This is a genomic window from Aeromonas sp. s7(2024) (genome assembly GCF_040907825.1).
In the GTDB taxonomy this organism is placed as follows: Bacteria; Pseudomonadota; Gammaproteobacteria; order Enterobacterales; family Aeromonadaceae; genus Aeromonas; species Aeromonas veronii.
Window position 1 is genome coordinate 169,561 of the sequence record NZ_JBFOCM010000035.1, and the last position, 57,671, is coordinate 227,231.

The window sequence follows — 57,671 nt, forward strand, 5'->3', positions numbered from 1 at the left end:
TCCGGCAAGCCGAAAGAGATCGCCGAGAAGATGGTTGAAGGCCGCATGAAGAAGTTCACCGGTGAGGTTTCCCTGACTGGTCAACCGTTCGTGAAAGATCCTTCCATGACCGTTGCCGAGCTGCTGAAGAAAGAAGGCGCTGACGTTGTTTCCTTCACCCGTTTCGAAGTGGGCGAAGGCATCGAGAAGCAAGAGACCGATTTCGCTGCTGAAGTTGCAGCCCAAATCGCGGCCGCTCAAAAGGCCTAATCGAACCGGTTTTTCCGTTTCCCCAGACCGCGACTTATGTCGCGGTCTTTATATGACCAGGAATCAGTGACATGAGTACCAATCCCAAACCTGCATACAGACGTGTTCTTCTGAAGTTGAGTGGTGAAGCCCTGCAAGGATCCGAGGGTTTCGGCATTGATCCGGCGGTGCTGGAGCGGATGGCCCAAGAGATCAAAGAACTGGTTGAGTTGGGTGTTCAGGTCGGTCTGGTCATCGGTGGCGGCAACCTGTTCCGTGGTGCCGGTCTTGCCAAAGCGGGCATGAACCGCGTGGTGGGCGACCACATGGGTATGCTGGCAACCGTGATGAACGGTCTGGCCATGCGTGATGCCCTGCATCGTGCTTATGTGAATGCCCGTCTGATGTCTGCCATCTCCCTGCAAGGCGTCTGCGACTCCTACAGCTGGGCCGAGGCAATCAGCCAGCTGCGTGCTGGCAAAGTCGTTATCTTCTCTGCCGGTACCGGCAACCCCTTCTTCACTACCGATTCTGCGGCTTGCCTGCGCGGGATCGAGATCGAAGCTGACGTGGTGCTCAAAGCCACCAAGGTTGATGGTGTATACAACGAAGATCCGGTCAAGAATCCGGATGCCGTGCTGTATCATGAACTGAGTTATGATGAAGTTCTTGAAAAAGAGCTCAAGGTGATGGATCTTGCTGCCTTTACCCTGGCACGTGACCATGATCTGCCGATCCGCGTGTTCAACATGAACAAACCGGGTGCCCTGCGCCGGGTTGTCATGGGTGAACCGGAAGGCACTCTGATCCACCACGTTGGTAAATAAGATAAAAGTGAGCCACCTGGCGCTCTTATCCTATCCATCACGTCAGTAAATAAGATAGACACGGGCCGTGTAGCGGCTCGTTCGCCAAAAGGAAAACCACTGTGATCAACGAGATTAAAAACGACGCCAAGGACCGTATGGGCAAGAGCGTAGAAGCGCTCAAGACTCAAATGTCCAAGATCCGTACCGGCCGCGCTCATCCGAGCCTGCTCGACGGCATCCAGGTTGAGTATTACGGTGCTGCCACTCCGCTGAAACAGTTGGCCAACGTCGTGGCAGAAGATGCTCGCACCCTCTCCATCTCCATTTTTGACCGCTCCATGATCCAGGCGGTAGAGAAGGCGATCCTGACCTCCGATCTGGGCCTGAACCCGTCCAGCAATGGCCAGACCCTGCGTGTGCCGCTGCCGCCGCTGACCGAAGAGCGCCGTCGCGACCTGACCAAGATCGTCCGTGCCGAAGCGGAAAACGCCCGTGTTGCCGTGCGCAACATCCGTCGTGATGCCAACGCTGATCTGAAAGCGCTGCTGAAGGACAAAGAGATCTCCGAAGACGATGACCGTCGCGCCCAGGAAGAGATCCAGAAACTGACCGACTCCTACATCAAGCTGGTCGATGAGGCCCTTGCCGTAAAGGAGAAGGAGCTAATGGAAATCTAACCGTCTGAAAGGTATATTACGAGCGCCGTGTAGTGCCCCTGCACGGCGCTTTTGTCTTTGTGGGAGAATTACATGTCGCTTTTGGCTGCGTTGGGTGATTGTGCCAACTCGTCTTTACCCCGTCACGTCGCCATCATCATGGATGGTAACGGTCGCTGGGCCCAGAACCGAGGCAAAATGCGGGTTTATGGCCACAAGGCGGGCGTCAAGTCAGTGCGCGAGGCCGTTACCTTTGCTGCGCGTGCCAAGATCGAGGCATTGACCCTGTTTGCATTCTCCAGCGAGAACTGGCGCCGCCCGGAAGGGGAGGTCAGTGCCTTGATGGAACTGTTCATCACAGTGCTGGGTCGTGAGGTGCAGAAACTGCACAACAACGGGATCCGGCTCAAGGTGATTGGCGATACAGCTCGCTTTAGTGAGCGGTTGCAGGCCAAAATCGCCAAGGCGGAGGCCTTGACCGCCAATAACAAAGGGTTGACCCTGAACATTGCGGCCAACTATGGCGGCCAGTGGGATATCGCCCAGGCGACCCGCAAGCTGGCTAAAGCAGTGGCGGCCGGTGAACTGGCCGCTGACGACATTGATGAATCCATGTTGACCCGTGAGGTTTGCATGGCCGATCTGCCACCCGTGGACCTGTTGATCCGCACAGGTGGCGATCATCGCATCAGCAACTTTGTGTTATGGCAGCTCGCCTATGCCGAGCTCTATTTTACCCCGGTATTGTGGCCCGATTTCAACGAGGCCGAGTTCAGTGAGGCGGTCGCCTCTTTCGTTGCCCGCGAGCGTCGCTTCGGTTGCACGGGTGAACAGATACGGGAATTGAACGCCGAGCAGCAGACCGGCTAAACCCCGCTCCCAAGAGAGAGGTTTCTTTTGCTAAAACAACGAATTATTACTGCTTTGATGTTGATCCCCCTGGTGTTGGGGGCCCTCTTCTTTCTGCCATTGAAATTTTTTGCCCTGTTGGCTGCGCTGGTGTTTTTGTTGGCCAGTCGCGAATGGAGCGGGTTTGTCTCTGCTGCTCCGCAGCAATGGTTACCCATCGTATTTTGTCTGTTGCTCGGTGCCAGCCTCTTTTGGCTGCCGGTGGAGCAACTCTGGACGCCCCACCTGCACCCCCTCGTGATGGGCGTGCTCTGGACCGCGGTAAGCTGGTGGTTGCTGGGTCTGCTGCTGGTGCTGCGTTATCCCCAAAGCGCCAAGCTGTGGAAAGAGTCTATCTGGCTCAAGTCGCTGTTTGGTCTGGTGACCCTGGTTCCTTTCTTCTGGTCGCTGGTCGCTATCCGTGGTTACAACTTTTACCATGACCCCATGATGGGGGCCTGGATCCTGTTGTTCGTGATGGGACTGGTCTGGGCGGCAGATTCTGGCGCGTATTTTTTCGGCAAGGCGTTCGGTAAGCGCAAGCTTGCCCCCGCCGTCAGTCCGGGCAAAACCATTGAAGGAATGTGTGGCGGCCTCTTTACCGCCAGCCTGTTGGCCATCGGCGTTACCTGGTCGATGGGATTTGTTCCTGCCAAGATGATCACCGTGCTGTTTTGCTCTCTGCTGGCGGTGCTGGCCTCCGTACTCGGCGATCTGACCGAAAGCATGTTCAAGCGCGAAGCGGGCATCAAGGACTCCGGCACCCTGCTGCCGGGTCATGGCGGCATTCTCGACCGGATTGACAGCCTGACCGCCGCCCTGCCGGTGTTTCTGCTCAGTTATCTGCTACTCAGTCAGGAGTTTTGATGCACAAGTCATTGGTTATTCTGGGGGCCTCCGGCTCCATCGGTCAGAGTACCTTGAAAGTGCTGCGCCATAACCCGGGCAGTTGGCAAGTGTTGGCGTTGACCGCCGCCCGCAACGTGGATGCCATGTTGCGGGACTGCCTCGAATTCTCCCCCCGTTTTGCCGTGATGGTCGATGAGGAGGCCGCCCGTGAACTGGCTGCCCGTCTGAAAGCGCACGGCAGTGCGACCCAGGTCATGTCTGGTGCAGCAGCCCTTTGCGAGGTTGCCGCTCACCCCGACGCCCATAGCGTGATGGCCGCTATTGTGGGGGCGGCCGGACTGGCCCCGACCATGGCCGCGGTACGTGCCGGCAAGCGTATTTTGCTGGCCAACAAGGAGGCGCTGGTGATGTCCGGTGCTTTCTTCATGGAGGCCGTGCGTGAGCATGGTGCCGAGCTGCTGCCCATCGACAGCGAACACAACGCCATCTTCCAGTGTCTGCCGACTGCCGTGCAGCGCCAGCCCGGTTTTTGCGATCTGGCGGCGGCGGGGATCAGCAAGATTTTGCTGACCGGCTCCGGCGGCCCGTTCCGTTACACCGAGATAAGCGAACTGGCCAAGGTGACGCCAGCGCAGGCCATCGCTCATCCCAACTGGTCGATGGGGGCAAAGATTTCGGTCGACTCTGCCACCATGATCAACAAGGGGCTGGAGTACATCGAGGCGCGCTGGTTGTTCAATGCGGCGCCCGAGCAGATCCAGGTGGTGATCCACCCGCAGTCGGTGATCCACTCCATGGTGCAGTACAAGGATGGCTCCGTGCTGGCTCAGCTGGGCAATCCGGATATGTGTACCCCCATCGCCCATGCGCTGGCTTATCCCAATCGCATCCCCTCCAGTGTGGAACCTTTGGATTTCTTCAGTGTCGGAGAGTTCAGCTTTATCCGGCCTGATTATGATCGCTATCCCTGTCTGGCGCTGGCCATCAATGCCTGCCAGAAGGGACAAGCGGCGACCACTGCGCTCAATGCCGCCAACGAAGAGGCGGTTGCCGCCTTCCTGGCCGAACGAATTGGCTTTATGGATATTGCCCGGATCAACGAGTCTGTGATGCTGGCGCTGGAGAGCAGCGCTGTGAGTTCACTCGATGATCTGTTTGCCCTGGACGGTGCGGCCAGATCCCGTGCTCACTACCTGATTGAGGAGCTTGGTTGATGGGCGGTGTATTGTGGAACATCGGTGCTTTTGTTGTTGCCCTCGGCCTGCTGGTCGCGGTGCACGAGTTCGGCCACTTCTGGGTTGCCCGCCGTTGTGGCGTGCGCGTTGAGCGCTTCTCCATCGGTTTTGGCAAGGCGATCTGGCGCCGGATGGGTAAGGATGGCACCGAATATGTGCTGGCGCTGATCCCGCTCGGCGGTTACGTCAAGATGCTCGATGGCCGGGTCGATGAACTCAAGCCCGGTGACGAGCAGTATGCCTTCAACCACAAGAGTGTCTGGGCGCGGATGGCGATTGTCGCCGCAGGTCCCATGGCCAACTTCGTCTTTGCCCTGTTTGCCCTCTGGCTGATGTTTATCATCGGGGTGCCGAGCGTCAAGCCGGTGATTGGTGAGGTGCGTCCGGCATCCATCGTGGCTGAGGCGGGTGTGCTGCCAGGGATGGAGATTGTCGGGGTTGGCGATGAGCAGACCGGTGACTGGGAGAGCGTCACCTACGCTCTTATCAGTCATCTGGGTGATGATGCAGTGACTCTCAAGGTGCAGGCACCCAATACCAGCTATGCCACCGATAAAACCTTGTTGCTGACCGGCTGGACCTTCGATCCGGATAAAGAGTCGCCCATCGGTAGTCTGGGGATCGTCCCCTTGAGTGGCAAAGTGCTGCCAGTCGTGGCTGTCGTGGTGGCCAAGAGTGCCAGTGAAAAGGCGGGGCTGCAGGTCGGTGACCGTATCAAACAGGTCGGCGATCAGCCCATTACCGCGTGGGCCCAGTTTGTCGAGCTGGTGCAGCAGGCACCGGGCGAACCCCTGCAAGTGGTGGTTGAGCGCAACAACAGTGATCTCAACGTGACCCTGACCCCGGATAGCCGCAAGGTGCAGGGCAAGCTGGTAGGATTCGTCGGTCTCTCGCCGCAACTGGTTCCATTACCGGATGAATATCGAATTCTGTTACAGTATGGGCCTTTGCAGGCGCTGTGGCATGGCGCGGACAAGACTTGGAGCCTGATCACGCTCACCTTTGACATGATTGGCAAGTTGATCGGTGGCATCGTGTCGCTGGACAACCTGAGCGGCCCCATCTCCATTGCCAAGGGCGCCGGCAGCAGTGCCGACTATGGTCTGGTCTATTTCTTGAGTTTTCTGGCGCTGATCAGCGTCAACCTGGGGATTATCAATCTGTTCCCCCTGCCGGTGCTCGATGGTGGCCATCTGGTCTATTTCCTGATCGAAGCGGTCACCGGCAAGCCGGTATCAGAGAAAATACAGGAAGTGGGTTTCAGGATCGGCGCCGCCATTCTGATGTTATTGATGGGCATTGCGCTGTTTAACGATTTCGCTCGCCTCTGAGGCCAGAGCATCAACAAGGACACATAAGAACAAAATGGCTGTTAAAAAAGCATTGGTGTTGAGTTGCCTGCTGGGTGCCAGTTTCCTGGCCCAGGCGGCCCCTGCCTCTTTTGTGGTGCAAGATATCCAGGTCGAAGGTCTGCAACGGGTGACCCTGGGTGCCGCACTGTTGAACCTGCCGATCCGGGTTGGTGATACCGTCGACTCCGTGGCTCTGGCCAGCGCCATCAAGAAGCTCTATGCCTCGGGTAACTTCGAGGATGTGAAGGTTTACCGTGACGGCCAGGTGCTGCAGGTGATGGTCAAGGAGCGTCCGACCATCTCCAGCATCGAGTTTGCCGGCAACAAGGATATCAAAGAGGAGCAACTGACCCAGAGTCTGGAGTCCTCCGGTATCCGTGTGGGTGATCCGCTGGATCGCACCGTACTCACCTCCCTCGAGAAGGGACTGGAAGATTTCTACTATGGCGTGGGTAAATACTCAGCCAAGGTCAAGGCCATCGTCACCCCGTTGCCGCGCAACCGGGTCGACCTCAAGTTCACCTTCGTGGAAGGGGAAGCGGCCAAGATCCAGCAGATCAACATTGTCGGCAACAGCGTCTTCCCTGAAGAGAAGCTGATTGCCCAGCTCTCCCTGCGCGACGAAGTGCCCTGGTGGAACTTTACCGCCGACCAGCGCTATCAGAAGCAGAAACTGGCCGGTGATATCGAGACCCTGCGCTCCTACTACATGGACCGCGGCTATATCCGCTTCCAGCAGGAGTCTACCCAGGTCTCCATGACCCCCGACAAGAAGGGCGTCTACGTCACCCTCAACATCAAGGAAGGGGAGCAGTACAAGGTCTCCGGTGTCCAGCTCAAGGGTGACCTGATCGATCGCGGTGGCGAGATGAAGGGATTGATCCCGATCGCTGCCGGCAGCACCTACTCCGCCAGTCAGGTGACTCATACCGAAGAGGTGCTATCCAAGTTCCTCGGCCGTTACGGCTACGCCTATCCGAAAGTGGTCACCTTCCCGCAGGTCAATGACAAGACCAAAGAAGTGGAGCTGATCGTCAACGTTGAGCCTGGCCCCCGTGTCTATGTGCGCAACATCAACTTCAGCGGTAACGCCACCACCGAAGATCAGGTGCTGCGTCGCGAGATGCGCCAGATGGAGGGTACCTGGCTCTCCTCCGACAACATCGAGCAGTCCAAGAGTCGTCTCAACCGTCTTGGCTACTTCGAGAGCGTCGAAGTGGACACCAAGCGGGTGCCGGGCAACGATGACCTGGTTGACCTCGACTTCAAGGTCAAGGAGCAGCCAGCAGGCTCCATCAACGCCGGTATCGGTTACGGTACCGAATCGGGTCTGAGCCTGCAGGCGGGGATCTCCCAGGACAACTTTATGGGTACCGGTAAAAAGGTCTCCATCAACGCCAGCACCAACGACTACTCCAAGAACGTTGACCTGAGCTACAACGACCCCTACTTCACAGTGGATGGTGTCAGCCTGGGTGGTCGGGTCTACTACAACCAGTTCCGCGCCGATGATGCCGATATTGTCGATTACGAGAACGAAACCATCGGTTTCCGTCTCTCCAGCGGCTTCCCGGTCAACGAGTTCAACCGTCTCGACTTCAGCACCGGTATCGAGAGCACCAAGCTGAGTCGCCCGTCATTCAATGCCCAGAACTATCAGGAGTGTCTGAAGGACAATCCGGATACTGATGGCAATACCTACTGCTGGGATCAGTGGAATGATAACCGCCAGTCGGTACAGATGGATCAGTTCTGGAATGCTTACTCACAGGATGGTTCCAACCTCGACTTTGTGACCGTCGATGTCACCGCTGGCTGGACCCGCTCTACCCTGAACAAGGGGATGTTCCCGACTTCTGGCGATCGTCAGCGTATCAACGCCAAGGTGACCGTACCGGGCATGGAGCTGCAGTACTACAAGCTCTCTGCCGAAGATGCCCACTACTTCCCGCTCGATGCGGATCACAGCTGGGTAATGATCGGCAAGGGTCGTGTCTCCTACGGTAACGGCTATGGCGATGACTCCATGCTGCCGTTCTTCGAGAACTACTATGCCGGTGGTTTCGATACGGTACGTGGCTTCAAGAGCAACACCATTGGTCCCAAGGCGATCTACAAGACCTACAACAAGCCGGGTGCTGGCAGTTGCACGGGTTCTCAGCCGTGTGAAACTGGCTACTACGAAGGTTCCGACACCTCGGTGGGTGGTAACGCTCTGGCCGTCGCCTCACTGGAGCTGGTCTTCCCGACCCCGTTCGTCTCCGAGACCTATCGTCCGCAGATCCGTTCAACCGTCTTTATGGACGCAGGTACCGTCTGGAGCACTGATTTTGCCAACGGGGCATATCCTTGCGCCGCCGGTTCTGATTGCAACTATCTGAGCCAGGACTACTCCAACCCGGGCAATATCCGGGTCTCTGCCGGTGTCTCCCTGCAGTGGCTCTCGCCGATGGGCCCGCTGGTGTTTGCCTTGGCCAAGCCGATCAAGAAATATGAAGGGGATCGCACCGAAGTCTTCTCCTTCAACATCGGTCGTACTTTCTAAGCAGAGTTTTGCCCCCACCCATGCGGTGGGGGTCTTCAATGATGGGACGCGCGGTATGCGTGCCTCACCAGGTAACAAGACGGTCCTAACGCCGCTTGCATAATCGGGTAAATCAGGTAGCCCTCGCCATGAGGGAACAAGGAGTAAGTGTGAATAAAGCGTTGAAAGTAGCTGGTTTGAGCTTTGCACTGATGGCTGCCGGCATGGGTTCTGCCTTCGCTGAGACCAAGATCGCCGTGGTGGATATGGGCGAAGTCTTCCAAAAGCTGCCCCAGCGTGAAGCCGTTGCAGCCAAGCTGAAAGGTGAATTCGAGCCGCGCATGCGTGAGCTGCAGAAGTTGGAACAGGAAGGCCAGAAGCTGGTCGAGAAGTTCCGCAAGGATGAAGCCTTCATGAGCGCCGAGCAGAAGAAGCAGAACCAGGAGAAGCTGGCCAAGCTGCAGATGGAGTTCAACCAGAAGCGTCAAGCCTTTGAGCAGGACAACGGTCGCCGTCAGTCCGAAGAGCGCAACAAGATCCTGACCAAGGTGCAGGCTGCCATCGATTCCATCGCCAAGAGCAATGGTTACGATCTGGTGCTGGAGCGCAATGCCGCCCCGTATGCCGCCAGCAAGCTGGACATCTCCGGCCAGGTTATTTCTCAGGTAAGCAAGAGCAACTAATTGATGGCATTCACTCTCGCACAGCTGGCCCAGCAACTGGGGGCCCAGGTCCATGGCGACGGAACCCTGGAAATCCGCAAGGTAGCGACACTGGAAAAGGCCGGGGAGGGGGATATCACCTTCCTGTCCAACAAAAAGTACCGGCACTATCTGGAGCAGAGCAAGGCGACCGCCGTGCTCATTACAGAAGCGGATCTGCCATTTTGTCCCACCAATGCCCTGGTGCTCAAAGACCCCTATGTGGGCTTTGCCCGGGTAGCCCAACTGCTGGACACTACCCCGCAGCCGGCCACGGATATTCATCCGAGCGCCGTTATCGCGGCTGACGTGCAACTGGGCGAGAGAGTGGCCATCGGCGCCAATGCAGTGATCGAATCCGGCGTCGTGCTGGGTGACGATGTACGCATTGGCCCGGGCTGTTTTGTTGGCAAAAATACCCGGCTGGGAGCCCGCTCCCGGCTGTGGGCCAACGTCACCCTCTATCACAATGTGACCATGGGTACCGACTGTCTGGTTCAATCCGGCACAGTGATCGGCGCCGATGGTTTCGGTTATGCCAACGAGCGTGGCGAGTGGATCAAGATCCCCCAGCTCGGAGGTGTGACCATTGGCAACCGGGTCGAGATCGGTGCCTGTACCACCATTGACCGCGGTGCGCTGGAAGATACCCACATCGCTGACAACGTCATCATCGACAACCAGTGCCAGATCGCCCACAACGTGGAGATCGGTTACGGCACCGCCGTGGCGGGTTCCACCGTGATGGCTGGTAGTCTCAAGGTCGGCAAATACTGTATCATTGGCGGCGCTTCCGTCTTTAACGGGCATATGGAGATCTGCGACCAGGCCACCGTTACCGGTATGGCCATGGTGATGCGACCCATTACCGAGCCCGGTGTCTACTCTTCCGGCATCCCTCTGCAAACCAATAAAGAGTGGCGCAAGACCGCCGCCCGGGTGATGCGTATCGAAGAGATGCACAAGCGGTTAAGCAAGCTTGAGAAGAAGCTGGATCAAGAATAATCACGATTGGTATAGGGTACTGTTTTGACTACTGAAAAGAAGAGCCTGGGTATCCAGGAAATCATGGATCTGCTGCCCCACCGTTATCCGTTTCTGATGGTGGATCGTGTAGACGACTACGAGATCAGCGATGAGCGCAAAACCCTGCGTGCCATCAAGAACGTCTCGTTCAACGAGCCGATCTTCCAGGGGCACTTCCCGGCCAAGCCGGTGTTCCCGGGCGTACTGATCCTGGAAGCGATGGCACAGGCCACCGGTATCCTGGCTTTTACCATGGTGGGCAAGCCGTCTCCCAACGAACTCTATTATTTTGCCTCAATCGACAACGCTCGCTTCAAGCGCCCGGTCGGCCCCGGTGACCAACTGGTGCTGGACGTGGAGTTCCTGAAAGAGCGTCGCGGTATTGCCAAGTTCACCGGTGTCGCCACCGTCGACGGTGAAGTGGTCTGTACCGCCGAGCTGATGTGCGCCAAACGCGAGGTTTAACACACGTGATCGACCAGACTGCCATCATTCACGATACTGCCATCGTCCATGAGTCTGCCGTGATCGGTAAAGGGGTTGAAATCGGCCCCTTTTCTGTCATCGGCGCCGAGGTGGAAATCGGTGACAACACCTGGGTAGGTTCCCATGTGGTGATCAAGGGCCCGACCAAGATTGGTCGCGGCAACAAGATCTTCCAGCACACCTCCATCGGTGAGGATTGCCAGGACAAGAAGTACGCCGGTGAGCGCACCTTCCTCGAGATTGGCGACAACAACGTCATTCGCGAGAACTGCACCTTCCACCGTGGCACCATTCAGGATCAATCCCTGACCAAGGTGGGCAGCGGCAACCTGTTCATGGTCAACGTTCACGTTGCCCACGACTGCATCATCGGTGACAACTGCATCTTCGCCAACAACGCGACCCTGGCGGGCCACGTGGTGATCGGTGACTTCGTGATCTTTGGTGGTCTCTCCGCCATTCACCAGTTCGGTCGCGTCGGTTCCCACGCCTTCGTCGGTGGCTGCGCCGCCCTGAACAAGGACGTACCGCCTTACGTGATGGCTGCCGGCAACTACGCCAAGCCGTTCGGGGTCAACTCCGAAGGTCTGCGTCGCCGCGGTTTCAGTGCGGAGGCCATCTCTGCCGTCAAGCGTGCCTACAAAGAGATCTTCCGCTCCGGCAAGACCATCGAAGAGGTGCTGCCGGTGCTGATCGAGATGGCGCAAGCCGAACCGGCCGTCCAGCTCTATGTGGACTTCCTCAAAGATAACGAGCGCGGGATCATCCGTGCCTGATCCGGTTCGTATCGGTATCGTCGCCGGAGAGGTCTCCGGCGACATTCTGGCTGCCGGTCTGGTGCGTGAGCTGCAAGCCAGCTACCCGGATGCGCAGTTTGAAGGGATCGCCGGGCCGCGTATGCAGGCCCTCGGCGTCAAGGCCCTGTTCGAGATGGAAGAGCTCTCCGTCATGGGGATCACCGAGGTGCTGGGCCGTCTGCCGCGCATCCTCAAGGTTCGTCGCGAACTGTTGCGCCATTTTATTGCCAATCCGCCCGATATCTTCATCGGCGTGGATGCACCGGATTTCAATATCGGAGTGGAGCTGAAACTGCGCCGCGCCGGTATCAAGACGGTTCACTATGTCAGCCCCTCGGTATGGGCATGGCGTCAGAACCGCATTCACAAGATCAAGGCCGCTACCGACATGGTGCTCGCCTTCCTGCCATTCGAGAAAGCCTTCTACGACCGCTTCGACGCCCCTTGCCGTTTTGTCGGTCACACCATGGCGGATGATATTCCATTGGTGCCGGATCAGGCTGCCGTGCGTCGCAATCTCGGTATCGATGCCAATCGCCGCTGGCTGGCGGTGCTGCCGGGCAGCCGCACCGCAGAAGTGGGCTTTATGTCCCCCCTGTTTCTCGAAGCGTGCAAACACCTGACGGTGCGCTATCCGGATCTCGGCTTCATCGTGCCGCTGGTCAACCAGAAACGGCGCGAGCAGTTTATGGCCATCAAGGCCGAGGTCGCGCCGGGTCTCGACATGGTGCTGCTGGAAGGGCAGGGCCGCGAGGCGATGATTGCCGCCGACGTGGTGATGCTGGCCTCCGGCACCGCAGCGCTCGAAGCCATGCTGGTGAAAAAGCCGATGGTGGTGGGCTACAAGCTCAAGCCCTTCAGCTACTGGCTGGCCCAGCGACTGGTGAAGACCGAATTTGTCTCTCTGCCCAACCTGCTGGCCGGTCGCATGCTGGTACCGGAACTCATCCAGCACGAGTGCACCCCGGAGAATCTGGTGGAAGAGGTGAGCAAGTACTTCGAGCACGACAACAGTGCGCTGGTCAACACCTTCACCGAGCTGCACCAGCTGATCCGCTGCAATGCCGACTCGCAGGCCGCCGATGCGGTGGCGGATCTGCTCGGCAGATAACGCTATTTCGGACCGTCGATTGCGCCGCGCAGCCCGTTAATCCGTTTTCCGAGCGGTGATGCCGCGCCAGTCGACCCCTGTCAGGCCCCACGGGGCCTGTTTTGATTCAAGGCTACAAGATGATGATCGATATTCCTGACGACAAGCTGGTTGCCGGTGTGGACGAAGTGGGCCGTGGCCCCCTGGTGGGTGACGTGGTCACCGCTTCAGTCATTCTCGATCCCGCCAATCCCATTGTCGGGCTGGCTGACTCCAAGAAGCTCTCCGAGAAGAAGCGCCTCGCCCTGTTTGACGAGATCAAAGAGAAAGCGCTCGCCTGGGCCATCGGTCGCGCCACTCCGGAGGAGATCGACGAGCTCAACATCCTGCATGCCACCATGCTGGCGATGCAGCGCGCCGTGGCGGGGTTGAAGGTCACCCCCGAGCTGGTCTTTATCGATGGCAACCGTTGCCCTGCATTGCCGATGGAAGCGCGTGCCGTGGTCAAGGGCGATAGCCTGGTGGCCGCCATCAGCGCCGCTTCTATCCTCGCCAAGGTGACCCGAGATGCGGAGATGACCGAGCTGGACAGTCGCCATCCCGAGTATGGTTTTGCCCGCCACAAGGGTTACCCTACGCCTGAGCACCTCACCATTCTGGCCGAGCGTGGCCCGTTGCCCGAATATCGCAAGAGCTTCAAACCGGTGCGCCGCGCACTGGGGATCGAGTAGACCATGCCATTTAGTTTGAGCAGCGAGAGGAGATGACGATGGCTGACCCCCGTTTTATCCACCTGCGAGTCCACTCCGACTTCTCAATGGTCGATGGCCTGCAGAAGATCAACCCCATCGTCGGGGCGGCTGCGGCCAACAACATGCCGGCGCTGGCGCTGACCGATCAGATGAACATGTGTGGTCTGGTGCGCTTCTATGGCGCGGCCCACGGCAAGGGGATCAAGCCCATCGTCGGGGCCGACTTCTGGGTGCAGAGCGATGAGCTCGGCGACGAGCAGTTCCGTCTCACCCTGCTAGCCATGGATAACGACGGCTACCAGAACATCACCCTGCTTATTTCTCGCGGTTACCAGCGCGGCCACGTGCAAGGGCGGCCGGTTATCGACAAGGCCTGGCTTGCCGAACACGCCAAGGGGGTGATCGTGCTCTCCGGCGGGCGCGAGGGGGATGTGGGCAAGTTCCTGCTCAAGGGTAACCGGCAGATGACCGAGCAGTGTGTCGCCTTCTATCAGACCCACTTCCCCGATGCCTACTACCTCGAACTGCTGCGTACCGGTCGACCCGACGAAGAGGTCTATTTGCACATGGCGGTGGCTATTGCTACCGAGTTCGAGCTGCCAGTGGTCGCCACCAACGAGGTGGTGTTCCTTAACGCCGATGACTTCGACGCCCACGAGATCCGGGTGGCCATCCACGATGGCTATACCCTGATGGACAAACGCCGCCCCCGTCGCTACAGCCCCCAGCAGTACCTGCGCAGTCAGGAGGAGATGGCCGAGCTGTTTGCCGATATCCCCGAAGCGCTGGAGAACACGGTGGAGATCGCCAAGCGCTGCAATGTGACGGTGCGCCTCGGCGAATATTTCCTGCCCAACTTCCCGACCGGCGACATGACCACCGAAGATTTTCTGGTGGCCAAATCGAAAGAGGGTCTGGAGGAGCGTCTCGAGTTCCTGTTCCCGGATCCGGCGGTGCGGGCCGAGCGTCGTCCCGAGTATGACGAGCGTCTCGACATCGAGCTGAAAGTGATCAACCAGATGGGCTTCCCGGGTTACTTCCTCATCGTGATGGAGTTTATCCAGTGGTCCAAGGACAACGGCATCCCCGTTGGCCCGGGCCGGGGCTCGGGTGCGGGCTCTCTGGTGGCCTACGCCCTCAAGATCACCGACCTCGACCCGCTGGAATTTGACCTGCTGTTCGAACGTTTCCTGAACCCCGAGCGGGTATCCATGCCCGACTTCGACGTCGACTTCTGCATGGACCGACGCGACGAGGTGATCGAGCACGTTTCCGATATGTATGGTCGGGAGGCGGTCTCCCAGATCATCACCTTCGGCAGCATGGCGGCCAAGGCGGTGGTGCGGGATGTGGGCCGGGTGCTGGGTCACGCTTACGGCTTTGTGGATCGTATCTCCAAGCTGATCCCGCCGGATCCGGGCATGACGCTTGCCAAGGCGTTCGAGGCTGAGCCCAAGCTGCCCGAGCTCTACGAGCAGGATGAGGAGGTCAAAGACCTCATCGACATGGCCCGCCGCCTGGAAGGGGTGGTGCGCAACGCCGGTAAACACGCCGGTGGCGTGGTGATCGCGCCCACCAAGATCACCGACTTTGCGCCGCTCTATTGTGATGATGAGGGCCATCACCCGGTCACCCAGTTCGACAAGAACGACGTGGAGTACGCCGGTCTGGTGAAGTTCGACTTCCTGGGTCTGCGCACCCTCACCATCATCGACTGGGCGCTCGGCATGATCAACCCGCGTCTTGCCAAAGAGGGCAAGCCGCCGGTGGATATCGCCGCCATCCCTATCGATGACAAGAAGTCGTTTGACCTGCTGCAGCGCTACGAGACCACCGCGGTATTCCAGCTGGAATCCCGCGGCATGAAGGATCTCATCAAGCGGCTGCGCCCCGACTGCTTCGAAGACATGATCGCACTGGTGGCCCTGTTCCGACCGGGCCCGCTCCAGTCAGGCATGGTGGATAACTTCATCGACCGCAAGCACGGTAATGAAGCGATCTCCTATCCGGACGAGAAGTGGCAGCACGAGAGCCTGAAACCGATTCTGGAACCGACCTACGGCATCATCCTCTATCAGGAGCAGGTGATGCAGATTGCCCAGACCCTGGCGGGTTATACCCTGGGTGGCGCAGACATGCTGCGCCGGGCGATGGGTAAGAAAAAGCCCGAGGAGATGGCCAAGCAGCGAGCCGGTTTCGAGGAGGGCGCCGTCAAAAATGGCGTCGACGGCGAACTGGCGATGAAGATCTTCGATCTGGTGGAGAAGTTTGCGGGCTACGGCTTCAACAAATCCCACTCCGCCGCCTACGCGCTGGTCTCCTACCAGACCCTCTGGCTCAAGACCCACTTCCCGGCCGAGTTTATGGCGGCGGTGATGACCGCCGATATGGACAACACCGACAAGATCGTGACCCTGGTAGATGAGTGCCAGCGGATGGGGCTCACCGTGATCCCGCCGGATGTGAACACCGGCCGCTATCGCTTCTCGGTCAACGAAGATGGCCATATCGTCTACGGGATCGGGGCGGTGAAAGGGGTCGGTGAAGGCCCCATCGATGCGATCTTGAGCGCCCGGGATCAGGACGGCCCGTTCCGCGATCTGTTCGACTTCTGTAACCGGGTCGACATCAAGAAGCTCAACAAGCGGGTGATGGAGAAGCTGATCCTCTCCGGGGCCATGGATCGGCTCGGCCCCCACCGCGCCGCCCTGATGGCGACCCTGGAGGAGGCGATGCGTGCCGCCGAGCAGCACGCCAAGGCGCAGGCTGTGGGGCAGGTCGACATGTTCGGCGTGCTCACCGAAGAGATTGACGACGTCAAGAAGGCGTTTGCCAACGTGCCGCACTGGCCTGACAAGGTATGGCTGGAAGGGGAGCGCGAGACCCTCGGACTCTATCTCACCGGCCACCCCATCAACCAGTACAGCAGCGAATTGCGTCGTTATACCTCGGGTCGCCTGTGCGATCTGCATCCCACCTCCCGGGATACCGTAACCACGGCGGCGGGGCTGGTGATTGCGGCCCGCAGCATGGTGACCAAGCGTGGCAACAAGATGGGGATCTTCACTCTGGACGACCGTTCCGGTCGCCTCGATGTGACCCTGTTCAGTGAAGCGCTGGAAAAATATGAAGAATTGATGCAAAAAGACCGCATTTTGGTGGTTTCTGGACAGGTCAGCTTTGATGACTTCTCCGGTGGCCTTAAAATGTCGGCTCGAGAATTACTGGATATCAACGATGCGAGGGAGCGTTTTGCCAGAGCAATCCGCATCTCCCTCGATGAACAGCGGATTGATGATCGCTTTTTCCCGCGTTTGTGCGAGATTTTGGAGCCCGCCCGTGCCGGAGTCTGTCCGGTTCAGGTAAACTATCGTCGCCCCGGCTCCCGGGTGCGATTGACGCTCGGTACCGAGTGGCGGGTGACGCCCACCGATCAACTGATAGATGACTTGCGAGTCCTGCTTGGACGAGAGCGGGTTGAATTGGTTTTTGATTAGAGGTTCTAAGGCCCTATGAGTCTTTTTCTGGATTTTGAACAGCCGATTGCCGAGTTGCAGGCGCAGATTGATGAACTCAAACATGTGAGTGAAGGCAATCACGCCGTGGATCTGAAAGACGAGATCCGCCGGCTGGAGAAGAAAAACGAAGAGCTGACCAAGAAGATCTTCGGTGATCTGGGTGCCTGGCAGGTATCCCAGATGGCGCGTCATCCCCAGCGCCCCTACACCTTTGACTATATCGAGCATATCTTCACCGATTTCGACGAGTTGGCTGGCGATCGCGCCTATGCCGATGACAAGGCTATCGTCGGCGGCATCGCCCGTCTCGACGGTGAGCCGGTGATGGTGATTGGTCACCAGAAGGGTCGCGAGACCAAAGAGAAGATCAAGCGTAACTTCGGCATGCCGCGTCCGGAAGGATACCGCAAGGCCCTGCGTCTGATGGAGATGGCCGAGCGCTTCAAGATGCCGATCATCACCTTTATCGATACCCCGGGCGCTTACCCCGGCGTCGGTGCCGAAGAGCGTGGCCAGTCCGAAGCGATTGCCCGCAACCTGAAAGTGATGGCCGGTTTGACCGTGCCGGTGGTCTGCACCGTGATTGGTGAGGGTGGCTCCGGTGGTGCGCTGGCAATCGGCGTGGGTGACCGGGTCAACATGCTGCAGTACTCCACCTACTCCGTCATCTCGCCGGAAGGGTGTGCCTCCATCCTGTGGAAGAGCGCTGACAAAGCTTCTGTGGCTGCCGAAGCGATGGGTATCACTGCCCAGCGTCTGAAAGAGCTCAAGCTGATCGACCACGTGATCGACGAGCCCCTCGGCGGTGCCCACCGCGATGTGGAGAAGATGGCCAAAAACCTCAAGGCCCGCATCAAGCAGGATCTGGACGCACTGCGTCCGCTCGATACCGAGCAACTGCTGGAGCAGCGTTACCAGCGTCTGCTGGGCTACGGCTACTGCTAAGCGCAGCCGTCAGCCCCGAGTATTCAGGCCCCCGTCAGCGACGGGGGCTTTTTATTGCTGATGACTTGTCTTGCGGTGATTGCTCCAACACGCCCTGAAACGGCGCCGCTCACTCTTCGCGGGTGAGGGGCAGGGTTGGTATGCCACGCTGTTCGTGAGGGCTGTCATTAGCCTGCAGCATCCTGTGGCATCGCTGGCGGTGGCATGACAAGCCGCTTGATCATCCGATTGCGGCATAAAAAAGCGCCCCGGCTGTGCGGAGCGCTTTTACAGGTGTCTGGCGGTATTACAGTTCAATCTCGTCTGTAAGACCTTCATAGGCGATATCGATGGATTGCAGCTCCTTCTGCAGGCGATGTTTGTCTTTCAACGCCTCGATTTCACGCCATTTACGTTTTTTTCCCGTTGTCCCGCGGCTACGCGAACCGAGTTCAACCACCTCGTCATAATCGAAGTTGAACATTTCCATGGCTCCCTCCTTGGTTTTTATCGTTTTCACCACCCGTATAACATAACGAATCTGAAATTAAAACGTTTTCGTGACGACTCTATGACAGCGCTAAAAAAGCCCATGAAAAAAAACCGGGCCCCTTGGTAGGGGCCCGGTTTTTATCAGAAAAAAGAACAGATTACAGGCGGCTTGCCAGCATGGTTTCCAGCTTGCCCTGGTCGATGGCGAACATGCGGATGCCTTCGCCCAGCTTCTCGTGAGCCATGGCGTCCTGGTTCAGTTCCCAGCGGAATTCGGCTTCGGTCATCGGGGTCGGTTTGGCCTTGCGCTCACCGGTGTAGTCCAGTTTGCGTACCACGGCACCTTCGGTCTTGCTCAGCTCTTCCAGCAGGGCCGGGCCAATGGTCAGGCGGTCGCAACCGGCCAGTTCCAGGATCTCGCCGGTGTTGCGGAAACTGGCGCCCATCACCACGGTCGGGTAGTCGTGCTGCTTGTAGTAGTTGTAGATGGAGGTGACGGAGACCACGCCCGGATCTTCGCTGGCGGTGTAATCACGGCCATTTTTAGCCTTGTACCAGTCGAGGATGCGACCCACGAACGGGGAGATCAGGAAGGCACCGGCTTCGGCACAGGCACGGGCCTGGGCGAAGGAGAACAGCAGGGTCAGGTTGCACTGGATACCCTCTTTCTCCAGTACTTCAGCGGCACGGATCCCTTCCCAGGTGGAGGCCAGCTTGATCAGGATGCGGTCGTTGCTGATACCCGCTTCGTTGTAGAGACGGATCAGCTTGCGGGCCTTGGCGATGCTGGCTTCGGTATCGAAGGAGAGACGGGCATCCACTTCGGTGGAGATGCGGCCCGGAACGATCTTCAGCACTTCCAGACCGATGTTGACGGCCAGCTTGTCGCCCGCGTCGATGATTTGCTGTGCCTTGTCCTGGCTCTGGGCTTTGGCCCACTTGATGGCGTCTTCGATCAGCGGAGCGTACTCGGGGATCTCGGAGGCCTTCAGAACCAGAGAGGGGTTGGTGGTGGCATCGATGGGCTGATAGCGTTTGATGGCTTCGATATCACCGGTGTCGGCAACAACAGTGGTCAGGGCTTTCAGCTGGGTTAATTTATCGGCCATAGCGAATATCATCTCTTAATGAGGGAGTAATCCCTGGGTTGCGGGCTTGAGACGGTGGTTCTGAAATAAAATTACAGGATCTTGGTGCCTCAGGCTCAGAAAAGCGCGATGGGGGCGGCCCATCGTCATTGCCTGCCTAATTAATACTGATGTGCTGCATCCTGCAATAGGGGCGCTTGGTTGTTAAACATTCAGGCTGTTGAGTTATCCCGTTTTATGGCTTGAAACTATATGATTAGTAAGGTTTTTTACATTTCCTCCCGACCTCGCTCCGGTTTGCTTTCAGCTGAACTTTTTTAGCCAATATCCATATTTGTGTCGTCGATCACATAAATTATCTCGCTACGTACTTGAAATTTAATTACAGCGAAAACGTTTGGCGAAATGTCGCCGTTTGAAAGCCATTTCATGCAAGCGTTTGCGTTTTCGGATAGCTCATCAGGGATATATCAAAATGGTTCTCTTATGGGGCTTAATGGTGGCCTGTCTGATTGAATTATTGAGTTTGTTGAAAGTTTGCGATTTAAATGGAGCTTTATGGGCTTTTACCGTTCGTTTTTTGTGTCTCGCGTGACCGGGATCACTATTCCGGGCTCTCCCGCTGTGCTAGATTCCGCCCCTTTAGCGAAACGCTAATTAAACGACAGACAGAAAACGGTCAGCGCAGACTGGCCATGGATGTGAATAACAACGAGAGAATTATGGACACCTTGATTGCGATGCTAAACGACCTGATGTGGGGAGCCGTGCTCATCTACCTGCTCATCGGGGTCGGTATCTTTTTCACCTTCCGCCTGGGTTTTATCCAGATCCGTCACTTTGGCCACATGTTTTCCGTGCTGAAAAACAGCCGTAAATCGGACAACGCGGGCATCTCCTCTTTCCAGGCCCTCTGTACCAGCCTTGCCGCCCGTGTCGGCACCGGCAACTTGGCCGGTGTGGCTGTCGCCATCTATCTGGGTGGCCCCGGCGCCATCTTCTGGATGTGGTTGATCGCTTTTATCGGCATGGCGACTGCCTTCGTCGAAAGCACCCTTGCCCAGCTCTACAAGGTCAAGGATGAGGATGGCAACTACCGTGGTGGCCCGGCCTACTACATGGAGAAAGGCCTTGGCATGCGCTGGATGGGGGTGGTGTTTTCGCTCTGCCTGATCCTGGCATTTGGCCTGGTGTTCAACGCGGTGCAGGCCAACTCCATCAGTTTGGCGATGAAGGTGGCGTTTGGCATTCCTGACTGGGTCAGCGGTCTGGCGCTGGTGGCGCTCTCCGGCCTGATTATCTTCGGTGGCATTCGTGGCATCGCCCGTTTTGCCGAGCTGGTGGTGCCCTTTATGGCACTGGCTTATATCCTGCTGGCGTTGGTGATCGTGGCGATGAACATCACCGAGTTGCCCCATGTCTTCATGCTGATCATCAAGTCCGCCTTCGGGATTGAGCAGGCAGGCTCGGGTGCGCTCGGTTATGCCATCTCCCAGGCGATGATCAACGGTATCAAGCGCGGTCTCTTCTCCAACGAGGCGGGGATGGGCTCTGCGCCCAACGCTGCGGCGACTGCCACTCCCTATCCGCCGCACCCGGCCTCTCAGGGTTATGTGCAGATGCTGGGCGTCTTTATGGACACCATCGTTATCTGCAGCTGTACCGCCGCCATCATCCTGATGTCAGGTCAGTTTGAGCCGGGTTCCGGCGTGACCGGTGTCGAGCTGACCCAGCGGGCGCTCTCTTCCCAGATTGGCAGCGGTGGCAACATCTTTATCGCGGCGGCCATCTTCTTCTTCGCCTTCACCTCTATCGTGGCGAACTACTCCTATGCCGAAACGAATCTGGTGTTCCTCGAGCACAACCACAAGGGCGGCCTGATGCTGTTCCGGGTGTTCGTGCTGGGGATGGTGATGTTCGGCGCCGTGGGTGAGTTGCCGATTGTGTGGGCGATGGCGGATGTCTCCATGGGTCTGATGGCCATCGTCAACCTGGTGGCGATCCTGCTGCTCTCCAGCGTCGCCATCAAGCTGGCCAAGGATTACAACGACCAGCTCCGGCTGGGCAAGGTGCCCACCTTCGATGCCAACAAATACCCCGAGATCCGCTCCCAGCTGGAAGAGGGGATCTGGGACAATCCGACCAAAAAATAACAAGCGGTGAGTCAAACCTCTTGATTAAAACCTGAAGGGGGAGCCGCTGGCTCCCCCTTCTTTTATGGCGCACTCGTTGGCTGTTGATCCCAGCGCTGGGCGAGCTGTCTGACACGCCGTCGCAACTGGCGCCCACAGCGCCCTTGTTGCCGGTCGCTGAGGGGGGCATAACGCCAGAGTCGATAGAGCCACGCACTCTTTAGCAGGGAGTGGGCAAGGTCGGGACGCAGCCGTGCCAGCCGCTCGCACCATGTCCCCATGCTCTCGGCGAGCTCAGGGGGATAGCCGCTGCGTTTACCCCGTTTGAGCAGGGGCTGCCAGATACGCCGCTCTGGCGGCAGGCGGGCGGGCAATAGCAGGGGCAGGCTCACCAGCAGGGCGACCAGCATCAGGCTGGCGAGGATCAACCAGGGTGTGTGCCCCGCCAGTGCAGGCCAGCGCAGGCCGATTTGTTGCCAGAGCTGGTCCGCATCGTAACCAATCACCCAGCGACTCCACTGGTAGTCGATATTGTTGCCCCACCAGCGCAGCTGATTGAGCAGGGCCCAGTTGCGATAACGCTGCAAAGCGAGGGGGTCGGCAGCGGTAAACTCGTCGCTCAGCGCCTCCCTCACGCCGCCTTCAATGCGCTCCGGCGCCACTGCCGCTGTGGGGTCGATTCGCCGCCATGTTCCTCCTTCATCGAGATACTCCACCCAGGCGTGAGCATCGAACTGGTGTACCGCCAGATAGTTGCCTCTGGGATTCCACTCGCCGCCGAGATAACCGGTGACCAGCCGTGCCGGAATACCGGCAGCGCGCAGCACGAAAGCGGTCGCCATGGCGTAGTGGCCGCAAAAGCCCTGCCTGGTATCGAACAGGAACTCATCCACCCCGTCACTGCCAAGCCGTGGCGGGGTCAGAGTGTAGTAATAGGATTGGCTGCGAAACTGCGCGAGCAGGGCGGCGACCAGCTCTGCGCGATCCGGATGGCGTGTGGCCAGCCCTTGGCCGTGAGCTCGCGCTCTCGGGTTGCCTCCGGCTGGCAGTTGCAGGTTGCGCTGGGCGGCTTGGCTATCATCCTCGATCTGTGCTTCGCCGCGGCCAATGCGATAGCGGATCGCCACCTCGCCGCTCCCCTGCCGATAGAGGGTGTCGAGAGGGGTAAGCAGCACCGGGCCCGCCAGCAGACGCGGTTCACTCAGGGCAAAGGCCCAGCGGTGGCGCTGGGGCTCGGCGATCACCTCGTAGCTCCCGGCGGGTAACGGACTATCTGCCAGTTGAGTGTTGGTCTGTGAAGAGGATGCCAGAAGGGTCAGCCCGGTCTGCTCCGGCACTGTCTGCTGCCATGCTTTGACCTCGGCGCTCAGCAACCAACGTTGGCCATCGAAAACTTCTTGGCGCATCACCGGAAAGTAGCGCTCGCGGACAGGGGGCGGGCCATCGGCAAAGGTGACCCGAAACGCCAGTTCGGAGGCGTTGACCAGTTCGCTGATATCGCCGGGGGCCAGCTCTTCCGAGAGCCCCGACAGGGCGCGGCTGGTGGTGGGCATCTGCCAGAGGGGCGGCAGCCTTGGCAGCAGCAGAAACAGGGTGATAAGCAGGGGAAGCGCCAGCAGCAGGGCGCCGCCTGCGCTGCGCCAAGGCCGTTTCTGCTCGGGAGCGATGGCGGCCACCAGCGCGGTCACTGCCAGCCAGAGTGCCACTGCCATCCCGGCTGTCCAGCCGATGCTTTGGCGTTGTACCAGCGCCAGCGCGATGAGGAAGAAGGCGAGCAGCAGCACCAGCTCGATATCCCGCTCGCGCCGTACCTCGATCATCTTGAGGCTATAGCCGAGCCAGAGCAGATTGATCAGGGCGGGCAGGGTGCCCAAGCCACGCCATTGTAGTCCCAGCAACAGCACAGTAGTGATGGCCAGCAGCGCCAACCAGCGGGCAGGCAGGGGCGGCCAGCCGCGCCACAGCATCATGGCCCGGACGCCAAGGGTAGCGGCGCTTACCGCCACCACCCAGAGCTGCAACTGGGGCCAGAGCGCCGCGACCAGCAGCAGCTGTTGCAGGGCGATGAGTGGCAGCAGGCGGCGGTTATCGAGCAGCATCTGACCTGCTCTCCTGTGGCTTGCCATCGAATCGGGCCAGTGCCAGCAGGCAGCGCTGAACAAAGGCGGCACCACTATCGGGCCCCAGCGTCTGGCCTGCCAGTGTCAGGGTGAAGGGAATGCCCCGCTTGCCGTAATCGGCGCACCACCAGGCCAGCACCGCCAGCCGCTGCTCCAGATCCCCACCCGCGACCCGCAGTAAGGTGAGGTGGCTGTCATCCTGCTGTGGTTCATGGAACTGTTTGGTCAGCAAGCCGCGCCCCTGGGCAAGTTGTTTCCAGGCGACCCGGCTCAGTGGTTCACCGGCCTGATGTGTCCGCAGGGTATCAAAGTCACCGAGAGTGGCCGGAGCGGGCTGGCCCTGATAACCCTCGCTTTCGGTCGCATGCTCCCCTCTTAACGCGCCGAATGCTGGTTTGGGGGAGAACCAGCCCTCCAACTGCAAGTCCAGCTGGGACCAGCAGCGAAACAGACCGAGAGGGTAGCGGCTCTCGACCCGCAATCGGCCAAGGGGCAGTGGCCCGCGGCGAGAGCCTGATACTGGCAAGATAACTGAGCTGGGCACAGCGTCGGCCTGTGCCAGCCAGAGGGTGCCTTCGTTGAGGCTAAAGCTGAGTGCCTGCACCGGGCGCGGGCTCTGCACCAAGATACGGATAGGCAGCTGGCTACCCGCTTCCCCGAGCATCAGCGGGCCCCCCAGCAGCTCCAGCCCCAGCAGATTGCGGTGGGTGAGCCACATGGCTGCCATAAACAGGCTGCCGAGGCAGTAGGCCACCAGCAGCACCAGATTGTTCTGGTAATTGGTGCCGAGCAGATAGATGGCGAGCAGCACCAGCAGATAGAGCAGTCCCATGCGGGTGGGGAGGATAAAGAGGCTGCGGGTACCCAGCGTGATCTGGCGGGCCGGGGGAATGCGGCGGTCGAGCCAGCGTCGCTGCCAGCGGGCTCGCCACTGCTGCCAACGGTTTAGCAATTTGCTCATCAGGGATTGTCCGGATCGACCTTGGCCAGCAATCGCTGGCTCAGGGGACAGGCTTCGCCGTGCTGTACGCCAAAGCTGCCCCGCAACCGATGCTCGGCCACATAGGGAAAGACTGCCTGCACATCCTCCACCGTGACAAAGCGCCGTCCCGCAACCAGCGCCCAGGCACGGCTCACCGCCAGCAAGGTCTGGGCTGCCCGGGGGGAGAGGGGCTGTGGCAGATCCCCATCAAAGCGGCTCTGGTGCACCAGCGCCAGCAGGTAGTCGAGGGTGGCATCGGAAACATGGATAGCATCACCTTCCGCTTGCAGGGCAGTCAGCTCGGCGGCATTCAGCATGGCGGGCAACGGGCCAGTCGGCTGGTGGCCGCGCAGCAACTGGCGCTCCGCCTCTCGCGGCGGAAAACCCAGCGAGAGTCGCACTGCGAAGCGGTCGAGTTGGGACTCCGGCAGTGGATAGGTGCCCGCCTGATCCGCCGGATTCTGGGTGGCGATGACGAAAAATGGAGTGGGGAGGGGATGCGTATTCCCCTCAATGCTCACCTTGCCCTCGGCCATCGCCTCCAGCAGGGCGCTCTGCACCTTGGGGTTGGCGCGGTTGATCTCGTCTGCCAGTAGAACCTGGGTGAAGATGGGGCCGGGGTGAAAGCGAAATGTTTGTTGCTGGGGGTCAAAAATCTGCAGCCCCAGCAGGTCGGCGGGGAGCAGATCGGCGGTGAACTGCATGCGCCTGCATGCCAGCCCCAGTACCTGTGCCAGCGCGTGGGCCAGGGTGGTTTTGCCCATGCCGGGCAGATCCTCGATCAGCAGATGACCGCGCGCCAGCAGGGTCACCAGCGCGATTTTCAGTTGCAGCGGCTTGCCCAGAATGACTTGCTCCAGTGCTGCCAGCAGCCCGGCAATCTGCTCTTCTCTCTTCATTCCCTTCATACACATTCCCTGTATTGCATCGCACCTACAGCTTATACGCTCGCAAGGGTGAAGGCAGATAACAGACGGGCGGTAAAAGTGCTGCGCAGGGATGGCTATGAGCGGGAGGTGACGCGGTTTATTAGTGAGTCTGCTCGATTCAATATGGCCGCTATGGCACGTAACTCAATACAATATTTCCTGATTGGAATGCACCGATCGCCATCTCTTCACTAGGTGAGGGCGCTGGGCGCCCATATAGTTGCCCCCATTGCGACGCGCTGCGTTGCTAGCTTTGTCACCACCTTGGCCCCGCCACTGTTCGCCTGTCGCTGTGATCTGGCAGGCATCGGCCCGCCACTCTGTAATGGAGCATCCATGCCTGTTTTCCTGTTGTGCACTTTTCTGATGATAATTCTCTATCCGGTCGGGATCGATCTCTATCTGGTCGCCGTGCCCCAGATTGCCGAGACCCTGCAGGCGAGCGAGGCGCAGATCCACACGGCCTTCTCCATTTATCTGTTTGGCATGGCGGCCACCGTGCTGCTGGGCGGGATGATTGCCGATCGCTTCGGGCGGCGTTGGGTAGTGCTCGGGGGGGCGCTGATCTTTGTCCTTGCCTCGCTGGTGGCAGGCAGTGCAGAGGGGATAAGTCAGTTCTATTTCGGCCGTTTCTGGCAGGGAGTCGGGGCGGGGGCGCTCTATATCATGACCTTTACCGTGCTGCGGGATGTGCTGAGTCAGGAGCGGTTGGCGATGGCGCTCTCGATGATCAACGGGGTCATCTGCGTGATCCCGGTGCTGGCACCGGTGCTCGGTTACCTCATCCTGTCCCATTTTGATTGGCGCGGGATCTTCGTGGCGATGGCGCTGGTGGCGGCCGTCAGTGGTCTGGTGAACTTGTTGCTGCTCAAGGAGACCCGCCCGGCTCGGCAACCGGGCAGTGGTGCTGTGCTGCCCTTTGCCCTGCTGCGCTCCCCGCGCTTTATGTTGCTCTCCCTGCTGACCAGTGCCAGCGTGACCGCCATTCTGGTCTATGTCAGCGTCTCGCCGCTGATCCTGATGAAGGAGTTTGGCTTCACCACCGAGCAGTACTCCATCGTGATGATGGTGATAGCCGGGGTTAGCATGTCCACCTCCTTCCTGACGCCGCTACTGCTGCGCTGGCTTGGTAAGCACAAGGTGCTGGCCGTATCCCATCTGGCTTATCTGCTGGCGGCGTGCACCCTGCTCGGTAGCTGGCAACTGGGGGGCGATATCCACTTGCTGCTGCTGGGATTTGCCCTGGTCTGTGTCGGGTTCTCCTGTGGCTTCGGGGTGGCGATGGGGGAGGCGCTCGATGGTTGCCAGCACAATGTGGCGTTCGCCAGCGCCGTGCTCTGCATCATGCAGATCAGCCTCTCCGGCCTCTATATCTGGCTGCTGGGTCAACTTGGCTTTGCCCCGACCGAGATGCTGATCTGCGCCCTGTTGCTGGCACTGCTCAGTTACCTGGCTGTCAAAGGGCTGGTACCATGGCTCGCGCTTCGCGAAGTGCGGTCGCGAGGATAACCAAAGATGAGAGGGGATATGCGCAATTTGGGTGAACTCGATTTGAACCTGTTGGTGGTCTTCAAGCACCTGATGCAGGCGCGCAGTGTGGCTGGGGCGGCCAAAAAGCTCTGTGTCACCCCGTCCGCGGTGAGCAAGTCTCTGGCCAAGTTGCGGGAGTGGTTTGACGATCCGCTGTTTGTGCGGGTACGGCAGGGATTGCAGCCCACCAACCTCTCTCTGACGCTGGAGGAGGAGTTGAAGGTCTGGTTCCAGCTCACCGACAGCATCACCTCGCTCAATAGCGACGCGATCCCCGACGGAGCCCGCTTCACGCTGGTGATGGAGTCCCCCTTCTACATCAGCTTTCTGAGCGATCTGCCCATGACCATCTACCAGAAGTACCCCAACTCGGTGGTCAGGATGCTGGGGTGGGATCACCACTCTCTCAACGACATCGTCAACGGTGATGCGGATCTCGGCTTCTGCGCCCGTGAGACCCATGGCCGCTCTCAGGCCAAGGTCAATCGGTTGCCCTACTACATCGATCACGAGGTGCTGTTCACCGATAGACCGGTGGTGTTCCTGCGCAAGGATCACCCGTTGCTGGAGCAGAAGTGGTCGCTGGAGAACTTTTTGGCCTGCCCCCAGATCAGCATGGTGTGGGAAGCGAACGATACCTGGGCTCTCGACAGTCTGCTGGAGGACGAGGGGTTGAAGCGGGAGGTGCCCATCATGGTCTCCAGCTTCGAGCAGGCGCTGCATATCGCCTCCCAGTCGAGCCACGAGCTGATTGCGGTGGCCCCGTCCTACTGCGGTGGTTATGCCAGTCGGCATCACGACAATCTGATCGCCATGCCGCTGCCGCTACCCGAAAAGCTCTATGCCCAGCTTGAGATCGCCTTCATCCTGCTGTGGCACAAACGGCACAATCAGGATGCCAAGGTGATGTGGCTGCGCAACGAGATCCGGCGGCTCTACAACGACGAATCACCACGCTAATGTGAGCGTGACGGTGCCCATCGATCAGCCGGAGCCATCAGCTTCGGCTTTTTGTTGTCGCATCGCCCTGATGAGTGGGCTTTGGCACGACTTAAGTGCCGAGTTCGGGTTCAAGCTGTGTGCCATTCAACTCTCTTTATGCACATATTGACCTTGGTTGCACGTCTCGAGTGAAGCTCTTTTCACGAAAAGAATTCATGTGGTTTCATTAGAAAACTTCACCTATGGTCACTTTTAAAGTGTGATCGACCATTAAGTTCCTGTATTTGCAGTGATATAGCATGACTCACCTTGGAATGGCGGGGTTAGATAGCGCCTGCGTAGGTGACTGCCAGTAGAGCGCAGCGTGAGCCAGCCCCACAGGTCGTCTGTGGCCGTGCCATGCCCCGGCTATCTGGCCACCAGCCATGAGTGACGGAGCAGAGGGGAATAAGTATCAAGGTTGATAAACTGGCTTGAGTAAAGGTATGCAGCAAAGGTAGAACCCGGAGCCGGTAACTGCACCGGGAGACGCCACTCACCATCCCCCGATAACACCTAATTGAAACCGGCTAGATGAAAAAACACCTTTCATCGAACGGGGCCCGTGCACCCGAAAATAGCCAGATTGGCAGGCTGACTGTGCTCCCCGTTATGGCAATGACGGAAGAGAAAATAGTGCGGCAGCTACCACCAGATTAATAAAAATAAATCTCAGCAAAGGCAGGTTGATATGCGTCCAGCAACAGCACCGACCGGGTTGTTACAACAACCCAAACCCTTCTTTATGATATTTTTCGTCGAACTCTGGGAGCGCTTCGGTTATTACGGCGTGCAGGGGATCCTAGCGGTTTTCTTTGTGCAGCAACTGGGATTTTCCCAAGAGCAATCCTTTATTACTTTCGGTGCCTTCTCGGCGTTGGTATATGGTCTGATCTCGGTCGGTGGCTATGTCGGTGACCATGTTCTCGGTACCAAGCGCACCATGGTGCTGGGGGCCGTGGTGCTGGTGATAGGCTACTTTATGACCGGCCTCTCTATCTACAATCCCGACCTGATTTTCTATGCGCTGGGCACCATCGCGGTCGGTAACTGCCTGTTCAAGGCCAATCCGGCCAGCCTGCTTTCAAAATGCTACCAGCCAAAAGATCCGCGGCTGGATGGGGCTTTTACCCTGTTCTATATGTCGATCAATATCGGCTCCCTTATTTCCCTCTCGCTCGCTCCGGTGATTGCCGATCACTACGGCTATACCGTGACCTATAACCTGTGCGGGGTGGGGCTGATTATTGCGCTGCTTACCTTCTTTGCCTGCCGCAATATGGTGAAAGATATCGGCTCAGAGCCGGATCATCTGCCCCTCAACTACGGCAAGTTGCTGATGGTATTGGCTGGCTCGGTGGTCATGGTCTTCTTTTGCGCCTGGCTGATGCACCACGTGGTGATCGCCAACATGGTGCTGATGACGGTAACCATCGCCGTGGTGATCTTCTTCTTTCGCGAGGCATTCAGGCTCGACACAGTGGACCGCAACAAGATGTATGTGGCCTTCGTGCTGATGCTGGAGGCGGTGCTCTTCTATGTGCTGTATGCCCAGATGCCGACGTCTCTGAACTTCTTTGCCATCAACAACATGCACCACGAGATGCTGGGCATGAGCGTCAACCCCATCAGCTTCCAGGCACTCAACCCCTTCTGGGTGGTGGTGGGTAGCCCGGTACTCGCGATGATCTATACCCGAATGGGCAGCAAGGGGCGGGATCTCACCATGCCGCTCAAGTTCACTCTCGGGATGTTCTTCTGCTCGTTGGGCTTTCTGACGGCGGCGGCATCCGGCTGGTGGTTTGCCGATGAGCAGGGGCTTACCTCCCCCTGGTTTATGGTGCTTATCTATCTGTTCCAGAGTCTGGGCGAGCTGATGATCAGTGCCCTGGGGCTGGCGATGGTGGCTGCGCTGGTGCCGCAACGCCTGATGGGCTTCATTCTCGGAATGTGGTTCCTGACTCAAGCGATGGCGTCCCTGCTGGGTGGCTATGTGGCGACTTTTACCGCCGTGCCGCAAGGGATGACGGATCCGCTGCAAACTTTGCCCATTTACACCGGCGTATTTGGCAAGATCGGGATGGCGACCCTGCTGATTGCGGTAGTGATGGGGCTGATGGTGCCCTGGCTCAACCGGATGATGAATGCGACGCCGACAGAGGCCGAAGGGCTGGTGCCAGGTCAGTCACAGGCGTAATGAGGGGATAGTGCGAGACAAGGCAAGGGCGGCGACCCTTGCCTTGCTGTTGATGGCTTAGTTGTACTGCTCTTCCATCCAGGCTTCGACGATCAACTGCGCCGAGACACCGTCCACGCTGCCTTTTTCCAGCGCGCGATAGCCGCCTCGCTCAAACAGGCGGGCGCGGGCATCTGTGGTGGTGAGTCGTTCATCCTTGAACTCCACCGGCTTGCCGAAACGGCCATGCAGCCGGTTGCCGAATTTGCGGGCCCGTACCGTGATCTCCTGATCGGTGCCATCCATGTTCAGCGGCAGACCGACCACCAGCAGGTCCGGTTGCCACTCCTTGAGCAGCTTCTCAATCTCGTCCCAGTTGGGGATGCCGTCGTTGGCCTTGAGGGCGCGCAGAGGCTGGGCTGTGCCAGTCAGCTCCTGACCGATGGCGACGCCAATGCTCTTGGTGCCATAGTCAAAGCCCATGATGCTGCGTGATGACATAACTGATAAATCCTCGAAATAGAGAGCGGAGCGGGCCAGCCGATCAGCTGTGGCCGATGTCGCTGGAGAGGTGAACCGGGTTCACCCCTATGCTGGCGGCAGCTTGCTGCCAACGTTTGTGAATGGGGGTCTTGAACACCAGAGCCGGATTGGGGGGGATCACCAGCCAGGCGCCGTCCACCAGCTCCTGCTCCAGCTGCCCGGCGCTCCAGCCGGCATAGCCAAGGGCCACCAGCCAATGGGCAGGGGCTTCACTCGTACCCAGGGTTTCCAGAATATCCTTGGAGGTGGTCACCATCATCTCATCCCCCACCAGCAGGGTGGAGTTGAAACCGGGGCGGAAGCTGTGCAGCACGAAGCCGCGATCGGCGTGAACCGGCCCCCCTTGCAGCACCGGCTGCTTGAGTTCCGGGTTGTTGGGCGGATTGAGCTGGAGCTGGGTCAGCATGGTTTCCAGCGACATCTCGACTGGAATGTTGACGACCAAGCCCATAGCGCCCTCTTCGTTGTGCTCGCACAGATAGACTAGCGAACGCTCGAAGTAGGGATCCGTCAGGCTTGGCATGGCAAGCAGGAAGTGATTTTGCAGTGTTTGCATAGAGGCCAAATAGTGCAAAGGTATTTGAGGTCAATTATGGCAGTTGATCCCCATGGGAAAAACCGCTTTTTGGGCTGGGCGAGATCCCGCCCCTTTCCGGATTGTCTTGAAACAGAGAGGGTGGCGCCGGGCCACCCTCTCTGTTTCCGGGCTTGTCAGTGGCGGATTACCCCTGAACAGGCCGGTTAGCCTGCCTGGCGATTATTTGCCCAGCCGACGTTCGATGGCATCCATCAGCATGCCGGTGATATGGACATCAAAGGCCGCTTCAATCTCGCGAATGCAGGTCGGGCTGGTGACGTTAATCTCGGTCAGGCGGTCGCCGATGATGTCGAGACCGACGAAGATAAGGCCCTTCTCTTTCAACGTCGGACCTACCGCACGAGCGATGGCCCAGTCGGCGTCGCTCAAGGGGCGAGCTTCACCACGGCCACCGGCCGCCAGATTGCCACGGGTCTCCCCCTGCGCCGGAATGCGGGCGAGGCAGTAAGGCACCGGTTCGCCGTCCACCACCAACACCCGCTTGTCGCCATCCTTGATGGCGGGCAGATAGGTTTGCGCCATGCAGTACTGGCTGCCGTGGGCGGTCAGGGTCTCGATAATCACGCCGACGTTGGCGTCATCTTCCTTCATGCGGAAGATGGAGGCGCCGCCCATGCCGTCCAGCGGCTTGAGGATCACGTCCTTATGCTTCGCGTGGAAGGCGCGCAGCTTGTCGGCGCGGCGTGTCACCAGCGTGGTCGGGGTATGCTCGGCAAACCAGGCGGTGTAGAGCTTCTCGTTGGCGTCGCGCAGGCTCTGCGGCTTGTTGACGATAAGGCAACCCTCATCCTCGGCTCGCTCCAGCATGTAGGTGGCGTAGATAAATTCGGTATCGAACGGCGGATCCTTGCGCATCAGGATCACATCGAGGTTGGAGAGGGGCTGATCAACCACCTCGCCCAGCGTGTACCAGTCGGCATAGTCATATTTGACGGTGAGCGGGCGCATGGTACCAAAGGCACGACCGGCTTCCATGTAGAGATCTTTCATCTCCAGATAGAAGAGCTCATAGCCGCGCTTTTGCGCCTCTTCGAGCATGGCAAAGCTGGAATCTTTCTTGATGTTGATGGCCGAGATGGGGTCCATCACGATGCCGAGTTTAATGGTCATCCGCTGTTCCTTTTTAATGGCTCGATTGGGTTGTAGGGTCGATTAGCGCAGCGTAATCGGCCGCTTGCGGCTGCGTCGATGCAGCCATGGGGCTGATTGATGCGGCCGATAGTATCAAGCGAGATCGCCAAAACGGCACTGCAGCGCAGTAATCGCAGTCAGGGCGGCGGTTTCGGTGCGCAGCACCCGCGGCCCCAGCAGCATCTCTTTGAAATCTTCCTGAACGGTACGGGCGATCTCGTCGCTCGACAAGCCCCCTTCCGGGCCAATCAGTAGGCGCACACCGTGCTCGGGAACGGGCAGGGTGTTGATGCTGTACTCGGCGCGCGGGTGCAGGTTGAGCTTGAGCTCTTTGGTCTCTTCCGCCAGCCAGGCGTCTAGCTCCATCGGCATGCGCACCTCTGGCACCACGTTGCGGCCGCACTGTTCGCAGGCGCTGATCACCACCTTCTGCCACTGTTCGCGTTTCTTCTCCAGCCGATCGGCCGGCAGCTTGACGCCGCAGCGCTCGGAGAAGAGCGGGGTGATGCAGGTGACGCCCAGCTCCACCGATTTCTGGATGGTGAAGTCCATCTTGTCGCCACGGCTGATCACCTGACCGAGGTGGATGGCCAGCGGTGACTCCACCGATTGGGTATCGCAGCGGTCGATGGTCACTTCCACCGACTTTTTGCCGACGCTGGCGATGGTGGCGGGGTATTGATTGCCATCGCCATTGAACAGCTCGAGCTGCTGGCCCGGCTGCATGCGCAGTACCCGGCCGATATGGTTGGCGCCGTCTTCCGACAGGGCGATGGTCTGGCCAACTTGCAGGGTGGCCGGTTCATAGATACGTGGAATGCGCATGGCTGCTTGTCAGTCTCTTGCTTGGAAACCCTTCATATCCTGCTGCGAGCAAGGCTCACGCGGCAGTAGGGAAGGGTTTCATGATAGGAGGGGGCTATCCCCTCCCAGGTCAAATGGGGTTATTGGCACTGCTTTTCAATAAAGGGATTGGTATTGCCCTGCAGCTTGCCGATGCGGCGGTTGCGCTCGCACTCCCAGCCCTCTGCCGGGTACTGGCGATCCCAGGCTTCAAACAGTTTACGCTGTTGCGCTGCCAGACGCAGCCCATACTGCTGGCTCATGTAGAGGTAGGCGCGGGCAATCTGGCCCCGTACCGGCCCCTTGGGCGGCTGCACCCGACGATCCTTGAAATCCACCAGCATCTGGCACTGGCCGTACTGATCCGGCTTGCCGTTCCAGTCGGAAAAGCGGTAGTTGGCCCGATCGCCGTTCACCTCGCCAATGGCGGGGAAGAGATTGTGCATGTCCCCCTCCATCTTGTTGAACTCGGGGCTCGCTTTTTCGCAGTTCTTGCGACCGCCATCCTGCCAGCATTGCAGCTGGTGGCCGAACTCCCAGGCGGGGACCACGTGTTCCCACTCGATGCGGGCGGCGCGTTTGGCCTGCTTGCGCGGCTCATAGCCGCAGCTGGCGAGGTCCGGGCTCATTTTCTTGCCCTGATAGTCGATGTCGCAGCCGCAGTAGAAGGTGGTGACCGCAGGCTGGTTGCGATAGATCTTCACCAGATCCTGCTTGGCTTCGCGAAAGGTCTGGGCGTGCAGGGGGGCGCTGAGCAGCGGCAAACCGGCCAGCAGGGTCAGGGCGAGGGAGGAGATGAAACGCATGAGATTCCTTGCAAACGGGGTGATTGACGAACGATGGCGGGCACCCTACCACAGGGGCGCGACACAAGCTGGCTTACTGCTCTGGCTCCGGCCGTTCCCGCTCCAGCGGCTGCTTGCAGCGACGACAGTGATAGCGGGCTTCGCCACGCACCACCTTGTTGTGGCGGCGTATCGACAGTTGATGCTGCTGGCAGTGACAGCGATAGGGCACGGTGCGCTGGGCCAGTACCGCCAGATCGAAGCTGTGGGTGGTTCTGGGCTCAAGGCCGAACACCTCCCGCATCACCGATTGCCACTGGCGGCCGTGGGGTAGCACCCGGTTTTTGCCGCGCCCTTCACCCCACAGGGCATAGACCAGCAGATGGGCCACCTCATGGGGCACCACCTCATCCAGAAACGCCTGCTGGTTGGCCTGATAGAGGGCGGGATTGAAGCGCAGCTCCCAGGTTTGCAGCCGCGCCGAGCCTGCCGCCCGGCCCCGCATATTGCAGTAGATCCGCGGGCGGGGGAAGGTGCGGCCAAGGCGCGCCTCGGCCTGCACAAAGCAGGCTTCTACGCGTTGTTGCAGCAGGGCGACAAGCTGGGCAGGGGTGGCAGACATCAACATCTCGTCAAATGGCGGATAAGCAAAAGGGGAGCCAGGCTCCCCTTTTATCACAACAGCGAGCCTTACAGGCCAGCGGCGGAACGCAGCAGTTCGGCCTTGTCGGTCTGCTCCCACGGGAACTCGTCGCGACCGAAGTGACCGTAGGCAGCGGTAGCCTGGTAGATCGGGCGCTTCAGATCCAGCATTTCGATCAGACCATACGGGCGCAGTTCGAAGTGCTCGCGCACCAGCTTGACCAGCAGCTCCTCGGCGACCTTGGCAGTACCGAAGGTCTCGACGCTGATGGAGGTCGGCTCAGCCACGCCGATGGCGTAGGAGATCTGGATTTCACAGCGATCGGCCAGACCGGCGGCAACGATGTTTTTGGCAACGTAACGGGCGGCGTAAGCAGCGGAGCGGTCAACCTTGGACGGATCCTTACCGGAGAAGGCGCCACCACCGTGACGGGCCATGCCGCCGTAGGTGTCGACGATGATTTTGCGACCGGTCAGACCGCAGTCACCCATCGGGCCGCCGATAACGAAACGGCCGGTCGGGTTGATGAAGTATTTGGTGTCTTTGTTGACCCACTCGGCCGGCAGCACCGGCTTGATGATCTCTTCGCGTACCGCCTCAACCAGATCCTTGTGGCTGATGGATTCGGCGTGCTGGGTAGACAGAACAACGGCATCCACACCGATGATCTTGCCTGCGTCGTCGTAGGCGAAGGTCAGCTGGCTCTTGGCATCCGGACGCAGCCACGGCAGGGTGCCGTTCTTGCGCACTTCAGCCTGACGTTTCACCAGCAGGTGAGAGTAGGTGATGGGGGCCGGCATCAGCACGTCGGTTTCGTTGGTGGCGTAGCCGAACATCAGGCCCTGGTCGCCAGCGCCCTGCTCCAGCGGATCGCTGCGGTCAACGCCCTGGTTGATATCCGGGGACTGCTTGCCGATGGCGTTCAGCACGGCGCAGGAGTCAGCGTCAAAGCCCATGTCGGAGTGGGTGTAGCCGATTTCACGTACGGTATCACGCACGATCTCTTCGATATCAACCCAGGCAGAGGTGGTTACTTCGCCAGCCACCATGACCATACCGGTCTTGACCAGGGTCTCGCAGGCAACGCGTGCCTTGGTATCTTGCTTGAGGATGGCGTCCAGGACCGCATCGGAGATCTGGTCCGCAATCTTGTCGGGATGGCCTTCGGAGACCGACTCGGAAGTAAACAGCTTTGCCATGATAAGAGTCTCAGCTTGTCTGGGTTATCGCCACGGCAATAACCGGATGAATGGGATGGTGTAGAGGTATCTACATCTGGACGTCTATTTTAATTAGCGCCCCCCGTGATTGCCAGCACTATTTTGTCGCGCAGTGTCCAATGGGTCACAAGCGGTGCTCTCCTATCCCGAAAGGGATGGAAATCAAACGTTTTTCTCTGGTTGCTTTGGTCAATAAAGGGCAAGAAAAGCGATTGTCCTCCCAAAGCCACTTTATTCATCCAGATAATATTTGCACGCCGCGCGCCCTGCTGGGACAATAACGCGCCTTAATCTTGGCCATCAAATGAAGCAATCGCAGGAGATTCAGATGCCTTCTCGTAAAGAGCTTGCCAATGCCATTCGTGCATTGAGTATGGATGCCGTTCAAAAAGCCAACTCCGGTCACCCGGGCGCCCCCATGGGAATGGCGGATATCGCCGAAGTGCTGTGGCGTAGCCACCTCAGACATAACCCGAACAACCCCAAGTGGGCCGACCGCGACCGTTTCATTCTCTCCAACGGCCACGGCTCCATGCTGCTGTACTCCCTGCTGCACCTCTCCGGTTATGACCTCTCCATCGACGATCTGAAAAACTTCCGCCAACTGCACTCTCGCACCCCGGGTCACCCGGAGTACGGCTATGCACCGGGCGTTGAAACCACCACTGGCCCGCTGGGTCAGGGCATCACCAACGCCGTGGGTATGGCGATCGCCGAAAAAGCCATGGCTGAGCAGTTCAACCAGCCGGGCCACGATATCGTTGACCACTACACCTACGCCTTTATGGGCGACGGCTGCCTGATGGAAGGTATCTCCCACGAAGCGTGCTCCCTGGCAGGTACCCTGCAACTGGGCAAACTGATCGCGTTCTGGGATGACAACGGTATCTCCATCGACGGTCACGTAGAAGGCTGGTTCACCGACGACACCGTCAAGCGTTTCGAAGCCTACGGCTGGCACGTTATCCCGGCTGTTGACGGTCACAGCCCGGAAGCCATCAATGCCGCCATCGAAGCCGCCAAGGCCGAGACTGGCAAGCCGACTCTGATCTGCTGCCGCACCATCATCGGTTACGGCTCCCCGAACAAATCCGGTTCTCACGACTGCCACGGCTCACCGCTGGGCAACGACGAGATCGCCGCTGCTCGCGCCTTCCTGAAGTGGGACCACGCGCCGTTCGTTATCCCGGCCGATATCGCTGCCGAGTGGAACGCTCAGGAGAAGGGTGCTGCACTGGAAGCCGACTGGGCTGCCAAGTTCGCCGCCTATGAAGCCGCTCACCCGACTCTGGCTGCCGAATTCAAGCGCCGCACCGCTGGCGAACTGCCGGCCAACTGGGCTGCTGAATCCGCCAAGATCATCGAAACCCTGCAAGCCAACCCGGCCAAGATCGCAACCCGTAAAGCGTCCCAGAACTCTCTGGAAGCGTTCGGCAAGCTGCTGCCGGAGTTCATGGGTGGCTCCGCTGACCTGGCTCCGTCCAACCTGACCATGTGGTCCGGCTCCAAGTCTCTGACCAACGACGATGCCTCCGGCAACTACATCCACTACGGTGTACGCGAGTTCGGCATGTCCGCCATCATGAACGGTATCGCCCTGCACGGTGGTTTCATCCCCTACGGCGCTACCTTCCTGATGTTTATGGAGTACGCTCGCAACGCCCTGCGCATGGCCGCCCTGATGAAGCAGCGCGCTATCTTCGTTTACACCCACGACTCCATCGGTCTGGGTGAAGATGGCCCGACTCACCAGCCGGTTGAGCAGATCGCCTCCCTGCGTCTGACTCCGAACATGAGCACCTGGCGTCCGTGTGACCAGGTTGAATCCGCCATCGCCTGGAAACACGCCATCGAGCGTACCGACGGCCCGACCTCTCTGATCTTCTCTCGTCAGAACCTGGCCCAGATGGATCGTACTGCCCAGCAGTTGGCCGACACCGCCAAGGGTGGCTACGTGCTGAAGGATTGCGCCGGTACTCCGGAGCTGATCCTGATCGCCACCGGTTCCGAAGTGGAACTGGCTGTTGCCGCCTATGAGCAGCTGACTGCCAAGGGCCGTGCCGTGCGCGTGGTCTCTCTGCCGTCTACCGACGTGTTTGACGCCCAGTCTGCCGAGTACAAGGAGTCCGTCCTGCCGATGTCCGTCACCAAGCGTGTGGCCATCGAAGCCGGTATCGCCGACTACTGGTACAAGTACGTGGGCTTTGGCGGCAAGATTATCGGTATGACCACCTTCGGTGAGTCTGCACCGGCCGAGCTGCTGTTCAAGGAATTCGGCTTTACCGTGGAAAACGTGGTTGCGACCGCTGAGTCCCTGTAATGCCCATCGGCACCTTGGGCTGAGCAATATTAGGCCCTATCGCTGAGTCAATAAACGCCCCCCATCGCAAGATGGGGGGCGTTTTTATTTCTTACTACGTTTTATTGGTTTGAGGAAAGTCATGCTTATTTTGTTTAAAAATCTGTATAGTATTTCCATTTTTGACCTCTAGTAATATTGTGTTGTTAGATCAGGATCATAAGATGGGAGGATTTAAGTGTTATTTGAAAAACCTAATATAAAAAGACCTATTTCTTTAGATGCTGTTTGTTTATTTTTAGTTGTTGTCATTGCAACGGCATATATAACCTATGGCGTTTGTGTAGTTTATGGTTTGGTTGGTACCTTTGACAGTAGCTATAAAATAACATTCTTGGACATTATTAATGGTATTGCCCAAATAGCGACCGCATTGGCTTTCGGACTAGCATTGCTGCAATATAGAAAAAGTGTTACTCAGCAAAGACAGCTTATTATTGCTGCGGAGGCAAGAGTACAAATAGATAAAATGGTCGTGGTTATTGAAAACATCAAAGTGGGTAATGACAGCAATTTAATTAATCTTGACCAGTCAATGACTCAGTTGTCAAACATAGCAAATAACTTCGATGAACTATATAGTGCGATGAAGGAGGATATTCATAAAGCAATCGTGAGAATGCAATGGCAAGATATGCATTTCAACTATTTACGGCGAGCTTTCAATGAGATAGACCCTATAGTAATTATTAGAAACGAATCATCGATAAGTGATGTAGAATTAGATTTAGCTATGGTTGATGCTCAAGAGGAATCAGAAAAAGTAATTGATGTTTACAAAAAGTATACTTTTTTAAAAGCATTAGTTAATCACCATAGTGTTTCTGATAAGTTTTCATTTAAAAATAAATTCAATTCTTTAGATATCTTTGTAGTTTATTTTTTGAATGATAAAAACTTAGATTGTTTATTCTATGGTTTAATGTCTCATGTTGATATTAGAGTTTGTGCACCTATATTGGCTGTAGCTGAACCAAGTAAATGGGCTTTGGAAAAAATCCCGAATAGATAAACAAAGTTAATTTGTAGAATCGATTAGCGAAGCGTAATCGGACGTTCGCGTTCTTTAAAACGATGTCATAAAAATAATGCCCCATATGTTACATAAAAAGAGACCGGCCATCAGCCGGTCTCTTTTTATTATTTAAAACAAATCTTACGCCTGCGGCGGGGTGCTTTCGGCGTTGGACATCACCGCATCCACCTCGGCCTGCTCCACCATGGGCCTTATCAATCTGACGACAAGGGTGCCATGGTTAATACCAGCTTGCCGATATGACGGCCTGAATCCAGCAAATGGTGAGCGGCAGCGGCCTCATCCAGCGGGAAGGTCTGGTAAACCTGCGGTTTGATCTCGCCGTGTTCGATAAATGGCCAGACATGAGTTTGCAGTTGGGCAATCAGTTCGGCTTTTTCCTGAGGAGTACGCGAGCGCAGGGTAGAGCCGATATGGGTCAGTCGCTTTTGCAGCATGGGAAACAGATCCAGATTGGGGGCGGCGCCCGCAATAATGCCGATCTGGACTATGCGGCCATTGATGGCCGCCGCCGCATAGTTGCGCGCGACATACTCCCCGCCAATGATATCGAGAATGATGTCGGCGCCATGGCCATCGGTGGCTGCATACACTGCCTCGACAAAATCTTCCTCCTTGTAGAGTACGGCCACATCCGCGCCCAGCTTGATGCTGGCGGCCTGCTGCTCGGGTGAGCCGACCGTGGTGATGATTTTTGCGGCGCCAAATGCCTTGGCCAGCATGGTGGCGGTCGTGCCGATGCCGGAGGCGCCGCCATGAATCAAGATGATGTCGCCTTTTTTAAACTGGCCCCGTTCAAACATATTTGACCAGACCGTCATAAAGGTTTCCGGCAGTGCCGCGGCTTCGACAAAGCTCAATCCGGGCGGCAGGGGCAGGACATTGCTCTGGTGGGCGACGCTGTACTCGGCATAGCCGCCACCCGAAATCAGCGCGGCGACCTTGTCGCCAATCTTGAGATGAGTTACCTGCTCCCCCTTGGCGACCACGACCCCGGCGACCTCCAGCCCGGGAATATCCGATGCTCCTGCCGGAGGCGGGTAGAGCCCTTTGCGCTGCATCACATCCGGCCCATTGATGCCGGTCGCATAGTGCCGGATCAAAACCTCATCGGGCTTGGGCGCCGGTGTGGCGCGGGTGGTCAGTTGCAAGACATCGGGGCCACCTGGCTGGGTAATTTCTACCGCGCTCATGGTGGCGGGAATGGAATAGGCGTTATGCATCAGCGGCTCCTGTAACGAGGTGATATGAGGTTCCCCGGATGGGATGAGCACCAAGATAGTGGAGATTGCTGATGAATAAACGCAGTATTATCCCTCACCTGTAATGCAAAAATGCATTTCAATCGGGAGTCGTGATGAACTGGGATGATGCGAAAATTTTTCTGGCGTTGCATCGGGAAGGGAGCCTGAGGGGCGCCGCCCGTGTGGTCGGGGTCGATCAGGCCACCATTGGCAGACGGATTGCTGCACTGGAGCATCGTCTGGCGGCCACGCTGTTTCTCCGCACATCCAAAGGGTATGTGCTGACCCATGTCGGGGAGATAGTGCTGGCCAGCGCCCAGCAGATGGAGCTGGCAGCTATTGATTTCGTGCGGGCGGCGCAAGGGGTCGACAACCGTCTGGTCGGGGAGGTCAGCGTGGCGACCACAGACACCCTGGGGATGGATTTTTTGATACCTGCTCTGACCGAGCTGCATCAGCGTTATCCCGATATCAGGGTCATCCTCAATACCTCGACCCAGGTGGTCAATCTGTCCCTGCGGGAAGCGGATATCGCGATCCGGACGGTGAAGCCGGACAATCCCGACCTGATTATTCGCAAGCTGGCCTCCTGGCCGGTCGGGTTGTATGCCTCCGCCGACTATCTGGTTCGCCATGGCATTCCCGAAGCGGGCACCGGTTTTGCGGGCCATTCGCTGGTGGTGTATGAGCCCCACTGGCAGAGCGCTCGCTCGCCAATGATGCTCGAAGAGGCGGCCGAGGGGGCCACGGTCGCTGCGGGAGTCAATACCAGCCTGATGCTGCGTCAGGCCCTGTTGATGGGGCTGGGGCTTGGCGAGGTAGCGGTTTCGCTCGCAGAGCAAGCCGGGTTGGTGCGGGTCTGGCCCGAGCGGCAGTTACAGCAATCCTACGATGTGTGGTTGGTGACCCATCAGGATGTGCAGCATGCCGCGCGGGTCAGGGCGGTCATGGATGCCATCGTCAGGGCATTTGCCGCGATGGCCTAAGTCTGGCGGGGATTCTGTTCAGGTTTTGTCGCAGCGTGGTCACACCTCTTGCCATAGTCATGGCGGTTGAGGGAAAACCCTCATTTACTTGGTCTCTGACAGTCAATACTGTGAGACCGAGTCCACCACTACTGGAGCCTGACCCATGACCGACATGCTTGTTGACGATAAACAACCAACCCCGGATCCGGCAGAGCAGAATGCCTTCTTCCCATCGCCCTACTCCCTGAGCCAGTTCACCTCGCGCAAATCTGACCTTGCCGGGGCCGACTATCCCGCTCCCTATCGGGAGGGGCGCTGGAAGATCCTGCTGATCGGTGCCGATGAGCGTTATCTGCCCACCGACAACGGCACCCTGTTTTCCACCGGTAACCATCCGGTCGAAACCCTGCTGCCCATGTATCACCTCGACAAGGCGGGCTTTGCCTTTGACGTGGCCACCCTTTCCGGCAATCCGGTCAAGTTCGAGTGGTGGGCCATGCCCGGCGAAGACGAAGAGGTGCTGGGGCTCTATGCCAAATATCAGGCGCAGTTCCGCCAACCGGCCAAGCTGGCCGCTCTGCTGAAAGAGGCGCTGACCGCCGACTCGGACTATATCGGCGTCTTTATTCCCGGCGGCCACGGCGCCCTGATGGGGCTGCCGGAGAGTGCCGAGGTGAAAGCGCTGCTGGAGTGGGCGATGGCTAACGATCGCTTCATCATCTCCCTCTGTCACGGGCCTGCTGCGCTGCTGGCGGTGGCCAATCCAGAGACCTTCGCGGGCTACAAGATCTGCGCTTTTCCCGATGAGCTGGATGCCCAGACCCCGGCAATTGGCTATATGCCTGGCCACCTCACCTGGAAGTTTGGCGAGAAGCTCAAAGAGATTGGCTTTGAGATCGTCAACAACGGCATCTCGGGAGAGGTGTGCCGGGATCGCAATCTGCTGACCGGTGACAGCCCGCTGGCGGGCAATAACCTCGGCAAGCTGGCTGCTACCACCTTGCTGGAGGCGGTTGCCAAGCGATGAGGTTGTCGTCGTCGCCAGCGAATGCGCTGCAGGTCGCGGTGGCGCTGGAAGGGTGTCAGCGGCTGGAGGAGATCCAGCAGCTGGTGCGCGCTTTTGCCACCCCGCTGGGGTATCACCGCTTTGCGCTCTTCTCCATCAGTGCCAGCGAGGAGGGGGTGGTCGAGCATCTCTACTGGCTGGAGGGGGAGTGGCTGGAGAGCGGCGAGGCGGTCGACCTGCATGCCTATATGCGCGAGTGCCCGATGGCGATGCATATCAGGGAGCGAGACCAGCCCTTCTTCTGGAGCAAAACGGTTGGCGCTGCTGGCGAGCAGTACCGTATCGTTCGCTATCCTGAGGGGCCGGGCCGACATGGCTTGCAGGTACCCGTCTATGGGCCGTTGGGACTGGAAGGGGCGATGAGCTTTGGCGGCGATCAGATCGATGCCAGTGCCCACACTCGGGTTGGCCTTGCGCTGATCGCGGTGGCGGCTTTTCATGCTGCCCGTCGGCTGATGGAGATGCCGGTAGCGGGTCACGAGCGTGGCCTCACTGGGCGCGAGCGCGAAGTGCTGGAGTGGGTCTCCCGGGGTTGGCGCCATGCCGATATCGCCACCACCCTGAAACTCTCGGTGCGCACGGTCGAGAACCATCTGCGCAGTGCCCGCCGTCGACTCGGTGTAGCCACCACGGCAGAGGCGGTCAGAGTGGCGATCAGGAACCGCGATATCGAGGGCTGAGGGGCCATCCCTTTGTCTGGCATGTAAAAAGAGACCGGCCATCAGCCGGTCTCTTTTTTATTTCCCGCAACATTACACCTGCGGCGGGGTGCTTTCCGCATTGGACATTACCGCATCAATTTGCACCAGGGCGCCGGCGGGCAGCTCGCTCACGCCAATCACGGTGCGGGCAGGCAGATAACCCGGGAAATATCTGGTGTAGACGGCGTTGACCGCATCCAGATCCGCGATATTGCCGAGCTGGATATTGACCTTGACGATATCGTCCATCACATGGCCGATGCTCTCCACAATCGCCTTGATATTGCTCAGGCACTGGGCGGTCTGCTCCTTGATGCAGCCAGCCAGGATCTTGCCAGTGGCGGGGTCTATCGGTAACTGCGCAGAGAGATGGTTGTAGTGGGAGAAGGCGACGGTCTGGCAATGGAGCGGGCTACGCGGTGCCTTGTCGGTATTGCGGGCACGGATCACCAGATTGTGTCTGTCTTCCACCAGTTGCGGCGGGGTGCCGTCACCGTGGGAGATGACCGCATCCATTTGCACCCGTGCCCCCATGGGCAGGGCGGCGGCACTGACCACAGAGCGGGCGGGCAGATAGGCGACGGCGCGGGCGATGGCTGAGTCGGGGAAGAAGGTGGTGTAGACCTCGTTGACGGCCTCCAGATCGGCCAGATCGGTCAGATAGACGGTAACCTTGACGATATCGTCAAACGGCACGTCGATGCTCTCCAGCACCGCCTTGATATTGCGCAGGCACTGACCCGCCTGCTCCTTGATGCCACCGGCAACCAGCTGGCCCGAGGCGGCCTCGACCGGCAGTTGCGCACCGATATTGTTGTAGTGGGAGAAGGCCACGGTATGGGTCGAGAGCGGATTGTGCGGCGCCTTGTCGCTATTGCGGGCGAGTTTAACCAGCGGGCAAGGATCTTGCGGGAAGGTACCTTCGCCGTTGGAGATGATGGCATCGATCTGCACCAGCGCGCCCAGCGGCAGGGCGGCGACGGCGAGGGTGGTGCGGGTCGGCAGATAGCCCGGGAAGAATTCGCGATAGACGGCGTTGACCGCCTCAAGATCCGCCATCTCTTTCAGGAAGATGGTCGCTTTGACCATATCGTCCATCACATGGCCGATGCTCTCGATGATCGCCTTGAGGTTGCTCAGGCACTGTCTTGCCTGCGCGGTGACATCGCCGCTCACCATCTTGCCGGTGGCGGGATCGACCGGCAGCTGGGCGGAGATATTGTTGTAATGAGAAAACGCCACCGTTTGGGTGCAGGGGCCCAGATCCTGGGGGGCATGGGGGGTATTTCTTGCCGACTTGATGATGGTGCCACTCATAGATATGCCTCTTTTTAATATTTGTTGTTCATTCAGGTAAAGGTTTACCCCATCTTGTTGTACGCCACGGCCACTGCGCCAGCGGCGGCATCCCCGGTTATTATTTGTGATCCACTCAATTACTGAGAGAAATAAGGGAGAAGAGGACAGGGTAGATATTTCAGACGCTGCGATTCTATGAGTGGCTATCAGGGGTTGCAAACCGCTGATTGCATTTCTATGAGATGGCTCAATGGGCGCAAATTTAATCATATTGCTATTCAATTCACCCGAAATAGGAGCCAATTTGTGCGCAAATGGTGCCGAGCCGGCGGACAGCCTTGCCCTGACTGGGTTTGCTCTCCCCCTCTTCGGGATATTGGCGTGTGAATAAAGGGTTAATATTATGCGCCGATGTGCAAATAATGCATATTATGGTGCATGGATATCTGTTTTCAGCTCTTTTAAGGGGCTATGAAAATTCCCGTGAATATGCATATCCACCTTATTAAAGATACCTCTGGAATATAATTCACGGCTTTTGCATTCCTCTCTATTAATGATTATTCCGGCATACTCGATGATGCCTTGCTGGCAGCCGGGATCTGTTATTAACGCCATAAAATTCTATGCCATTAATTTGCACGGCGGATCTGCTCCTGCTGCACAGGAGTGGGGATCATGGCGTTGGCGTGACGATGTGCGGGAGCGGTGGCATTGGATGAGAGGTGGCGCTGGATGAGGGGTGGTGGTGGCAATCCGCTTCTCTTCACGCCGGTTGCATCCCCCGATGGGGGGGGGGGGTTGCCCCGCGTTGTCGCTTCTTCCACTTTTTTGCGGCTTTGTCTGATCTCCCCCTTATCTGTGGCTGGTTGTGATGATTGGGATGGTTTTCAGGGCTATGAAACAGCTTAGCTGATTTCGCAGCTTTAAAGTTCAACGTATTGTTTTTAAATGAAAATATGTAAAAAAATGGATTTATCGACCGCTTTTTATGGTTTCTTGATGAAACTGTTAATTAGTGGCGTGATTGCGAGTCAGGTCGCTTTTTTTACTCACTATTAATCGTATGATTAATAAGGTAATCAAGGAGCCCTGACGGAGAGCATCGATGCACCGGCAGGCCATTGCCCAGGATTGGCAAACGAGATCGCGTCGCGATCATCATTACCTGACTGTGGAGGATTTATGCTGGGTTTCGTTCTGGGCGATATGTATTGTCAAACATCTGGGCAGCGGTTACCTCCTCGCCTGGGAAAGAGCTTTCCCATTCCTGCCGATTACCGACTGCGCGGCCGGGTATCCGCCGCCATCATGACCATCGAGAGCTTGCTCGATACCCCTTATCCGCAAAAGCAGTTTCGTGATCTGGTCTTTGGCGCCTTTATAGAGCGCCAGCGTCGGCTGTTTGGCGAACATGTGATTGTGGCCCGCATGGAAGGGGAGGAGGGGCTGGAGCTGTCGATTGATCTCTCGTTTGTCAGCACCGCCGTACCTGTGGGCCTGCTGGCTATATCTGAAGAGCTGGCCCTCGCCACGGCGCCGCGTCCCAAGAAGAGCCATCCCCACTACGAGGCGCTGTGCAAGGCGATCGACTGCATGGTGATGCTGATGTTTTATGGCAAGGTGATCCGCCAGCGGAATACGGTGTTGGAAAATATCGGCCATCAGTTTGGTTATCAGCCCGCGGCGACCCTGACGGCGCGTGTTGGCAAGGGTGGGGAGGATGATTACGACGCCTTCATGGTCAATATCATGACCTGTATTGCCCACTCCAACTCGCTCAAGGAGGCGCTGGAGAACGCCAGCCGGATGGGAATTCAGGAGCCCGCTTTCTTCTGCATCGTTGGTGCGATTGCCAGCACCCTGTGGGGCGTGCCCAGACAGTGGGCGTATCAGGCTTCACAGCTGATCCATCGCTCCCACCAGCACTACATCCAGAATCTGCTTCGCTGTGAAACCCGTGCCGGGCGGCGCCATATCAATCTGGAGCCGCCAAAGCCCCCGCTGTTTGCACCGATCCGGCAACAGGTTGTGCGTCTGTTCAAGGGGGCACACTGATCCGCAGCCCCCTTGTCATCACTCAGGCGGGATAGAGGGCACCCAGCACAGCCGGACGGCTGGCGCCGGTGACGGCGGGCAGGTTGCCCGGTTTGCGGTGAACAAAGCACATGGCCAGCCAGGCAAAGGCTGCGCCTTCCACCCAGTCGGGGGCAAGGCCCAGCTCGGCAGTGCTGGCGATGCGCCATGCAGGCAGCAGGCTGGCCAGCTCCTTCAGCAAGGGGGCGTTATGGGCACCGCCGCCGCAGACAAACAACTCGGCTTTCGGCTGGCTGGCACCGACTGATTCGGGCCGTGCGGGCAGTTGGCGGGCGATGCTGTGGCAGGTGAGCGCCTGCAGGGTGCGCTGCACATCCACGGGGTCGTATGAAGTGTCTGCCAGCTCCCCATCGAGCCAATCGAGGGTGAACATCTCCCGTCCGGTGCTCTTGGGGGCGGGGGCGGCGAAGTAGGGGTGAGCCAGCAGCGTCTCCAGCAGGGCCGGGATGGGCTTGCCACTGGCGGCCCATTTGCCACCGGCGTCATAGCTGCCGCCGTGGGGCTGATGGCGGCGATACCAGCCATCTAGCAGGGTGTTGGCCGGGCCGGTATCAAAACCATATACCCCGCCCGGATTGCCCGGCAGCACCGAGATATTGGCGATGCCGCCGAGGTTCAGTACCACCCGCAGGGCGCCGGGCTTGGCAAACAGTGCCTGATGGAAGGCGGGCACCAGCGGCGCCCCCTGACCGCCGAGGGCCATATCCATGGTGCGAAAATCGGCGATAACGTCGATGCCGGTCAGGGCGGCCAGCAGGGCGGCGTTGCCGATCTGCAGGGTAAAGCCGAGCTGGGGACGGTGGCGGATGGTCTGGCCGTGGCTGCCGATGGCGCGAATATCTTTGGGCTCAAGCTTCGCCTTGGCCAGCAGCGCGTGGGTGGCGGCGGCAAACTCTCGCGCCACCAGATTATCGGCCACCCCCATGCGGTCGATTTCGTTGTCGCCCGGGGTGCAGAGGGCATGCAGCGTGCGGGCGGTCTCTTGCGGCCAGGGGTGACAAAGCGCCGCTTCGACCCGCAGTTCATCCCCGGCGATCATCACCAGCACGGCATCAATGCCGTCCATGCTGGTTCCCGACATCAGACCGATATAGCGTTCAGCCATGTGTCTCCTTACATTGCTGCTTGAAAATGCGGTGTGCAGAGAGGGTGAAGAGGGGAACGGCTTTCATCCCATGCCACATGGCGTGGTCTTTGACATCAGACCGATATAACGCTCAACCATGGTGCATCCTCAATGCGGACCGGAAAAAGAGTGAGAGAGACAGGATAGATAAGCCCTTACGCCTGTGCCACATGCCGCTCCCAGTGTTCCATCTCATCTTATGCCTGAAAGCGGACTCATTTCAATCTGGTTGCCTGGCGCGGGTTCAATAAAAGGGGCTGGCAGGGTCTTCACCCTGCCAGCCCTGATGACTTAGTTGCCGCGACTATCCCGCTTGTTCTGGGCCAGCTGCAGCTCGGGGTTGTCGAGCTTGGCCAGTTGCGGCATCGCCAGCTTTTTGAAGTTGGCCAGCTCGCGTCCGCTCAGGGTCTCTGCCTGCGGCAGGGTGAGGGTGCGCGGGTTCTTGTGAATGCCGCCCACCACGAATTCGTAGTGCAGGTGCGGGCCGGTGACGCGGCCGGTGCCACCCAGAGTGCCGATGGTCTGCCCCTGCTTCACCCGCTGCCCCTTGTTGACGGTGCGCTTGGAGAGGTGCAGGTACTTGGTTACATAGTTGCCGGCATGCTTGATAAAGACGTAGTTGCCGTTGAACTGGTTGTAACCGGCAGCCACCACGCTGCCTGAGCCCGCTGCCATGATGGGGGTGCCCACCGGCGCCACATAGTCGATGCCGTTGTGGGGGCGGATCTTGCCGGTCACCGGATGGAGGCGGCGCGGGTTGAAGTTGGAGCTGATGTATTTGAAGTTGACCGGCGCACGCAGGAAGCTCTTGCGCATCGCTTTGCCTTCCGGGGTGTAGTAGTTGCCATCTTCATTGAGCACGGCGCGGTAGGCGGTGCCCTGGTTGACGAACTCTGCCGCCAGAATATCGCCGGAGGCGACCCGCTCGTCGTCGCGGAATTTGTCTTCATAGACCACCCGGAAGCTGTCCCCCGGCTGCAAGTCCTGGGCAAAGTCGATGTCCCAGCCGAAGATGGCGGCCAAGTCCATGATCTGATCTTCGGTCATTCCCGCATCCACCGCGGCGCCCCAGAAGCTGGAGCGGATCTCCCCTTTGCTCACCTGTTCGCGGGTGTCGAGGGCGATCTTGACGTTGCGGGCGACAAAGGTCTCCTCCTTGCGGCTCACCTTGAGCGCCTGCTCCAGACTGTGGGGGTAATAGAGGCTGTGCAGCTCGCCGTTCTCGGTGAGCTTGAAGGTGAGCTCCTGCCCAGGTTGCAGCATCCGCAGGGGATCGCTGCCCTCGAGCTGGTCGATCAGGTGCAGATCCGTGGTGCTCAGGCCAATGCGCTGGAAGATGACTCCCATGTTGTCGCCACGGCGTACCTTCACCTGCTTGGTGATGTAGCGCGGTTTGGGCGGGGTGGCCGGTTGCACGGCATCTGCGGTGATATCGTCCTGGGCCAGATTGTCGTCGCTGTTCTCTTCTTGTTGCTGTCGCAGGGCAATCTCGTTGCCGTTTTCATCGACCCGTGTTGCTACTGCCTGTTCGCTGGGCCAGGCAGCCAGCATCATGATCATGATGCTCAAGATCAGCACCATCTTGCGGTGCCAGTGGGGGAGTGCGTTGAAGGCGTGCCAAATAACCATGAGAAGCAGATGAAGTCGGGCAGAATGGACGGATTTTACAGCCTTTCCAATTGGCCCGCCATTCCAGTAATATGTTTGGCCCTGTGGAATCGTGATGGAGAGTCAAAAAATGTCCCAGCTCGAGGTGGCGCTAGCCGAGATCAAGCGCGGAGCGGAAGAAATTCTGGTTGAAGAAGAACTTGTCGCCAAGTTGAAGGAAGGGCGCCCGCTGCGCATCAAGTTGGGCATGGACCCGACCGCCCCCGACATTCACCTGGGTCATACCGTGATCCTCAACAAGCTGAAGACCTTCCAGGATCTGGGCCATGAAGTGATCCTGCTGATCGGTGACTTCACTGCCATGGTGGGTGACCCCTCCGGCAAGAACGCTACCCGTCCGCCGCTCTCCGAAGAGGCCATCAAGCATAACGCCCTCACCTATGCGGAGCAGGCGTTCAAGATCCTCGACCCCGCCAAGACCCGCATCGAGTACAACTCGACCTGGCTGAGCGAGCTGGGTGCGACCGGCATGATCAAGCTGGCGGCCAAGCAGACCGTGGCCCGCATGATGGAGCGCGACGATTTCAAAAAGCGCTACACCGGCGGCCAATCCATCGCGATTCACGAATTCCTCTATCCGCTGCTGCAAGGCTATGACTCGGTCGCGCTGAAGGCGGACGTTGAGCTCGGCGGTACCGACCAGAAGTTCAACCTGCTGATGGGCCGCGAGCTGCAAAAAGATGCCGGCATGGCGACCCAGTGCGTGCTGATGATGCCGCTGCTGGTGGGTCTGGATGGCGTCAAGAAGATGTCCAAGTCCGCAGGCAACTACATCGGCGTCCACGACGCTCCGGGCGAGATGTTCGGCAAGATCATGTCCATCACCGACGATCTGATGTGGAACTACTACGAGCTGCTCTCCTTCCGTCCGCTGGCCGAAATCGAAGAGTTCAAGGCAGGCATCGCTGCCGGTACTCTCAACCCGCGCGACGTGAAGATCTGGCTGGCCAAAGAGATCATCGCCCGTTATCACGACGAAGCGGCGGCCGAAGCGGCCCACGAAGATTTCACCCAGCGTTTCTCCAAGAACGCCATTCCGGACGAGATGCCGGAAATCGAGCTGGCACTGGAAGGCGAAGGTCTGGCCATCGCCAACCTGCTCAAAGAGGCGGATCTGGTAGCCACCACCTCCGAAGCGCTGCGGATGATCAAGCAGGGCGCGGTCAAGGTTGATGGCGAGAAGCTGGAAGATGGCAAGGCACTCATTGGTGCCGGTACCGCCGTCTATCAGGTCGGCAAGCGCAAGTTTGCCCGCGTGACTGTCAAATAAGCAGTACCGTCAACTAAGCCGTCGCATCAGGCAAGCTGGCCATCAAACCGGTTCAAGCTTGTTCAACAGGGCCTCCTTCGGGAGGCCTTGTCGTATCTGGGCGGCACGGATCTGGGCGATAAAGTGCCGCAGCACGGCACTGCTTGGATGCGGCCGTGTCGCCAGACTGATGCTGGTCATCATGCCGTTGCCCTCAATGGGGTGATAACTGACCCCGAGCGGGCGCAGCGCCGCCACCGAGCTGGGCACCAGGGTCACGCCAAAGCCCGCCTGCACCATGCCGACGGTGGAGATCACCTGCGGGCATTCGGGCCCCAGTATCGGTTCGAACCCCGCCTCCCGACAGAGGCCCACGATGCCGTCATAGAGCCCGGGCCCGATGGCGTGGGGAAACAGAATAAAACTCTCGTCCTTCAGGCTGGCCAGTGGCAAGGGGCCCGGCTTGGCCTTGGGATGGCTGGTCGGCAGGGCGATCAGCAGCGGCTCCTGCTCGATAAGGTGATGGGCAAAGCCCTCGCTACCGCGGCAGGGGAGCCGCAAGATGGCGGCGTCCAGCCGATCGTTGCGCAGCGCCTCCACCAGTGCCGGCATGGTGCCCTCCTGCGGGCTGAGGGCTACCTCGGGGTAGCGTTCCCGGTAGTCGTGCAGCAGGGTCAACACTGCGGGGTGGAGCACGGTGGAGCCGGCAAAGCCGATCCGCAGCGCCCCCTGCTCGCCCCGGGCAATCCGCTTTACCTTCAGTTTTGCCGCATCGGCCAGCGCCAGGATCTGCGCCGCATCCCGATATAGGCTCTCGCCCGCCTCGGTCAGCTCGACACTGCGGGTCAAACGGCGCAGCAGCGGGGTGCCCAGGGTCTCCTCCAGCTTGCGGATCTGCTGGCTCAGGGGCGGCTGGGCCATGTTGAGTGATTCGGCTGCGCGGGTGAAATTCTGCTTTTCAACAACGGCCATGAAGTAGCGGAGCGTACGAAGTTCCATATCGATTGAGTCTCAAAGTCATGGGATCAGCGTATTGGTGTTGAAATGTGAACCAAGTCACCATTGGATCCGAACGCTAACAGGATTCACGGTGGAGGTGAAACCCGAATGGAACATATTGCAACATCTGACAGTGCCGGGTGCAGCTGTGCCCTCGAAGTGAGCCAGCAGTTTTCCCGCTGGCGCAGGCAGCATGACGGTGGCGAGATCTACCAGAGTTCCCTGATGAGCGCCCTGCTGGCGGGGGTCTACGAAGGGGAGACCACCATGAGCGAGCTGTTGCGCCACGGCGACTTTGGCCTCGGCACCTTCAACCACCTCGATGGCGAGCTGATCGCCTTCGAGCGCCAGATCCACCAGTTGCGCTCCGATGGCTCGGCCCGGCCCGCCCGCGCCGATCAGAAGACCCCCTTTGCGGTGATGACCCATTTTCGCCCCTGTCTGGAGCGTCGCTTCGATCACCCCCTGAGCCGTGACGAGATCCACCAGTGGGTGGATCGGCTGGTGGGCTCCGACAACGTCTTCGTCGCCCTGCGCCTCGACGGCCAGTTTGAAATGGCCAAGGTTCGTACCGTGCCGCGTCAGGAGCCGCCCTATCGCCCCATGCTGGAGGCCATCGAGCAGCAGCCGCTGTTCCGCTTTGCCGCGGTGGCGGGGACTCTGGTGGGTTTTCGCTGCCCGCCGTTCGTGCAGGGGGTCAATGTGGCGGGCTTTCACGAACATATGATCACCGCCGATCGCAAGGGGGGCGGCCATCTGCTCGACTACACCATGGCCCACGGCACCCTGCGACTTTCAGTGGTGCGTCACCTCAATCTGGCCCTGCCATCGGATCCCGCTTTCCGGCAGGCCGACCTCAACCCTGCCGATCTCGATCGCGCCATTCAGGCCGCCGAAGGCTGATAGACAAGGAGCAATATCATGGAAAACAGACAGTGGAAGTGCGGTGCCGAGCTGGTGGTTCGTCATCTGGAGGCGCAAGGGGTCAAGCAGGTGTTCGGGATCCCGGGTGCCAAGATTGATCGGGTGTTCGATGCGCTGGAGGACTCCCCCATCGAGACCATAGTGGTGCGCCACGAGGCGAACGCCGCCTTTATGGCGGCCGCCGTGGGGCGCCTTACCGGCAAGGCGGGGGTGGCGCTGGTCACCTCGGGCCCCGGTTGCTCCAACCTTATTACCGGGCTGGCGACGGCCACCTCGGAGGGGGACCCCATGGTGGCGCTGGGCGGTGCGGTTCGCCGTGCCGATGGCCTCAAACTCACTCATCAGAGCATGGATACGGTCAACCTCTGCCGTCCGGTCACCAAGTTCAGCGCCCAGGTCAACAGCGGGGCGGCGATTTCGGAAGTGATGGCCAACGCCTTTCGCGCCGCCGAGCTGGGGCGGCCGGGGGCGGCGTTTGTCAGCCTGCCGATGGATATCATCAACAAGCCGGTACAGGGCAATGTGCTGGTGCCCCGCGAAGTGCCGGAGCCGGGCTGCGCCGATGAGCAGAATATGGAGCAGGCATTGACCCTGCTGCGCAACGCCCAGAATCCGGTGGTGCTGCTCGGCCTGATGGCGAGCCGGCCGGAAAATGCCGAAGCGGTACGCGCCTTCCTTGACAAGGCGCGGCTGCCGGTGACCGGCACCTATCAGGCTGCCGGGGTGGTGGACAGCTGCCACTTCGATGACTTTGCCGGACGGGTGGGGCTGTTTAACAACCAGCCGGGGGATCAGCTGCTGGCTGGGGCTGATCTGGTGATCTGCATCGGCTACAGCCCCATCGAGTACGACCCCGTGCTGTGGAATGGCGATCGGGAGCGGCGCATCCTCCATATCGACGTGCTGCCTGCCGATATCGACAGCAGCTACTGCCCGACCGCCGAGCTGGTGGGGTCGATCCGGGCCAACCTGTTGCAGCTGACCCGCATCATGGGCAATCCGAAAATACGCCCCCCCGAGGTGGATCGGTTGCTGCAAGGGGTACGCCAGCAGCGGCTGCGCCTGGCAATGCGGGCCGACGATCTGCACGGCAATCCGGTTCACCCCTTGCGCATCGTGCGCGAGCTGCAGGATCTGGTGCGCGACGACATGACCCTCTGCGTCGATATGGGCAGCTTCCATATCTGGATTGCCCGCTACCTCTACAGCTTCCGCGCTCGTCAGGTGTTGATCTCCAACGGTCAGCAGACCATGGGGGTGGCACTGCCGTGGGCCATCGGCGCCGCGCTGGTGCGGCCGGGGGAGAAGGTGATCTCGGTATCGGGGGATGGCAGCTTTATGCAGTCGAGCATGGAGCTGGAGACGGCGGTGCGGCTCAAGAGCAATATCGTTCACATCATCTGGGTCGATAACGGCTACAACATGGTCGCGATGCAGGAGCAGCAGAAGTATTGCCGCACCTCCGGCGTCTCTTTTGGCCCCATCGACTTCAAACGCTATGCCGAATCGTTCGGGGCGGCCGGGTTTACGGTGCGCTCGGCAGACGAGTTGCGCGCAACCCTGCGGGCCGCACTGGCGGTGGAGGGGCCTGCGGTGGTGGCGATCCCGGTGGATTACTCCGACAACCCGGGGTTGATGGCCCAGCTCAGGCCAGAAGTATTGGCATAAGTGTGGGCAGCAGTGCTGGCCTGAATCCTCGTGTAAGGGCAGGCAGACCAGTCCATATAGCAAAAACCGGCATCAATGGATGCCGGTTTTTTATTGTTTTGCCGTATTGATGGCCTTAACGGGCCAGCTGGACGGCGGCGCGTGCGCGGGCCGGTTGTGGGCGACGCTTGTTTTTTGGCGCGCAGGCCATCTTCAGGCGCAGCCACTCGCGCCACAGCAGCCAGCAGAGCGGCAGGGTGAGCAGCAGCACGGTCGCGGGCTGGGCCATCAGCACCCCATCACGACCCCACAGTTGCGGCAGCAGGAAGATGAGCGGCAGCAGCAACACGGTTTTGGCGATGGAGATGACCAGCGCCTGACGGGTACGCGCCATGGATTGCAGCAGCACGATGCCGAACATGATGATCCCCTCCAGCGGAATGGCGCCGAGGTTGAGGGTCAGGCTGCTGATGGCAGCGGCCAGCAGTTCGGGATCCTTGTCGCCGGTATAGAGCATGGCGACCTGTCCCGGCAGCAGCTGGATGGTGAGCCATACCAGCATGCCGTAGATAAAGGTGAACTTGAGCCCCATCTCCATCAGGTACTTGAGGTTGCGATGGCGCTTGGCCCCTGCCGCCTTGCTGATGAGCGGCTGAATGCCGAACGCCAGCCCCTGCAGAATGACGATAAAGACCGCTTCGGTGTAACCGGCCACGGTAAAACCCGCCAGATCCTTCACATTGCCATACACCATCAGCTGGCTGTTGTGCAGCATCAGCAGCAGGCCGAGGTTGAACTGGGCAATCAGGCTCGGCAGGCCGGTAAAGAGCAGGTGCGGCATGGCGGGGAGGTTGGGTACCAGATCCCGCCAGCTGAGGCGAAGCCGCGCCCAGGGGGTAAAGAAGTAGCCAAGACCGATCAGGCTCACCGCACCCTCTGCCATCAGGGTGGCTTGCGCAGTACCGATCAGTCCCAGCCCCAACCGACCCACCATGATGTAGTTGAGGATGATATTGAGCACGGCGCCGCTGCTCACCAGCACCATGGCCAGTTTCGGGCGGCCATCGTTGCGCAGCAGATAGGGAACCGCCAGATTGCTGGCCAGCAGCAGGGTACCGCCGCCAATCCAGGTGAGGTAGTCACTCGCCTGTTTCCAGGTCTCGGTGCCCTGTTCAATCCCCAGCCCCAGCAGGATATCGGTGTGGGTGTAATAGAGCAGCACCGGCGCAACTACCCCGAGACCGGCCAGCAGCCAGAGGGCGTTGACCAGCGCCTGACGGGCCAGCTTGTCGTTTTTCGCCCCTTGCTGGAAGGAGATGGCGGTGGCCGCCCCCATGCTGATCATGGCGGCCAGACCGATCAGCACCATGATGACCGGATAGACCAGGTTGATCCCGGCGAGGCCAGCGGCGCCGACATAGTGGCCGACGAAGATGCCGTCGATGAGGTAGTAGGCCCCCGAGACCAGCATGGCAAGAATGGAGGGGAGGGCGTAAGCCCAGAAGCGACGGGTCATGGCCCGTTGCCGCAGTGTTAAATAGGCAGACATATCTGTTCTCTCGGGGAGCTCGATTATCGAACAGCTAGTCTAGATTAATACTTATTTGGTGATAATCAGGGTTTCACTTGATGAATTGCTGAGTATTACTCACTAATCCGGGGTTTTGGTAGTGAGCCTTGAGCATGTCGATCAGGATGCGCAGGCCGCTGCCCAACTGGTGCCGACTGGGATAGAAGAGGTAGAAACCGGCAAAGGTGGGGCACCAGGGCTCCAGCACGGTGAGCAGTTTCCCTTCCGCGACTTTTTGGCTCACCTCCTCTTCCAGACAGTAGGCGAGCCCCAGCCCCGCCTCGGCGGCGCCCAGATAGAGGGCCGGGGTGCTGGTGGTGAGCGGCCCGGTCACTTCAATCTCCAGCATGGTGCCGTCGGCGGCAAAGGCCCAGCGATAGTGGTGGTGCGGAGTGAGGCGATATCCGATGCAGGCGTGGCGGCTCAGCTCGCTCGGGTGTTCCGGCGTACCGTGCTCCGCCAGATAGGCCGGGGAGCCCACCACCAGATAGCGCTGGGGCGGGCCGAGGGGGATGCCGATCATCTCCTTGGGCAGCAGATCCCCATAAAAGAGCGCGGCATCGTAACCATCTTCAATCAGCCGGGGCATCAGCTCCTGCTCCACCACCTCCACCTGCATCCGCGGATAACGGGCCAGATAGTCGATCAGCACAGGTGCCAGCAGGCTGTCGATGGCGCCGCGGGGGGCGCAGAGCTTGAGTCGCCCCACCGGTTCATCGCTGTTGCGGGCAAGCTCGCAAAGCGCCTCTTCAAGAGTATTGAGGGTGGGGAGCAGCTGCTTGAGCAGCCGCTGGCCCGCTTCGGTCGGAACTACGGCGCGGGTGCTGCGGTTGAGCAGCCGCACCCCCAGCCTTGCTTCCAACCCCTTCAGGCTATGGCTGAGGGCGGAGGCGGAGACCCCGAGTTCGAGGGCGGCCTTGCTGAAACTGCGGTGACGGGCGACGGCGGCAAACACCGCCAGTTCGGCGAGATCGGTACGGGTAATGGTCATCATCAATCAACAAAAAGGCGTGAGTCACAAGGGTACGCCAAGGCCGTGCTGCACACAATCCGCGCTAAATGGGTGGCTTGTTGCAAATATGTAGCTGCTCGCAGGCCATTGATTCCAGTGAAACTAAGTTGAATTGTTAAAAAAAACTCACAATAAGGCGCTTTGAGTGTGATCTTGGTCGTCCGAAAGGCGACCAAAATCAAACTTTGGTTGATTAATTCAAAAAAACGCTGTGATTAATAAGGGCATTTAATTAAAGTCAGCCCATCAAGAGTGGCGCACGTTAATCGGTTGTTAAGTGAGACGGGCGCCGACCCTCAGGGTCAAAATCTCGCACTGTTGTTTGTTGCAATCCTGTTGTCACAAGGAGTGATGGCCAGGTTGCCGGGGGGCGAGAGGTTAATATCAAGGACGGACAGCAGGCGTTCCAGGGAGATGGAACCGGGCCAAGGCCCGACCAAACAAGAATCCCATTTTCCTAGATGACAGGAACAACGTATGTCTGACATGAATATTGCAGCTGATGGTCGTTTAGCCAGCAACACCTCCCGCGGCGTCAACAAGGCCGATGTGGTCTGGATGCTGGGTCTGTACGGTACCGCGATCGGTGCCGGTGTGCTCTTCCTGCCAATCAACGCCGGTGTAGGTGGCCTGTGGCCGCTGGTTGCCATGTTGATCCTGGCGCTGCCGCTGACTTTC

50 protein-coding genes (2 of these 50 only partly in view) are annotated in these 57,671 nt (G+C 59.0%); 30 read left to right on the plus strand and 20 right to left on the minus strand.

Translation table 11 applies throughout. The features are described from left to right. The 16 genes from tsf to accA form a co-directional block, all read left to right on the plus strand. Window positions 1-249, plus strand: the 3' portion of a protein-coding gene (tsf, locus tag AB5Y73_RS15090) for a translation elongation factor Ts (RefSeq protein WP_005338578.1). It extends 633 nt beyond the left edge of the window; only the last 249 of its 882 coding nucleotides appear in the window; its start codon lies beyond the left edge, outside the window; it ends in the stop codon at window positions 247-249. A 71-nt stretch (window positions 250-320) separates the two neighbouring features. After that, window positions 321-1,055, plus strand: a complete 735-nt coding sequence (gene pyrH / locus AB5Y73_RS15095; protein ID WP_005338577.1) for a UMP kinase — start codon at window positions 321-323, stop codon at window positions 1,053-1,055. A gap of 101 nt (window positions 1,056-1,156) precedes the next feature. Further along, on the plus strand, window positions 1,157-1,714 hold the full coding sequence (frr, locus tag AB5Y73_RS15100; protein ID WP_005338576.1) for a ribosome recycling factor: 558 nt from the start codon (window positions 1,157-1,159) through the stop codon (window positions 1,712-1,714). A gap of 72 nt (window positions 1,715-1,786) precedes the next feature. Then, on the plus strand, window positions 1,787-2,563 hold the full coding sequence (gene uppS / locus AB5Y73_RS15105) for a polyprenyl diphosphate synthase (RefSeq protein ID WP_107682447.1): 777 nt from the start codon (window positions 1,787-1,789) through the stop codon (window positions 2,561-2,563). Window positions 2,564-2,590: 27 nt separating this feature from the next. Continuing rightward, window positions 2,591-3,448 carry a phosphatidate cytidylyltransferase gene (locus tag AB5Y73_RS15110; RefSeq protein ID WP_107682446.1) on the plus strand — a complete coding sequence of 286 codons (858 nt, stop codon included), beginning with the start codon at window positions 2,591-2,593 and terminating at the stop codon, window positions 3,446-3,448. Then, entirely contained in the window at window positions 3,448-4,644 is a 1,197-nt protein-coding gene (gene ispC, locus AB5Y73_RS15115) for a 1-deoxy-D-xylulose-5-phosphate reductoisomerase (protein WP_107682445.1), read from the plus strand. The genes AB5Y73_RS15110 and ispC overlap by 1 nt, the downstream gene beginning before the upstream one ends. Further along, window positions 4,644-5,996: a sigma E protease regulator RseP gene (rseP, locus tag AB5Y73_RS15120; RefSeq protein WP_107682444.1), complete on the plus strand. Its 1,353-nt coding sequence runs from the start codon at window positions 4,644-4,646 to the stop codon at window positions 5,994-5,996. The genes ispC and rseP overlap by 1 nt, the downstream gene beginning before the upstream one ends. A gap of 34 nt (window positions 5,997-6,030) precedes the next feature. Further along, on the plus strand, window positions 6,031-8,562 hold the full coding sequence (bamA, locus tag AB5Y73_RS15125; protein WP_107682443.1) for an outer membrane protein assembly factor BamA: 2,532 nt from the start codon (window positions 6,031-6,033) through the stop codon (window positions 8,560-8,562). Window positions 8,563-8,711: 149 nt separating this feature from the next. Then, window positions 8,712-9,224, plus strand: a complete 513-nt coding sequence (locus AB5Y73_RS15130; RefSeq protein WP_005338563.1) for an OmpH family outer membrane protein — start codon at window positions 8,712-8,714, stop codon at window positions 9,222-9,224. Window positions 9,225-9,227: 3 nt separating this feature from the next. Next, window positions 9,228-10,247: a UDP-3-O-(3-hydroxymyristoyl)glucosamine N-acyltransferase gene (gene lpxD, locus AB5Y73_RS15135; RefSeq protein ID WP_107682661.1), complete on the plus strand. Its 1,020-nt coding sequence runs from the start codon at window positions 9,228-9,230 to the stop codon at window positions 10,245-10,247. Window positions 10,248-10,271: 24 nt separating this feature from the next. Further along, window positions 10,272-10,733, plus strand: coding sequence for a 3-hydroxyacyl-ACP dehydratase FabZ (gene fabZ, locus AB5Y73_RS15140; RefSeq protein WP_005338559.1), 462 nt, complete (start codon window positions 10,272-10,274; stop codon window positions 10,731-10,733). Window positions 10,734-10,738: 5 nt separating this feature from the next. Next, window positions 10,739-11,530 (plus strand): acyl-ACP--UDP-N-acetylglucosamine O-acyltransferase, encoded by a 792-nt coding sequence (lpxA, locus tag AB5Y73_RS15145; RefSeq protein WP_005338557.1) that lies wholly within the window; start codon window positions 10,739-10,741, stop codon window positions 11,528-11,530. Continuing rightward, window positions 11,523-12,662 (plus strand): lipid-A-disaccharide synthase, encoded by a 1,140-nt coding sequence (gene lpxB, locus AB5Y73_RS15150; RefSeq protein ID WP_107682442.1) that lies wholly within the window; start codon window positions 11,523-11,525, stop codon window positions 12,660-12,662. The genes lpxA and lpxB overlap by 8 nt, the downstream gene beginning before the upstream one ends. 119 nt (window positions 12,663-12,781) lie before the next feature. Further along, window positions 12,782-13,372, plus strand: coding sequence for a ribonuclease HII (gene rnhB / locus AB5Y73_RS15155; protein ID WP_107682441.1), 591 nt, complete (start codon window positions 12,782-12,784; stop codon window positions 13,370-13,372). Window positions 13,373-13,410: 38 nt separating this feature from the next. Continuing rightward, the gene (gene dnaE, locus AB5Y73_RS15160) at window positions 13,411-16,890 is read left to right on the plus strand and encodes a DNA polymerase III subunit alpha (protein WP_107682440.1); all 3,480 of its coding nucleotides are present in this window, start codon (window positions 13,411-13,413) and stop codon (window positions 16,888-16,890) included. A gap of 15 nt (window positions 16,891-16,905) precedes the next feature. Then, window positions 16,906-17,856, plus strand: a complete 951-nt coding sequence (accA, locus tag AB5Y73_RS15165) for an acetyl-CoA carboxylase carboxyl transferase subunit alpha (RefSeq protein ID WP_005338549.1) — start codon at window positions 16,906-16,908, stop codon at window positions 17,854-17,856. A gap of 286 nt (window positions 17,857-18,142) precedes the next feature. Here the strand turns inward: accA and AB5Y73_RS15170 are convergent, their stop codons facing one another. Both AB5Y73_RS15170 and tal read right to left on the minus strand, forming a co-directional pair. After that, entirely contained in the window at window positions 18,143-18,325 is a 183-nt protein-coding gene (locus AB5Y73_RS15170; RefSeq protein WP_005338547.1) for a DUF3545 family protein, read from the minus strand. A gap of 160 nt (window positions 18,326-18,485) precedes the next feature. Further along, a complete protein-coding gene (tal, locus tag AB5Y73_RS15175; RefSeq protein ID WP_005349780.1) occupies window positions 18,486-19,436 on the minus strand; it encodes a transaldolase in 951 nt (316 codons plus the stop codon). 701 nt (window positions 19,437-20,137) lie between these two features. Between tal and AB5Y73_RS15180 the strand changes: the two genes are divergently transcribed. After that, window positions 20,138-21,568: a sodium:alanine symporter family protein gene (locus AB5Y73_RS15180; protein ID WP_013724018.1), complete on the plus strand. Its 1,431-nt coding sequence runs from the start codon at window positions 20,138-20,140 to the stop codon at window positions 21,566-21,568. A 62-nt stretch (window positions 21,569-21,630) separates the two neighbouring features. On the opposite strand, the gene AB5Y73_RS15185 is transcribed toward AB5Y73_RS15180, so the two are convergent. From AB5Y73_RS15185 to AB5Y73_RS15195, 3 genes are read right to left on the minus strand one after another with little or no spacing between them, the layout of a single operon-like run. Beyond that, the gene (locus AB5Y73_RS15185; protein ID WP_107682439.1) at window positions 21,631-23,646 is read right to left on the minus strand and encodes a DUF3488 and transglutaminase-like domain-containing protein; all 2,016 of its coding nucleotides are present in this window, start codon (window positions 23,644-23,646) and stop codon (window positions 21,631-21,633) included. Beyond that, window positions 23,633-24,628, minus strand: coding sequence for a DUF58 domain-containing protein (locus tag AB5Y73_RS15190; protein ID WP_107682438.1), 996 nt, complete (start codon window positions 24,626-24,628; stop codon window positions 23,633-23,635). Before AB5Y73_RS15190 ends, AB5Y73_RS15185 begins: the two co-directional genes overlap by 14 nt. After that, window positions 24,628-25,548 carry a MoxR family ATPase gene (locus tag AB5Y73_RS15195; RefSeq protein ID WP_118854220.1) on the minus strand — a complete coding sequence of 307 codons (921 nt, stop codon included), beginning with the start codon at window positions 25,546-25,548 and terminating at the stop codon, window positions 24,628-24,630. Before AB5Y73_RS15195 ends, AB5Y73_RS15190 begins: the two co-directional genes overlap by 1 nt. A 366-nt stretch (window positions 25,549-25,914) precedes the next feature. On the opposite strand from AB5Y73_RS15195, the gene AB5Y73_RS15200 reads away from it, so the two are divergent. From AB5Y73_RS15200 to dtpB, 3 genes are all read left to right on the plus strand, one after another. Continuing rightward, window positions 25,915-27,087 carry an MFS transporter gene (locus AB5Y73_RS15200; RefSeq protein ID WP_181497529.1) on the plus strand — a complete coding sequence of 391 codons (1,173 nt, stop codon included), beginning with the start codon at window positions 25,915-25,917 and terminating at the stop codon, window positions 27,085-27,087. Between the two features lie 18 nt (window positions 27,088-27,105). Further along, window positions 27,106-28,068, plus strand: coding sequence for an HTH-type transcriptional regulator YidZ (gene yidZ, locus AB5Y73_RS15205; RefSeq protein ID WP_118854218.1), 963 nt, complete (start codon window positions 27,106-27,108; stop codon window positions 28,066-28,068). A 712-nt stretch (window positions 28,069-28,780) separates the two neighbouring features. After that, window positions 28,781-30,286, plus strand: a complete 1,506-nt coding sequence (dtpB, locus tag AB5Y73_RS15210; protein ID WP_118854217.1) for a dipeptide/tripeptide permease DtpB — start codon at window positions 28,781-28,783, stop codon at window positions 30,284-30,286. A 57-nt stretch (window positions 30,287-30,343) separates the two neighbouring features. On the opposite strand, the gene ruvX is transcribed toward dtpB, so the two are convergent. The 7 genes from ruvX to metK all read right to left on the minus strand — a co-directional run bounded on the left by ruvX (window position 30,344) and on the right by metK (window position 36,007). Continuing rightward, complete coding sequence (gene ruvX / locus AB5Y73_RS15215) at window positions 30,344-30,766, minus strand: Holliday junction resolvase RuvX (RefSeq protein ID WP_005343821.1); 423 nt, start codon at window positions 30,764-30,766, stop codon at window positions 30,344-30,346. 43 nt (window positions 30,767-30,809) lie between these two features. Continuing rightward, on the minus strand, window positions 30,810-31,364 hold the full coding sequence (locus AB5Y73_RS15220) for a YqgE/AlgH family protein (RefSeq protein WP_118854216.1): 555 nt from the start codon (window positions 31,362-31,364) through the stop codon (window positions 30,810-30,812). A 201-nt stretch (window positions 31,365-31,565) separates the two neighbouring features. Beyond that, window positions 31,566-32,516, minus strand: a complete 951-nt coding sequence (gshB, locus tag AB5Y73_RS15225; RefSeq protein WP_103251480.1) for a glutathione synthase — start codon at window positions 32,514-32,516, stop codon at window positions 31,566-31,568. 114 nt (window positions 32,517-32,630) lie between these two features. After that, window positions 32,631-33,362 carry a 16S rRNA (uracil(1498)-N(3))-methyltransferase gene (gene rsmE / locus AB5Y73_RS15230; RefSeq protein WP_118854215.1) on the minus strand — a complete coding sequence of 244 codons (732 nt, stop codon included), beginning with the start codon at window positions 33,360-33,362 and terminating at the stop codon, window positions 32,631-32,633. Between the two features lie 119 nt (window positions 33,363-33,481). Next, the gene (locus AB5Y73_RS15235) at window positions 33,482-34,186 is read right to left on the minus strand and encodes an endonuclease (protein WP_118854214.1); all 705 of its coding nucleotides are present in this window, start codon (window positions 34,184-34,186) and stop codon (window positions 33,482-33,484) included. A 73-nt stretch (window positions 34,187-34,259) separates the two neighbouring features. After that, window positions 34,260-34,787, minus strand: coding sequence for a SprT family zinc-dependent metalloprotease (locus tag AB5Y73_RS15240; protein ID WP_118854213.1), 528 nt, complete (start codon window positions 34,785-34,787; stop codon window positions 34,260-34,262). A gap of 68 nt (window positions 34,788-34,855) precedes the next feature. Further along, window positions 34,856-36,007, minus strand: a complete 1,152-nt coding sequence (metK, locus tag AB5Y73_RS15245) for a methionine adenosyltransferase (RefSeq protein WP_005338519.1) — start codon at window positions 36,005-36,007, stop codon at window positions 34,856-34,858. Window positions 36,008-36,356: 349 nt separating this feature from the next. Between metK and tkt the strand changes: the two genes are divergently transcribed. Together tkt and AB5Y73_RS15255 are read left to right on the plus strand one after the other, a co-directional pair. Next, window positions 36,357-38,348, plus strand: coding sequence for a transketolase (tkt, locus tag AB5Y73_RS15250; RefSeq protein WP_118854212.1), 1,992 nt, complete (start codon window positions 36,357-36,359; stop codon window positions 38,346-38,348). Window positions 38,349-38,565: 217 nt separating this feature from the next. After that, on the plus strand, window positions 38,566-39,399 hold the full coding sequence (locus tag AB5Y73_RS15255; RefSeq protein WP_139440045.1) for a hypothetical protein: 834 nt from the start codon (window positions 38,566-38,568) through the stop codon (window positions 39,397-39,399). A 218-nt stretch (window positions 39,400-39,617) separates the two neighbouring features. Here AB5Y73_RS15255 and AB5Y73_RS15260 read toward each other — a convergent pair whose 3' ends face one another. Continuing rightward, window positions 39,618-40,646 carry an NAD(P)H-quinone oxidoreductase gene (locus AB5Y73_RS15260; RefSeq protein WP_118854210.1) on the minus strand — a complete coding sequence of 343 codons (1,029 nt, stop codon included), beginning with the start codon at window positions 40,644-40,646 and terminating at the stop codon, window positions 39,618-39,620. 134 nt (window positions 40,647-40,780) lie between these two features. Between AB5Y73_RS15260 and AB5Y73_RS15265 the strand changes: the two genes are divergently transcribed. From AB5Y73_RS15265 to AB5Y73_RS15275, 3 genes are all read left to right on the plus strand, one after another. Next, window positions 40,781-41,653, plus strand: a complete 873-nt coding sequence (locus tag AB5Y73_RS15265) for a LysR family transcriptional regulator (RefSeq protein ID WP_118854209.1) — start codon at window positions 40,781-40,783, stop codon at window positions 41,651-41,653. Between the two features lie 145 nt (window positions 41,654-41,798). Continuing rightward, window positions 41,799-42,662 (plus strand): glyoxalase III HchA, encoded by an 864-nt coding sequence (gene hchA, locus AB5Y73_RS15270; RefSeq protein WP_118854208.1) that lies wholly within the window; start codon window positions 41,799-41,801, stop codon window positions 42,660-42,662. Then, a complete protein-coding gene (locus AB5Y73_RS15275) occupies window positions 42,659-43,381 on the plus strand; it encodes a PA1136 family autoinducer-binding transcriptional regulator (protein WP_118854207.1) in 723 nt (240 codons plus the stop codon). The genes hchA and AB5Y73_RS15275 overlap by 4 nt, the downstream gene beginning before the upstream one ends. A 72-nt stretch (window positions 43,382-43,453) precedes the next feature. Here the strand turns inward: AB5Y73_RS15275 and AB5Y73_RS15280 are convergent, their stop codons facing one another. Together AB5Y73_RS15280 and AB5Y73_RS15285 are read right to left on the minus strand one after the other, a co-directional pair. Then, a complete protein-coding gene (locus AB5Y73_RS15280) occupies window positions 43,454-44,719 on the minus strand; it encodes a RidA family protein (RefSeq protein WP_118854206.1) in 1,266 nt (421 codons plus the stop codon). A gap of 614 nt (window positions 44,720-45,333) precedes the next feature. Next, the gene (locus AB5Y73_RS15285; protein WP_236279814.1) at window positions 45,334-45,471 is read right to left on the minus strand and encodes a hypothetical protein; all 138 of its coding nucleotides are present in this window, start codon (window positions 45,469-45,471) and stop codon (window positions 45,334-45,336) included. Window positions 45,472-45,886: 415 nt separating this feature from the next. On the opposite strand from AB5Y73_RS15285, the gene AB5Y73_RS15290 reads away from it, so the two are divergent. Continuing rightward, window positions 45,887-46,759: a hypothetical protein gene (locus AB5Y73_RS15290; protein ID WP_118854205.1), complete on the plus strand. Its 873-nt coding sequence runs from the start codon at window positions 45,887-45,889 to the stop codon at window positions 46,757-46,759. 22 nt (window positions 46,760-46,781) lie between these two features. Here AB5Y73_RS15290 and AB5Y73_RS15295 read toward each other — a convergent pair whose 3' ends face one another. Together AB5Y73_RS15295 and AB5Y73_RS15300 are read right to left on the minus strand one after the other, a co-directional pair. Next, the gene (locus tag AB5Y73_RS15295; protein WP_118854204.1) at window positions 46,782-47,903 is read right to left on the minus strand and encodes an anhydro-N-acetylmuramic acid kinase; all 1,122 of its coding nucleotides are present in this window, start codon (window positions 47,901-47,903) and stop codon (window positions 46,782-46,784) included. A gap of 312 nt (window positions 47,904-48,215) precedes the next feature. Next, the gene (locus tag AB5Y73_RS15300; RefSeq protein WP_118854203.1) at window positions 48,216-49,553 is read right to left on the minus strand and encodes a peptidoglycan DD-metalloendopeptidase family protein; all 1,338 of its coding nucleotides are present in this window, start codon (window positions 49,551-49,553) and stop codon (window positions 48,216-48,218) included. Between the two features lie 109 nt (window positions 49,554-49,662). Here AB5Y73_RS15300 and tyrS point away from each other — a divergent pair, with 109 nt between their 5' ends. Next, entirely contained in the window at window positions 49,663-50,862 is a 1,200-nt protein-coding gene (gene tyrS, locus AB5Y73_RS15305) for a tyrosine--tRNA ligase (protein ID WP_005347884.1), read from the plus strand. A gap of 42 nt (window positions 50,863-50,904) precedes the next feature. Here tyrS and AB5Y73_RS15310 read toward each other — a convergent pair whose 3' ends face one another. Further along, window positions 50,905-51,840 carry a LysR family transcriptional regulator gene (locus tag AB5Y73_RS15310; RefSeq protein ID WP_043818935.1) on the minus strand — a complete coding sequence of 312 codons (936 nt, stop codon included), beginning with the start codon at window positions 51,838-51,840 and terminating at the stop codon, window positions 50,905-50,907. A 108-nt stretch (window positions 51,841-51,948) separates the two neighbouring features. Here AB5Y73_RS15310 and budA point away from each other — a divergent pair, with 108 nt between their 5' ends. Together budA and alsS are read left to right on the plus strand one after the other, a co-directional pair. Then, complete coding sequence (gene budA / locus AB5Y73_RS15315; RefSeq protein WP_005349809.1) at window positions 51,949-52,743, plus strand: acetolactate decarboxylase; 795 nt, start codon at window positions 51,949-51,951, stop codon at window positions 52,741-52,743. A gap of 18 nt (window positions 52,744-52,761) precedes the next feature. Continuing rightward, entirely contained in the window at window positions 52,762-54,432 is a 1,671-nt protein-coding gene (gene alsS / locus AB5Y73_RS15320; protein WP_279499296.1) for an acetolactate synthase AlsS, read from the plus strand. Between the two features lie 115 nt (window positions 54,433-54,547). Here alsS and AB5Y73_RS15325 read toward each other — a convergent pair whose 3' ends face one another. Together AB5Y73_RS15325 and AB5Y73_RS15330 are read right to left on the minus strand one after the other, a co-directional pair. Further along, window positions 54,548-55,960: an MATE family efflux transporter gene (locus tag AB5Y73_RS15325; RefSeq protein WP_100646568.1), complete on the minus strand. Its 1,413-nt coding sequence runs from the start codon at window positions 55,958-55,960 to the stop codon at window positions 54,548-54,550. A gap of 73 nt (window positions 55,961-56,033) precedes the next feature. After that, window positions 56,034-56,972: a LysR family transcriptional regulator gene (locus AB5Y73_RS15330; RefSeq protein WP_042055187.1), complete on the minus strand. Its 939-nt coding sequence runs from the start codon at window positions 56,970-56,972 to the stop codon at window positions 56,034-56,036. 498 nt (window positions 56,973-57,470) lie between these two features. Here AB5Y73_RS15330 and AB5Y73_RS15335 point away from each other — a divergent pair, with 498 nt between their 5' ends. Continuing rightward, window positions 57,471-57,671: the start of an HAAAP family serine/threonine permease gene (locus AB5Y73_RS15335; RefSeq protein ID WP_005338498.1), read on the plus strand. Its footprint extends 1,092 nt past the window's final position; 201 of the gene's 1,293 nt are visible here — the first part of the coding sequence; its start codon is at window positions 57,471-57,473; its stop codon lies beyond the right edge, outside the window.

Bases quoted from the DNA above. Each gene is read 5' to 3' on its own strand.
- AB5Y73_RS15220 (WP_118854216.1), bottom strand. From the start codon at position 31,364: ATGCAAACACTGCAAAATCACTTCCTGCTTGCCATGCCAAGCCTGACG.
- AB5Y73_RS15200 (WP_181497529.1), top strand. From the start codon at position 25,915: ATGCCTGTTTTCCTGTTGTGCACTTTTCTGATGATAATTCTCTATCCG.
- AB5Y73_RS15280 (WP_118854206.1), bottom strand. From the start codon at position 44,719: ATGAGTGGCACCATCATCAAGTCGGCAAGAAATACCCCCCATGCCCCC.
- alsS (WP_279499296.1), top strand. From the start codon at position 52,762: ATGGAAAACAGACAGTGGAAGTGCGGTGCCGAGCTGGTGGTTCGTCAT.
- AB5Y73_RS15310 (WP_043818935.1), bottom strand. From the start codon at position 51,840: ATGGAACTTCGTACGCTCCGCTACTTCATGGCCGTTGTTGAAAAGCAG.
- ruvX (WP_005343821.1), bottom strand. From the start codon at position 30,766: ATGTCATCACGCAGCATCATGGGCTTTGACTATGGCACCAAGAGCATT.
- accA (WP_005338549.1), top strand. From the start codon at position 16,906: ATGAGTCTTTTTCTGGATTTTGAACAGCCGATTGCCGAGTTGCAGGCG.
- AB5Y73_RS15195 (WP_118854220.1), bottom strand. From the start codon at position 25,548: ATGAAGAGAGAAGAGCAGATTGCCGGGCTGCTGGCAGCACTGGAGCAA.
- tyrS (WP_005347884.1), top strand. From the start codon at position 49,663: ATGTCCCAGCTCGAGGTGGCGCTAGCCGAGATCAAGCGCGGAGCGGAA.
- dtpB (WP_118854217.1), top strand. From the start codon at position 28,781: ATGCGTCCAGCAACAGCACCGACCGGGTTGTTACAACAACCCAAACCC.
- pyrH (WP_005338577.1), top strand. From the start codon at position 321: ATGAGTACCAATCCCAAACCTGCATACAGACGTGTTCTTCTGAAGTTG.
- rsmE (WP_118854215.1), bottom strand. From the start codon at position 33,362: ATGCGCATTCCACGTATCTATGAACCGGCCACCCTGCAAGTTGGCCAG.
- tal (WP_005349780.1), bottom strand. From the start codon at position 19,436: ATGGCCGATAAATTAACCCAGCTGAAAGCCCTGACCACTGTTGTTGCC.
- AB5Y73_RS15185 (WP_107682439.1), bottom strand. From the start codon at position 23,646: ATGCTGCTCGATAACCGCCGCCTGCTGCCACTCATCGCCCTGCAACAG.
- AB5Y73_RS15240 (WP_118854213.1), bottom strand. From the start codon at position 34,787: ATGTCTGCCACCCCTGCCCAGCTTGTCGCCCTGCTGCAACAACGCGTA.
- metK (WP_005338519.1), bottom strand. From the start codon at position 36,007: ATGGCAAAGCTGTTTACTTCCGAGTCGGTCTCCGAAGGCCATCCCGAC.
- AB5Y73_RS15330 (WP_042055187.1), bottom strand. From the start codon at position 56,972: ATGACCATTACCCGTACCGATCTCGCCGAACTGGCGGTGTTTGCCGCC.
- budA (WP_005349809.1), top strand. From the start codon at position 51,949: ATGGAACATATTGCAACATCTGACAGTGCCGGGTGCAGCTGTGCCCTC.
- AB5Y73_RS15275 (WP_118854207.1), top strand. From the start codon at position 42,659: ATGAGGTTGTCGTCGTCGCCAGCGAATGCGCTGCAGGTCGCGGTGGCG.
- AB5Y73_RS15300 (WP_118854203.1), bottom strand. From the start codon at position 49,553: ATGGTTATTTGGCACGCCTTCAACGCACTCCCCCACTGGCACCGCAAG.
- hchA (WP_118854208.1), top strand. From the start codon at position 41,799: ATGACCGACATGCTTGTTGACGATAAACAACCAACCCCGGATCCGGCA.
- ispC (WP_107682445.1), top strand. From the start codon at position 3,448: ATGCACAAGTCATTGGTTATTCTGGGGGCCTCCGGCTCCATCGGTCAG.
- AB5Y73_RS15260 (WP_118854210.1), bottom strand. From the start codon at position 40,646: ATGCATAACGCCTATTCCATTCCCGCCACCATGAGCGCGGTAGAAATT.
- lpxD (WP_107682661.1), top strand. From the start codon at position 9,228: ATGGCATTCACTCTCGCACAGCTGGCCCAGCAACTGGGGGCCCAGGTC.
- rnhB (WP_107682441.1), top strand. From the start codon at position 12,782: ATGATGATCGATATTCCTGACGACAAGCTGGTTGCCGGTGTGGACGAA.
- bamA (WP_107682443.1), top strand. From the start codon at position 6,031: ATGGCTGTTAAAAAAGCATTGGTGTTGAGTTGCCTGCTGGGTGCCAGT.
- gshB (WP_103251480.1), bottom strand. From the start codon at position 32,516: ATGACCATTAAACTCGGCATCGTGATGGACCCCATCTCGGCCATCAAC.
- uppS (WP_107682447.1), top strand. From the start codon at position 1,787: ATGTCGCTTTTGGCTGCGTTGGGTGATTGTGCCAACTCGTCTTTACCC.
- dnaE (WP_107682440.1), top strand. From the start codon at position 13,411: ATGGCTGACCCCCGTTTTATCCACCTGCGAGTCCACTCCGACTTCTCA.
- tkt (WP_118854212.1), top strand. From the start codon at position 36,357: ATGCCTTCTCGTAAAGAGCTTGCCAATGCCATTCGTGCATTGAGTATG.
- AB5Y73_RS15295 (WP_118854204.1), bottom strand. From the start codon at position 47,903: ATGGCTGAACGCTATATCGGTCTGATGTCGGGAACCAGCATGGACGGC.
- AB5Y73_RS15265 (WP_118854209.1), top strand. From the start codon at position 40,781: ATGAACTGGGATGATGCGAAAATTTTTCTGGCGTTGCATCGGGAAGGG.
- AB5Y73_RS15235 (WP_118854214.1), bottom strand. From the start codon at position 34,186: ATGCGTTTCATCTCCTCCCTCGCCCTGACCCTGCTGGCCGGTTTGCCG.
- AB5Y73_RS15290 (WP_118854205.1), top strand. From the start codon at position 45,887: ATGCTGGGTTTCGTTCTGGGCGATATGTATTGTCAAACATCTGGGCAG.
- AB5Y73_RS15180 (WP_013724018.1), top strand. From the start codon at position 20,138: ATGGACACCTTGATTGCGATGCTAAACGACCTGATGTGGGGAGCCGTG.
- yidZ (WP_118854218.1), top strand. From the start codon at position 27,106: ATGCGCAATTTGGGTGAACTCGATTTGAACCTGTTGGTGGTCTTCAAG.
- AB5Y73_RS15325 (WP_100646568.1), bottom strand. From the start codon at position 55,960: ATGTCTGCCTATTTAACACTGCGGCAACGGGCCATGACCCGTCGCTTC.
- AB5Y73_RS15170 (WP_005338547.1), bottom strand. From the start codon at position 18,325: ATGGAAATGTTCAACTTCGATTATGACGAGGTGGTTGAACTCGGTTCG.
- AB5Y73_RS15190 (WP_107682438.1), bottom strand. From the start codon at position 24,628: ATGAGCAAATTGCTAAACCGTTGGCAGCAGTGGCGAGCCCGCTGGCAG.
- rseP (WP_107682444.1), top strand. From the start codon at position 4,644: ATGGGCGGTGTATTGTGGAACATCGGTGCTTTTGTTGTTGCCCTCGGC.